This is a genomic window from Flavobacterium sp. LHD-80 (assembly GCF_030929605.1).
Lineage (GTDB): Bacteria > Bacteroidota > Bacteroidia > Flavobacteriales > Flavobacteriaceae > Flavobacterium.
Map to the genome: position 1 here is coordinate 173015 of NZ_JAVFVS010000009.1, position 55072 is coordinate 228086.

Below are 55072 nucleotides of genomic sequence, written 5' to 3' on the forward strand. Positions count from 1 at the left end.
AAAATTGTTTTTTCATTTGGTTATTTTTTGGTTTCAGGTTGAAATGCGATTTTTAACCGCAAAGCACGCAAGATTTTTTACTAAGCTATGTTTTATAAACGCAAAGTTCGCAAAGCTTTATCTACACAAAGCTTTGCGAACTTTGCGTTTTTATTTTAGAATGCTAGAAGCAAAAAACCTTGCGTGCTTTGCGGTTAAATCTCAATGTGTTTCATCTCATTATCTAATTAAAGTAACACTCATCAAACCAATCACCACATCATTGGCAACTGTTTTAAGTGTCAAACTTTTTAATGTTTTATTTTTATCCAAAGGCAAATCCAAAATTGTTCCTGCACCGCCGTCTACACCATAATTGGTAAATCCTTTTATGATTGCAAATTCTTTAAAATCTCTTGAAATTTCTCCGGTTTTCAAATACACTCTTGGCGGTTTTGGAGCATCTGTTGTAAAAGCAAGGCCATCAACAAAATAATCCTGTTCAATTGGCCACCAATTTTCTGGGTTTTTTAAAGCTAATATTTCAGAAGTTCCATCGCTGTAATTTACTTTAATTTCTCCGTTTGTGATTCGGCTTTGCATTGGGTTTGTCGATCCGGCCAGCATAAAATAAGCATGCGAAGCTTTTCCGTCAAGCGGAATATTCACGCTTTTTGGATAATTATCCCACATCGACGTAAAGATGATATTCTTCTGATTTTCTTCCGAAGGCGTTTTAAACGGAATTCCATTTGGTGTTTTAATTTCTCCACTTTGGTTGGCTTTTTCGCGTAAACCTTTATCATCAATTTTTACTGAAATATTAGGATAACACCAATTTCCAATTCCTTGTTTTGGAAGTTGTAAAGTGACCGTCTGCGGTCTTGGAGATAAATATTCATTCGTAAAAATATCTGTAACTTTTGCATTGAAATAATTAGAAAGCGAAATGGTTTCTGCCCGTTGCGATTTATCCAAAGGAAGATCCCAATTCGTAACTTTTTCAGTTTCTTTCTTGCTTTTTAAAGTAAATTCAATCGGTTTCCACCAAGAAAAATCACCTTGTTTTAATTGAATAAAAAAGGTTTTGTTTCCCTCGCCGTTTACTGTAGATTGAAAATCCTTCTCCGACTTTATAATTTTACCCAAAACCGATTGTGGATCATACACTGAAACGATTTCACCTTTCCAAATCAACATATTTAAAGCGTCGCCAGAAGTGTATGATGGTTTATGAGACATAGTTGCAAAAGTCACTGCTTTCCAATTTATAACAATATCATAAACAGAATTATAGGGCGCATCAATGCTAATTTTTGGATTTCCCATACTTTCAGGTATTGGTTTCCATGATGCTTTTTTTCCGTTTATAGTAATATTTTCGATTCCTTCATAATAGGCATTCAGAATCAATTTCAAATTCATTTTTGAAGCAAAACGATTTTCAATATGATAACTATCTTTTCTATTATCTCTATTATAAGAAAACGAAACATCTGGAACTTCTAAAGACGCTTCTTCCCATTCTTTAGGAAAACCAGGCTGAATGGTCAAAACTTCTGCAACAGCATCAGGCTTAATCCCGAAAAGTCCTTCGACCAAAGTTCTAGATGCCATTCCTATTGGATCTGCAAAATCACGATACAATTCGCCACGCATTTTATCTTGATACAAAAGCTGTTCAAAACCACCCGGCGAAGCGCCCAAATACATACTTTCGATCAAAACACTTTCCCACATTTTAAATGCTTTTTCCGATTGTCCGCCTTGCCAAAAAGCCAACGAAGTATGTAATTGTTCGGCCAAAGCCACATTATTTATGGACCAAGTATACGGTTGCCAATTTGTTGTACTGATTACATAAAGATCTTTTTTATCCAATCCCTCAGCCGAAATTGGAATATGCGGTATCTCATTATTTACATAATTCAGCATTTGATAACTCTCAAAAGGATTTGACAATTCTGAATCTATCGTATGATAAATGCTCCAAACTCCTGGAGAATCATGCAACAATCGGTTTCCTAAAGCATCTTTATATTCGGCAAAAATTCCTTTTTTAGAAATCCAAAGTTGGTCATTTGAAGCTTTTAAAATTTTCTCCGCTTCCTTTTCGTAAGGCCTTGGATCTTTCTGAATTTTTCTTGCCAATTCAGCAACCGTTTTATTCGCATAATAATTATAGGCAGAAGAATGAATTACGGCGCCACCGCTATATTGCAAAGCGTCGCTCGCCCAAATTGTGGCGTAAGCATCATAAAGTCCGTCGTTATCTGGATCAAAATTTCTTTTTTCCCAATTTAAATGTCTTTCAATTGTAGGCCACATTTCCTTTAAAAAAGCAATATCTCCAGTCCATTTAAAATGACGAAGCATTTGATCAATAAAAACCAAATTCATATCATAATGATGTGCTACCGTATTTTTATTTGGATTTCGGGAAATGTATCCACTGCTAAACATTGAGGTTCCAATTTCTTCTTTTTGACGCGCGAGATTTCTTTCTTCATCAAAAACAATTGGACCATTATCCGGTGAAATCACTTGCGAATTGCTGTAACTTGTAAAATGCGTTTTTGCTCTGTCGTGCCATCCTAACGGATCTGCTGTATAAGCGCCACGCCATGCATTCAGGTACATTCTCCACGCAATTGCACCGTGAAGATATGCTGGGTTTTCCCAAATTCCGTCAGAAGCAATTGAAAGTGCGAAACCTAAATTATTGATATAAGGATCTGGGGTTTTTACTTTAACTCTGTTCGCCAAAATCTGTGTTTGTTGAACTGATTTTTCATAAAGCTGAGCGATTTCTTTTTGCGAAACAGCCGTTTTTATTTCTTCTGTAGAAAAATACCAATAAATAGCTTTTTCAGAAATACTGTTTGTTTTACCTGAAATAACCGGCAAATTTTCTGCATTTGAATTATACAACTCTGAAGGCGAATTTTGATTTTTTGCGTTTGCCAAAAGCACTTTCGATTCTGGAAAAAATCCAGTTAGAGTTTTATTATTTCCCGTTTTCTGTTTATTGCTTTCCGAACCATATTCCAACAAAAAAGACTGTTTTTGCAAAGTGTATTTATTACCAAGACAATAATCAGGTTGCAAATAAAACACCGATTCCGGATCAGCGCCAATATCGCCATCACGACTGAATTTTTTTCCCGTTGCACCTCCAAAAGCCCAAATAATATTGCTGTTTTTAGAAACTCCATTTCCGTAAGCTTTTACAATAAAACCTTCTTTTTCTTTTAAAGCGACAACATCAACAAATAATTTTCCGTTTCCTAAAATAGCATCTTCAATTGTATAATGCATTGTGCCTAAAACGTAACGTGTATCAATTTTAGAAGCCTCAGTAATCCATTTGCTGTCTTTTCCGCTTGAAATTCCCAGTTTGAAGTTTCCTCCCATTCCCGGCATGTACATGGCAAATTCAGGCAAATCGCCCGTTTCGACTCTAAATCCGGTGTTGGAACCGTATAAAGCACGATTGAATTTTCGGGTTCCATTTTTTAAGACAAAACTGTTTTCTTCTGGCGAATAATGAAGTTTGCGTACTTCTTTATTTTGTCCAAAACTTAAAATTGGAAATAAAAAAAGCAAACTTAAAAACCTTGTAAAAGAATATTTTTTTGTTTTCATAAAGCAGTAAAAATGGCAAAATCTAAATAAGAATTAAATAAAATTAAAATCGCTTTTTTTTATCAATTCCATAATTATGATGCAATTTCTTTGTTTTTTTGTGGTATACTATCCTGTACCTACCTGATTTACTAAATATAAAAAGTATATTAATTTTTAGCATTTTTAAATTCTTTTTAACATCATAGTACAGGATACTATATCAAAAATGAACCGTTAGATTTGAAAATCAAATAAATTAAAATCTCAAAAAATTGGTAAAAATCAGTACTTTCTTATCGATGGTTATTTGTTTGGCAATGCCGAATCAGTTCTTTGCTATGCATTCTAATTTGCCTATAAATAATGCTGTTTATTCTTCTTCAGAAAATAAAAAGGACAGCGAAAAAAACAATACAGAACCACAGGTTTTTGTTTTTGGAAATTCGGCAAAAAACAAAAAAAGCACTTTAGTAAACAATGCATTAGTTTATACGGATGCAAAAGGTTTTGGATTTGATTTTAGTTCGGCTTCGAATGTAAAAATCAATTCAAATTCTTTTTCTATTACAAAACCAACCTACTTTTCGACTGCAGTTCCTGAAGGAAATTATCAAGTTGAAGTTACTATAGGAAGTGCTGAAAAAGATTCGAAAGTGACCATAAAAGCAGAATCGAGACGCTTAATGTTAAATGAGTTTGCTGTAAAAAAAGGACAAAAAATAACGCAGACTTTTAATGTTAATGTCCGAAATATCAAAATTGACGATCAGACCAATATCAGTTTAAAAGACCGTGAAAAAGAAATTTTAAACTGGGATCACAAACTGACGCTTGAATTTCTTGGTGAAGCATCTATCCAAAGTATTAAAATAACTCGAAAAGATAATTTGACTGTAGTTTATCTTGCTGGAGATTCTACCGTAACCGATCAAGATGTTGAACCTTGGGCGTCTTGGGGGCAATTCATTACCAATTATTTTGATCAAAATATTGTAGTTGCAAATTATGCGTATTCGGGTTCATCTTTAAGTTCTTTTAAAGGAGCAAATCGTTTGAAAAAAATACTTTCTGAAATCAAAAAAGGAGATTATTTATTTGTGGAATTTGGCCATAATGACGAAAAAATAAAAGGTGAAGGCAATGGAGCTTTTGGATCTTATTCGACTTTATTGACTGAGTTTGTAAATTCGGCTAAGGAAAAAGGTGCGATTCCGGTTTTGGTGACACCAACACAGCGCCGATTTTTCAATGAAAATGGGACTTTAAAAGAAACACACGGTGAATTTCCTTCCGCGATGCGAGCAGTTGCTCAAAAAAATGATGTCGCTTTAATTGATGTTACAAAAATGACAACCGAATTATATGAAGCTTGGGGCGACGAACCTTCAAGAAAAGCTTTTGTACAATATCCTGCGAATACTTTTCCGGGACAGGAAAAAGCATTAGATGACAACACTCATTTTAATGGATTCGGAGCCAACGAAATCGCACTTTGCGTTTTAAAAGGCATTCGTGAACTTGATCTTCCTTTAAAAAAACATATTAAAAAAGAAACACCAGATTATAATCCGAAGAAACCAAATTTCATTTCAAGCTGGACTTTGCCAATGAGCGCCCGATTTGAAATTGTTAAACCAGATGGCAATTAACCATCAAAGAATTCACTTTACTATGCTACTAAAAAACACTATCCAAAATCTCTCTATTCTTGCATTTTCGCTTTTTCTGACCCAAAACAGCCATGCACAACAAACCGATAAAGTTTATCTTTCAGGAAAAGATTTTGAACATCCTGTACAATGGGATTTTTATTGTACTGATGGAAACAACAGTAAAACTTGGTCAAAAATAAATGTCCCGTCACAATGGGAATTAGAAGGTTTTGGCGAATATACTTATGGACGCTGGTACAAAGAATTGAACCAAAAAGAGCCAAGCAAAGAAGAAGGTTTATACAAATATGAGTTTGAAGTTCCGGCAGATTATAAAGGCAAAGATGTTTTAATCGCTTTTGGCGGTGCAATGACGGATACTGAAGTAAAAGTAAACGGAAAACTTGCTGGAGCGATCCATCAAGGTGGTTTTTATGAGTTTAAATATGATATTTCATCTCTTTTAAAATACGGCGGAAAAAACACTTTAGAAGTTCATGTTTGGAAACATTCGGCAAATAAATCAGTTAATGCCGCTGAAAGAAGAGCGGATTGGTGGCTGTTTGGCGGAATCTATCGTCCGGTTTGGTTAGAAGTTTCACCAAAAACTCATATTGAAAATATTGCTGTAAACCCAAAAATGGATGGTTCAATTACAGTTGATTTGGATTTGAAAAATGTTTCTAAAAACGCGACTTTAGAAGCGACTTTAAAAGGTTTGAACGGAGAAAATTTCCAGACTTTTACTTTTCCGCTTAAAGCGAAATCTACCAAAGAAACTATTGCCGCACAGTGGAAAAACATAAAACCTTGGAATCCTGAAAATCCAAATTTATATGACTTGCAATTGGTTTTAAAACAAAACGGAACTGCAGTTCATCAATATGACAAGCGAATTGGTTTCAGAACTTTAGAGTTTAAAAAACAAGATGGAATTTACCTTAATGGAACTAAAATTATCATGAAAGGAATTAACCGTCACTCGTTTTGGCCAGAAGGCGGAAGAAGTACCAGCAAACGTATTAGCGAGCTGGACGGAAAGTTAATTAAAGATATGAATATGAATGCCGTTCGTGGGCATTATCCTCCAGATACGCACTTTTTAGAAGTTTGTGATTCGCTTGGTCTTTTTGTTTTGAACGAATTGGCAGGCTGGCAAAACTCTTACGATACTGAAACTGGGAAAAAATTAGCAACTGAAATGATCACTCGTGATGTCAATCATGCCTCTGTGATTATTTGGGATAACGGAAATGAAGGTGGATGGAATTATGATACGGATAAAGTCTTCGCAGATCTAGATCCGCAAAAAAGAATTGTAATTCATCCTTGGGCCGATTTTAATGGCTGGGACACGCACCACTACCCGACTTACTTAACAGGAATGCATCGTTTTAACGCAGGAGAAAATGTATTTTTCCCAACCGAATTTATGCACGGAACCTATGATAACGGTCACGGAGCTGCGCTGGAAGATTTCTGGAATCGCTATAAAGAAAGTCCGCTTTTTGCAGGAGGATTTATGTGGGCGATGTTGGACGAAGCTGTTTTTCGCTCTGATTGGAAAGGTGATGCAAAATTTGATTCAAAAGGTTCTTTAGCTGCTGACGGGATTTTAGGTCCGCATCGTGAAAGAGAAGGAAGTTATTATACAGTAAAAGAAGTTTGGGCGCCAATTCAATTTCAGCCAAAACAAGTTACAGAAGGTTTTGACGGTTCATTCTTAATCAAAAACGACTATCTTTTCAGTAATTTGAATACCTGCAAAATGGAATTCAAAGTGTTACAATCGGATAAAAATGTGCTTTACACCACTGGAACTGCAAAAGAAATAAGCGGAGGAAAAATCGAAATTCCGAGTATTGATCCTGGTGAAACACGCAAAATTCAGTTTGCTGTTCCGAATAATTTTGCTAAAGGTGATGTTTTATCGATTTCAGCTTATGATCAGTTTGGAAAAGAAATTTATACGTGGACTTGGCCTATTCACAAAGCTTTATTTTATGCCAATAAATTTTTAGCGGTTCAAAACACAAAAGCGAAAGCATCGGCTTTGAAAACAGGAACTGAAGTTACTTTAAAAGGTGGCGATGTTACGGTTGTTTTAAGTTCTGAAAATGGAGAAATTACATCGGTTAAAAATGCATCGGCAACAATTCCGTTAACAAATGGTCCGCGACCAATTGGAATGAAAGCGAAATTGAAAGATATTCAGGTTTCTCAGGAAGGCGATAAAGCCGTTTGTACAGTTTCATACGTTGGCGGTATTTCTTCTATTAAATGGACTATGGAACCAGACGGAAGATTTAAAATGGAAATGGTTGTTCTTAAAAACGAAAAAGCACCAAGCGGTTTTGATGGTTTTGATGGTGCTTTCTTTGAAGATAAAATCAACTCGTTCGGAATTACTTTCAGTTTTTCTGAAAAAGATGTTACCGGAATTAAATGGTTTGGAAGAGGTCCTTACCACGTTTGGAAAAACAGAATTAAAGGAACAACTTACGGAATTTGGGAAAAAGACTACAACAATACGATTACGGGCGAAAGCTTCGAAAATCTAGTTTATCCAGAATTTAAAGGTTATCACGCTAATTTATTGGGAGCAAACTTAAAAGCAGGCGCTTCATCGTTTAAAGTTTTCAGTGAATCTGATAATTTATTCTTGAGATTATTTACGCCTGATTTGCCTAAAAATGGTTTTCCAGGAAGCAATCCGCAACCGGCATTTCCAGAAGGCGATATCTCATTTATGTATGAAATTCCGGCAATGAGAGATTTCAAACCTTTGGAACAACAAGGACCACAAAGTCAACCAACAAACATCAGAATTAAAAGCGGTGACGACGGAATTAAGATGAATTTGTGGTTTGATTTTAGAGATAAGATTTAAGTTTCAGGTTTAATTACTTTATCATTTTAACCGCAAAGCACGCTAAGATTTTCATCTCTTTGCGCTGAGAAATCGCAAAGTTCGCAAAGATTAGCGTGCCTTGCGTAAACCCTTGCGAACTTTGCGGTTAAATACACATTTTATATTTCACTAATTATGAAATCAATCAAAATACTTTCTGCCCTAATTTTAGCAGTATTATTTTTCAATTTTACATCCACCAAAAACAATAAACCAACTGTTTATATGGTTGGCGATTCAACCGTGAAAAACGGCAAAGGCGATGGCGCAGGCGGACTTTGGGGCTGGGGAGATTACATTGGGCAGTTTTTAGATACAACAAAAGTCAATATCGAAAATCATGCTTTAGGTGGCACCAGCAGTCGAACTTTTCAGGACAAAGGTTTATGGATTGAAGTTTTGAATAAACTTAAAAAGGGCGATTATGTACTAATCCAATTTGGACATAATGACGATGGACCAATTAATGATACTATTCGCGCACGCGGTACTTTCAAAGGAATTGGGAATGAATCACAGGAAATTGACAATTTGATTACCAAAAAACACGAAACCGTTCATAGTTACGGCTGGTATATTCAGAAAGTAGTTCGAGAAGCCAAATCAAAAGGCGCTATTCCAATTATTTGTTCGCCAATTCCGAGAAACGACTGGAAAGAAGGAAAAGTGCCGAGAAACAATAAATCATATGGTTTATGGGCCAAACAAATTGCCGAAAAGGAAAAAGTTACTTTCATCAATTTGAATGAAAAAATGGCCGTGGAAATGGAAAAATTCGGCGAAGCAAAAGTAACCGGAACTTATTTCTACAAAAAAGATCATACACATACTTCTGCACAAGGTGCTGTTCTTTCGGCTTCGGTTATTATCAATGAATTAAAAGCGAGCAAAAACTCTTTAAAAAATTACATTTTAGCCAATCCAAAAATTGTGCTTCCGCCAAAGAAAAAACTTTTTTTAATTGGCGATTCAACAATGGCCAATAACAACAATAATCCTGACGCTGTTGGCTGGGGAGTTCAATTCCCACAATATTGCGACACTACAAGAATTGAAGTAATCAATAAAGCGAGAGGTGGCAGAAGCACCAGAACTTTTGTCTATGAAGGTCTTTGGGACGAAGTAAAAAACCAATTACAGCCTGGAAATTTCGTTATTATTCAGTTTGGACATAACGATGCGGGCGATATTGATAAAGAGAAATTCAGAGGTTCATTAAAAGGAAATGGAGATGAAACGCAAGAAGTAACGCGTCCAGACGGTTCAAAAGAAATTGTACATACTTTTGGGTGGTATATGGAGAAATTCATTCGAGAAGCCAAAGAAAAGGGCGCAATTCCGATTGTTATAAGCTTAACGCCAAGAAACGAATGGCCAAATGACAAAGCCGAACGTAGAACGGATAGTTATGTAATTTGGTCTAAAATTGCTGCCGAAAAAGAAAAAGTTCCTTTTATCGATTTAAATGATATTGTGGCGACAAAATATGAGGCTTTAGGAAAAGAAAAAGTAAAAGCCTTTTTTCCAAAAGATCATACGCACACGGGCTTAGAAGGTGCAACTTTAAATGCGTTGACTGTTGCTGAAAGTCTTAAGAAGATAAAAGACTGTAATTTGAAAGATTATATTGAGATACCTAAATAATTGTGAATTGTTAATGTTGAATTGTAAATTTCGCTTTTGACTTTTGACTTTCGACTTTTGACTAAAATAAAAAACCTCGCTTACATTACATAAGCGAGGTTTTTGTTTTTGAAATACGAAGTGTATTATTTTTTTGATTCTTCGATAGAAACTTTTCTGAATTCTTTTAAAAGTTTTTCAATTTCTAAAGTAGCTTTTCTAGCTCTTGGTCCAGCAGCTTTAATACCTTTTTCAGTTAAAGATTCAGCTTCTGCTTTAAATGTGTCAATTTCGGCGTTGATTTTTACTAATAGATCTTTCATGCTTATACTTGTTAAATTAAGGCGCAAAAATAAATGTTTGCACGAACTATAACGCACGTTTAATGTTAAAATTATAACTGTTTTGGCGATTTAAGTTAATAATTATTTAACCTATTTTCTTTAAATCTCTATATCAATGGATTACAAAAAATTAGAAAACTATTTTTTTCAAATATTTTTTCAACTCCGCCGCTGTTACTGCTTCATAATCATCATTTAATGCTTAATTCAAAGGTATTTCGTAAGAACTTCCTTCGTTTGAAGGATAAACTGCCAGCTGATCCAGCACAATACCGGTCTGGTTTACTTCTATCTTAATTTTATGTTTTCCTTTTTCCAATTTTAAAGCAGGAAGTTTTACAATTGCACTGTTTCTTAAAACATTTTCTTTCCATGTTTTGTCACGGTCTTTTGTATTTGTTTTAAAAGACTGTAAAGCGTTTTCATCAATCTGAATTCCAACTTCATGATCAAAGTTATTAGAATGCGTCGGCAATGTTCGGAGTTCAACTTCATATTCACCTGCATTTTTTATTTCAAATTCATAAACTACAGAAGGTTTTGCTTCTTTAAAATACTGTTGTTTTAAAGGGAATAAAGCAACAGCATTATTACTGTAGCCCAATCCGTTAATTGTCTTCCAATTGTAATTTTTAAAACCTTTTTGAGAAACAAATGCATTGGCTTGAATTGCAATTCTGTTTGCTGTTTCTTTTTGCACTTTTACAACTGATTCAGGCTTTTTAACCGAATCAAAAACAGGAAGGTTTCTAGGATGCATCGACATCATTTTATTCCATTTTCCGTCGCTTAATTTGGTATTGTAAAAATCGGTAAGTGCTTCAATTTTATGGAAAGCCTCTGATGCCAAAAGTTCATATTTTGCCTTTTCTTTTTCATCTGAAGTTATTGCTGCCAAATTCCAATATAAAAACTTATGATTCATATAAGCTGCGCCTTTTAACGGATAAACAGCCAATTGAAACCAAGCATCTTTTCGCTCTCGCGGAATAAATTCAGAAAGGCTGTCTATTTTCTCAATAAGTGTATTGTAGTCTTTTATTCTGTTCCAAATTTCCTTTTCTGAAAAATCGGATAGCTTTACCGGTGTTGTTGGTTCGGTTTGGCTCCAGCCCATATATTCTGGTTTTCTGAGAAATGCCAAACGATAATATTCTTCGAAAATAGTACTTACTTCGGCGCTTATTTTAGGCGAAAATTCTCTTGAAGCCCAATCTTTTAAATACTGATTAAGTCCGTCAGATTTTATACTGTTGATGTCCCAAGCCATGTCCAAAAACAACTCGGTATCATATTCTGCAGGCTTAATATCGCCAACATTTACAATCCACATTTTTTTTGCTCCATTTTCATAGGCTTTGTTCATTTCGTACCAAATCAAACCGGGTTGCATTGTACTCAGCCAAAGATAATCGTGTGGTCTTCCCCAATAACTTATGTGATAATAGACTCCGCTTCCTCCTGCTCTTTTTTGTTCTTCTTCGTTGCTCAAACGGCGAATGTATCCGTAATTATCATCGGGCCAAACTAATGTAATATCACTCGGAACTTTAAGTCCGTTATCGTATAATTCTAAAACTTCTTTGTATGGAACAAAAGCTTGTGGAATATCTTTCAAAGGCTTTTTGAAGGTATTCGATAGCATTTCGCGCTGGTTTACGATAATTTTTTCGACCATTTCAATAGATTCTTTTAAATCCTTTGCCCCTTCCATTTTACTATCATGAACGCCACGCATTCCAAGCGTCATGATGGTTTCGTTTTGAGCCGACTTTAATTCATCTAAACGATCCTGCCAATATTTATCAACCTGAGTTTTATTCGTAAAATAATTGTAATCGCCGTAGATTTTAGGTTTCCATTCATCGACATTATTTCGAAGCATTGGCTCGGCGTGAGACGAACCAATTACGATATGATATTTTTGCGCCATTTCTTTATTTCCAGCAATTGTAAAAAATCCTTTTGTTGACGGATGCATCGCTGGCCAGATGGTATTGGCTTTCAAACGCAACAATAATTGGAAGATTTTCTCGTACGTTTTTGGACCAATATCTCCTGTTTCTGGTTCAAATGTTTTGGCTGCCCAAGGCTGAAGTGCCCAATCTTCGTCATTCAAAAAAATACCACGATATTGTACCGAAGGCGAAGAAATTATTTTTTGCTCTGAAAGTTTTAAGGAAAGTTTTTCTTGTTTTATTGGATGAACATCTGCCCACCATTTCCAAGGAGAAATTCCGAGACGTTCCGATATTTCGAAAATTGCATAAACAGTTCCGCGAACATCAGAACCGGCAATTATTAGATTTTCTTTCTCTTTTTGGATTGAAAATTTCTCCCATTGATTCGAAAGCTCTTTTTGCTCTTTTCTGGTTTTAAAAAGTGCATTTGAAGCTTCTCCAATATAAATTCCGTTTTTAGAAAATGAATTTACCTGAAGTATTTCTGGTCGATTTCCTGTTAATTCTTTGACATCATCTGCAAATTCATTTACTGCCCAAATAATTAAAGGATCTGTATTTTTATCGATGTAAATGTTTACTGCATTGTTTGAATCTGCAATTAAAAAATCGGTTGTGATTTTCTTTTGGCAGAAAACATTTATGGATGAAATCGAAACGATTAAAAGCAGTATTTTTTTCATTTTTATTTTTATTTTGCCACGAAGACGCTAAGGCACAAATTTTTATTCTCATTTTTGTCATTCCGAGGAACGAGGAATCTCCGCAAGAAACTCCACAATCTAAATCGCCAATCTGTGTAGAGCTACTCGTGGAGATTCCTCGTTCCTCGGAATGACAAACTTTATGGTTACTTTGTGCTAGACGTACTGCTGTGCGCCTCTACAGAAAAACCTTTGAACCTTTGAACCTTTGCAACTCTGAACCTTTGAACCTATTCTAAAACCTTCTTATTCACAACAACATTTTTAAAAGTCACTCCTTTTATCAAACTTTTATCAATATCAGCCTTAACAGATTCAATATTCAAGTTTTCAAAAGTGAAATTGGATAAACGAACATTTGGGTCATTTTCTACTTTATAGAACATCTCGCATTTTAGATCAATATTTTTTAAAGTAACGTTATCTCCATACGATAATGGAACATCAGGGCGACCTTTTAAATCAAAAAACTGTTTCCATGCTAAAATCGCCAGACCGTTTTTGGTTTGTCCCTTAATATCTTCCAATCTGATAAATTCGTAAAGTTGTGGCGTATCAGGTCTCATTTTAAGATGTAACAATATTGATGGTCCGTCAACTTCGCAATTGCGCATAATTATGTTTCGGTTATGAATCGCTTCACTTCCGTTCGTTAAAGCCGAATGACAATATCCAAACTTACAGTCCTCAATAATAATATTGGTGTTTGGTCCATTATTTTTATCTTGGTCAGCATAAGGTCCTTTACCTCCTTTTAGCGCTACAGCATCATCATTTACAGACATGTTAGTGCCTTTTATTAGTACGTTGCTACAAATATCAAGATCAATTGCATCGGTGCTTGGAGCATCACCTTTTTTGTGTGGAGAATAGATATAAGCATCCAGTATTTTTATATTATTGCATTTATAAAAATGATTCGTCCAAAAACCTGAATTAATGAATTTTACATCTTGAAATTGTACGTTGTTTGAATTCCAAACAAAAACTAATCTTGGTCTAGAAACTTCAAGATTGGTACATTTTGGATTCTCTTTTCGGCGCGCCCAGAAAGCATCCCAATATTTTCTTCCGTTTCCGTTTATGGTACCTTTTCCTGAAATTGAGAAATTATCAACGCCGTAAGCATTTACCAAAGCTGGGAAATAATCCAGATTCTGGCCTTCCATTCTTGAAGGCATAATTGGATAATTGGTAATATCATCAGAGCCTTTTAAAACTCCGCCTTCACTGATGTACAAAGCTGTTTTTGGCTTAAAAAACAAAGCACCACTCAGGTAAACGCCTTTTGGGATTATGATTACGCCTCCTCCATTTGTCGCAGCTTTATCAATCACTTTCTGAATAGCAACGGTTTGTAATTTTGTACTGTCTTTGCTTACACCAAAATCTGTAATCGTGTATTTTTTTCCTAAATCTTTTAATTGAAGTTTTGTATAATCTTTAAACCAAGATGCAATTTCGGTTCCATCAGGAAATTTGTCATTGCTGTATTTCTGCGAAAATGCACTTTGAGAAATTCCCAAAACACATAAAACCAAAGTGAAAAACTTTTTCATTGTAAGCTGTTTTATTTTTTATTTATTTCTTTATTTCAATTTGAGTAACGGAAATATTATATCCTGTACTTCCGTAATTTGATTTTCTCTTATCCGACCAATTTGGTCTTTCTCCAGTTCCTGAAACCATTAAAATGTAGTTTCCTTTTTTCAAAATTGGAGATTTGTAAACAGGTGTTTCTGTTGCATTTTTACTGTACAAGTCAACAATTGTAGTTGTAATAATTTTTCCTTTTTCGTCTGTCAAAACAACTTTAGCGTAACCATTTTCAGATCCAACAAAACTTGAAAAACCAATTTGCTGTCCTTTGAATTTAATCGAAAATGAAGCATTTTTATCATCAGATTTGCTTTCGATATCTTTATGACTCCAATTTCCGGAATATTTAATTTCTTTATTATTGTTTTTAAAAATTTTATTCGTGTTTTTTGGTACAGATGCAATTCCGGTAGCCAAATCAATTTGCCATGTCTCTTCGTATTTCGGAATTGAAAGCGACTTTCCTAAAATTGTCAACGGCTGCCAAACATAAGTTGCCGATGAAGCCTGTTTAGGAAACGACCAGCGATCACCCATAAACATATATGTTGTTTCTTTAGAACCTTGAATTGGCAAAACAAAAGTCGATTGCGAATTCCATGTCAGCGTTTCTTTTGGCGCAATTAAACCTTGAAATTCCCAAGGCCCTTTTATTGAATTTGAGGTATAATAATAATTGTCATTTTTCTCCCAACTTGTCAAATGTGAACCAATAAAATAATACAGATTCTCTTTTTTAAGCATCGTTGGTGATTCAAATCCGGTTGTTATATTTTCATTTACTTTTTCTGTAACCGATTTATAATCATCGCTTAATTTGTAAATTTCACCACCGTGAACTAAAATATATCCTGAACCATCAGAATCTTGAAAAGTTCCCATATCCCATTTTTTGATTGGTTTTCCGTCCAACAAAAGCGGGCCTTTAAAAGTATATGGACCTTCAATATTTTTTGAAACGGCATAACCCACAAACTGATCTTTATACGTTAAAGTATCAGCGTGCATATACATTACAAATTCATCTGTTTTTGGGCATTTCATCACTTTTACTCGCTCACCAACACGATTTGGTCCCAATTTTCCAGATTCTTGTAGAGGAAGCGCCTGACGCTCAAATTTCCAATTGTAAAGATCTTTTGAAGAATAACAATTAAAACCTTCAAATGCATTGCTGGTATCACTGTGTGCTTCTCCAAATAAATAAAATGTATCTTTTTCTTTTATAATGTTTGCACCGTGTGCGCTTACAATATTTCCGTTTTGGTCAAGCCAAGGCGTTCCAGAATAAATGGCATCCATTTTTCCTGATTCTTGCGCAAAAGAAACCGTCACATTGCTTATAAAAACAATGAAGATTAAGCGACACAAAACGAAACAATTTTTATTAAACATTTTCACTTTTTACAATTCAAAATTCACTACTGACTATTCACTAATCACTATTCACTCTTTACTAATCACTTCCTTTTCAGCCACTCCTTCGGCACATTTACAATACAGATATTCAATGTTCGATTATCTTCAGAAAGCATTGCCGACTGAATTTCGATTTTTGTTCCGTCTCTGTTAAAAGTTGGATGAACATGATCTGCTGCCGTTTCTTTATGTCCGGTTGTCAACATCATCATTTCATTTGTTTTTCTGTCGATTAAATACAAACTTCTTGAAAAGTCATCACCAACAGCCCATCTTCCATCAGACGAACCGTGAACGTGCCATAAGCCACTTCCGCTTTTAGTTTGGCCGGCGATAATCATTTCGCGCGTTCTTAAATTTACGATTGCCAAACCAGTTGGTTTTTCTCTCGTTCCCGAATTTCCCCAATTACTTTCCTGACCCGGATTTTGAGGATTTCGAACTTCTGTACTAGAAGTCACTTCGACTGGAGCATCTTTCTGAATATCAATTTTTCTATGTCCCATAATCGCCATCGCCACCTCATCTTTAGAAATTACAACTTCGTGCGTAACCCATTCATAATCCGATTCTGGATATAACGGTCTCAAACCAGATCCGTCTGCCATAACGGTCCAAGTACGCTGTGGCGATTTTCCTCCGGTTTCCCAGCAAAAAACCAATTCGCCCGGATTCCAGATATTAGATTGAATATGTCCAACCTGAAACGGCACCGAAATTACATGTTTCACTTCACCAGTCTTAATATTCATACTGCTTATTCCGCCCGGACCTGCTCCCATATTTCTCGGTCCAAAACTTTTTTCAATTTTTACATTTGGATCTAAATATCTCGCCGCTTCTTCTTTTCCGATTCTGAAATAAACGCGATCTTCATTAGCATCCAAAGCCATATCTCCTGAAGCGCCCATTTCTGGATTTGTTGTACCGCAAACACGTTCATAAGCCGAAACTGGTTTCATTTTTCCTTTTTCGCTGTCAGCAAAAACGGCTTCGAGATTCACTTCCATAATCTGCATTTTATCGCTATCGCCTTTTCGCATAAAATACAATTTCATTGATTTTTGCGCCATGCATAATGTTCCGGTATAACCACCTTCTGTAACCTGAACCATTACACCTGATTTTTCGTTTACAGCCATTGCTTCTCCGTTGGCTCTTTTGGTTCTGAAAATCAGCCATTCGCCATCAGAAGTCCATTGTGGATGTGTTGGATATGTTTTCGAATCTCCAGCCGATTTTGTAGTTAAAAAGATTAAATCGATACCTGTAACGGGATCTTTGATTATCTTTTTCTCTGATGGAAATCGTTTTCCTATTTGGCAGAAAACTGCTGTGGTAAATAATAGGAAAAATATATATATTGTTGATTTCATAGGATGTTGGTTGTTTTGTCGCGAAGGCGCTAAGACTCGAAGTTTTTTTGATGCTTTGTCGATTAATCTCGCAAAGGCGCTAAGTCGCAAAGTTTTTTTTGTTTATAACATAGAATTTGGCTAAAGCCGATAGTGATAACTTATATTTTACCTCCAGTTAAAACTGGAGGCAATTAAAATTAAACTTTAAAACTTTGCGCCTCCTCGATTTTGCGAGATTAAAACTTTACTAAGAGCCTTAATCGATTTTACTTATGCAGATTATTTTTTCCTTCTATTTTCAATTGAATAGAACTGTCATTTATTTGAAACTGACTGTCTTTTAAAAGCATAATCACTTCGGCTCCGGCCAATAAAACTGGACCATAACCGTGCGCGGCAAAAACGTTTACGGGACGATAATAATAAAATGCAGGATCAAAACCCATTCCGGTTCCAACGCAAGTTCCTTCAACCTGACCTTTATCATTTACTTTTGTAGCAACCGCATTCCACGCTAATAAAACTGCTGGAGCATACGTCATTTTATCAACATAACCACGATTTATGGCTCTGGCAATAGAATACGCATAAATTGCCGTTGCTGAAGTTTCTAGATACGAATCATTTCGATCTAATAATTGGTGCCAAAAACCTGTTCCGTCTTGATATTGAACTAGTCCCGCAATGTGTTTTTGCAACTGAGTTAAAACTTGGTTATAACCTGGATGATTTTTTGGCAAAACTTCCAATAATTCCACCATTGTCATGACAGCCCAACCATTTGCTCTTGCCCAATGAAACTGTGGATGAACCTCCATTGATTCGACCCAGCCGTGCATGTAAATTCCTTTTTGGCTGTTAAACATTCTTTCAGAAAACTGATTAACCTGTTTTACAGCATCGTCAAAGTATTTGGTGTTTCCGGTGTAACTTCCCATTTGTGCCAAAGCCGGAACACTCATAAACATATCATCAAGCCATAGTGTATTGTCTTGTGGTCTGTTTCTTGCGAGAGTTCCATCTTTTAATCGGAATTGTTTGTTACTGATAAAGTCGATGTAGTTGTTTACCAAAGGATCAATATTGGCTTTTAAACCTTCTTTTTTTGCTTTAATAAATGCAGCACAAAGCGCACCGGCAAAATCTAATGCCTCAGGATGAAGCGTTTTCAGCATATCTTTATCCTTGATGTTTTTTTCATTATAATTTTGAGCAATATCAGCGATTAACTGGATTCTTTTGTTGGAATAATCTGCGTAATATTTCTCGCCTGTTGCTTTAGAAGCTAAAAGCATTCCGGCATACGTAACACCCCATTCATAACTTGTCAATCTGAAAGCACCCGGTTCAAAAACAATATCTTGATTGCTTTTTTTATAATCAGTAATAACTGCTTTAGTATTTGCATCGATAATTTTTGAAGCCGAATTTTTATCTAAAAAATTATAGACCCTGTCCAAAACCACTTTTATATCTTCCTTTTGTGGAATAACATACGGCGTTGGATAATCAGGTTGCATTAAATGCAATGGCGCAGTCGCATCTGTTTTTTGTGCGTTTGCATTTGTAAATGATGCAAACACTAGCATTGCTAAAAGGGTTGATTTATAGTTCATAATGGTTAGTGTGTTAGTTTACGTTTTGTTTTATTTGCTGACTTCAACCGTTATTTTGGCAGAAAGCTGTTTTGCCAAAGTGGTTACATAATTGCTGAAATAAGCTGAATCCTTAAAGTTTTTATCAGCGCTCAATTCCCAGCCTGCAACGGCGTAATAGCTGATTTTTTTATTGTTTTCGACTTTTAATTTTGCCAAATAAGAATCGGTTAACTGACCTGTTTTTGGTGCTTCAATATAACCCTGATAAATTTTCTTCGGAACCAAAATTGCAGTTCCTAAAATCCACTCGCGATTGTATGTCAAATAATCATGTTGAATGAAGCAAACCCAGTCGCCAGCCTCAACAACTTGCAACGGATTTTTATTATTCAAATTCGAAATTGCTGCTAAAAAAGTTTCTCCGCCTTTAAGTCCGCTAATTGAAACGGTGTTTTCATAACCATACATTCCTGGCCAAATTGACGTTGTTTCCTGAACTTGATAATTATTTCCAGATGCTTTCCAATTTTCGTATTTATAACTCAAAACCGAATTGACCGGACCTTCGCTCACAATTTTGAAAGTTGTTTTTTCGACATTGTTCAGCGTATCGTTTGTCAAAATTCCAAGTCGGTTGATTTTGTCGTTTATCAATAAAGCGTAACCGCCCAAACCTGCAGAATTTCCAACAGGAAAAATATCTCTTCCCCAATCATACATTACGTGGTAATTGTCTTCAACTGCGCCTTTATTGTTTATTCCAACATTTTCTGGCGTGATAGCTGGAATTCTTTTCCCAAAAACATCTTTTGAATTTCTTCCATCTAAATAATGTCTGAAACCTACTTTGTCATTTTCCCAAGTTGGACCATCCGTTTGATATTTCTGGAAACCTAATTTTTTGTGTACTTGATTCGCCATTAAAACTTCTTGAGTTGCTGGCTGAACCGGCAAATCTTTAGCTTCTCTTTTTCCAAACCTAACACTTGTTTTTATTGGAAATTTAGGATCTTTTAAAGACCAGCTTAATGTTGCTATTTTCTTTTCATTAGCTGAAAAATCGGTTACCAAGAAGAGTTCGTCCCATTTTCCGTCACCGTCTAAATCATTTAATTGCGCTGGAATTGTATCATTTTTACTAATCAAAATCGGGAAGCTATTTGAGACATATTTAACACCAATCTGGCTTCTTTTGATGCTGATTGCTTTTTGCGGTAAAACTAAATCAGAGGTGTTTTTTAAAGTAACTTTTTGTGCGTTGCAATTGGCTAAAATCGCTGTCGCAAAAGCTATTGATAAATAATATTTTGTTTTCATTTTTCTCTTTGTTTCAGGTTTTCTTTGTTTAAAGTTTCAGGTTTAATCCAAATGAAAAACCTCTTTTAAAGAAACTGCAATCGGCGAATTATCAGGATTTGTTTCCATAATATCTCCCATAAATGCCCACCATTTTTTTACAATTGGATGATTTGGCAATAAATTTTCATCAAAATCTGGACTGATTTTTTGAACTGCAAAAAGTATCAGGGTTTCTTCATCTAAAAAAATACTGTAATCTTGAATACCCGTTTCTGAAAGCAAACTTTCTAACTCCGGCCAGATTTCGTCGTGTCTTTTTTTGTATTCCGCTTCAAAACCAGGTTTTAATTTCATTTTGAAAGCGTTTCGAATTGTGTTTTTATTTGCCATTTTTTTAATGTTTTAAATTGATTTGAACCTGCTTGTCTCTGTTGCAGATAATTTCGCCATTTATATATTCTAGTTCTGCTACTTGAATAGAACTTCTTTTTGTTTCATAACTATCAACGCCTTTATTTTCAGGAGTTCTTCCAGGATGAGTAAAATAAAAAATATATGCTTTCCCGTCATTTACAATTACATCAGGATGACCTCCAATTACTTTATCATCTTCACCAGTTCCAGGCGTTTGAAGAATATTCTTTTCTTGGCGATTCCAATTTAAAAAATCTTCTGAAGAATAAACGTTTAATCCTCTCCAAGAATCAGAAATCATCCAGTTTTTTCCTTTCCAAACAAAAACTTTTGGGCCTTCACCTCTATCTTTTACAATTTTCGTTCCGCTGTCTGTCCAATTGTACAAATCTTTACTGTCTGCATAATAAATTGATTTACCGTCATTTTCATTATTGTAAAACATTCTCCAGGTTCCGTTAGGCAATTGAAAAACCGAAGCGTCAATACAGCGTTCTGAGGCTAATTTCAATTCTGATTCAAATTTCCAGTCCATTAGATTTGTACTTGTCAAATGAATAATAGAACGCGGATGATACCAGTCGGTGAAAATTCCGGGCACAATGGTCAAATACATATGATATTTATCTTTGTATTTAATGACATCTGGCGCCCAATACGTAACATCTTTTAATTTGCAATTAATTGTGCAAGTATCTTTGTATGTCCATTTTTCGCCATCTTCAGAAGTTGCCACACCAATTTTCGTTCCGTGAACCCATGTAATTCCTTTTGCCGTTGAATCTTTCGCTCGACGATTGGTGTAAAACATAAACCATTTTTTCTCTTTTTCGTTCCAAATGATTGTTGGATCGGCTGCTCCGTCATAAATTGGATCGCGGAATAATGGTTTTGGCGCAATATGTTTTTTATCTTTTTGATTGTCTTTTTGTGCTGTCATTGTTAGGCTGAATAGCGCAATTGTAAGACTTAAGAAAAGATATTTTGGTTTAATTTTCATTTTAGTTTTTTGTTGTTTTATTTCTCTCAGTTTTGTCATTCCGAGGAACGAGGAATCTTCGCAAGTAGCTCGACACTGATTGGATTCTCGTTGCGGAGTTACTCGCGGAGATTCCTCGTTCCTCGGAATGACAAACTATACCTAATTTTACTTTTCATTTTCTGTTACCCAATCATCCGTTCTAAAAGGCGATGCCGGTAAATTTTCGGCATTAAATAAATTCGGTTCTGGAACTGCTTTCCATGCAAAACGAACGGCAACAGGTTCTTTTACATTTGGCGAAGAAACTACAATTGTTTTTTTATCAATTTTAGCCGTTGCCGGATAAAAAACTTTGTCGGTTCCTGCAATTTCAAACTCTTTTAAATCTTCGCTGCTCTTTTTAAATCCGTTTGGAACATCATCAAAAAATAATTGAATACGCTGTTTTATGATTTCCATATGATTGTATGTTGGTCCCGAATAAACTAATTTGCTTTCTCCATATGTTTTTGCTTTTGCGATTAAAGCCAAACGATAACCAACAGTCTGTTTGTCAATTGGGTGAATGTTTGTGGCATTTCCAACATCGGTTGTAACGACCATTCCGCTGTTTGGAATTACTTTTGAAGCCATTAACTGCGCTTCTCTAATGTCAGGATTTTGCCCTTTGTGAGGCGCAATCTGAACGAAATAAAAAGGAAAATCGCCTTGATTCCACTCAGTTCTCCAACTTTTTACCATTGCCGGAAAAAGGCTTCTGTACAAAAAGGCGCTTTCGGCATTGCTTTCTCCTTGGTACCAAATTACACCTTTCATTGTATAATTAACTACAGGATGAAGCATTGCGTTATAAAGAACATAAGACGTTTTGTTTTCTTCTTTTTTAGGCTTTTTTAACTGGCTTTTCGAAACATCATTATTATTTGCTAATCGTTCTTTTTTCAAATCAGCATAGTAGGTTTCTAATTTTTCCTGAAACAATTTTTCGTTTTTGGCATCTTGTCCTAAAATTTGCAGAAAATCAGGATTTCCTTCAAGAACAGTTTGCGACGTCCAAGCTTCGGCTTTTGTTCCGCCCCAAGAAGTTGAAATAAGACCGATTGGAACTTTAATTTTTTGGTACAAATCTCTTCCAAAAAAATAAGCTACAGCGGAGAAAGATTTAATAGTTGAAGGAGAACAAATGTTCCAATTTCCGGCAACATCTTCTAAAGGTTTTTGAGAAGCTTTTGTCTGTACAGTAAATAATCTTATTGATGGGAAATTGGCATTCTGAATTTCTTCTTCATAATTTTTCACTCCGGTTTTCCAAGTTCCTTCCTCTTTTCCAACAGGAAAATACATATTCGATTGCCCAGAACAAATCCAGACTTCTCCAATTAAAATATTTTTAAGAATGATTTTATTTGAAGCTTCGATTGTAATATCATATTGTTTTTCGCTTCCGGCTGGTGTATTCACTGCTGTTTTCCAAGTTCCATCAACATTTGTTGTAATCTCGACTGGATTGTTTTGCCAGCCTAATTGTATTTTTATCTTTTCGTTTGGAGAAGCCCATCCCCATAAATTCACTTTTGAATTTTGCTGTAAAACCATATTATCACCAACCAAAGCAGGCAGTTTTACCTGAGCCGTGGCCGTTAGTTTTAATCCTAAAACAATGAATAATAGTAGTAATTTCTTCAAATAAATCATTCGGAATATAATTTTAATACTAAAACTTTAAAGATAAAGCACTAAAACGATATCGGTATCCTGTGCTTCCCTGTTTTACTGAAGAATTGTAAAAACAAAAAAGGCAGTAACCGGAGTTACTGCCTTCGTAAAATCAAAACCACTTAATTTTACCATTACCATATTAACGAAAACCAATATCCTTAAAATGATTCTCAAATCTACTTATTAAATAACTGATAACTATCCTGTTGTACCCTGCTAAATAATAAAAAAAACCGCCTCAAAAATTGAGACGGTTCCTAACATAAAAAAACCAAAAAATAAGTTTGATATTAATAACCCGGATTCTGCATAGCCGCTTTTTGTTCTGCAGTCAAAGGTTTTCCGCTTGCATAAACTCCATCAAGGAAAGTTTGTGGAATTGGACGCAGGTTATGATATTCCTGAATATTTGCAGCAGCTTCAATATTATACGCTTTTGCTCTAGCAACTAATGTTTTAGTACGGCTTAAATCTTCCCAACGGTGGAATTCTCCACACAATTCTCTCGTACGTTCGTTAAGCACTAAACATAACATTCTATCATAATCAGTTCCATAACCTAATTTTGCAATTACGGCCAAATCTTCTGCCGGCAAAGCAGTAACACTGCTTATCGCTAAACTCGTTGCAGTTGTTGCAACCGCAATATTATTTGACTCATAATAAGAGTTTTCAGGAATATAAGAAATTGGAATTCCAGCCTGACCAGTAGTTGTATAGGCAGCCGAACCATCAGCATAAGCTGCACGATTTTCTCCAGCTTTGTATGCTGCACGGGCACGAACAGCATTGATATAAGGCAAAGCATCTGCAAATGTAGCGCCACCAGCTTTTGCTAAACGAATTTTAGCTTCGGCAGCCATCAAATAAGTTTCACCAGAACGCGCTAAAGTAATATCACGAGATCCTTTTATATTACTCAAATCGATTCTGTTTCCATCCATATATTTGCTTAAAGAAGGGAATCTCACATCGGCCATTAAACCCACTTTATCAGCAGCATATGCGACATAAACACTCGGAATTGTTTTTCCTGTCTTTGGATAAATGATGACATCTGTATTTTTAGTTTTTGCAAAACGTGTATCTGCCGCTGTATTTACAACATACATAATCCCTAAATCTCCATTTTTATAAACCGCTCCTGAAGCATTATTAACGATACTTTTTGTTTGAAAACTTTTCCAAAAACGAGAATCATTAACATGATCAAAAGCATCATATACAAAATAAGTTGGTGCCAAACGGCTAAAAGGTCTTCCACCAGCAAGATTACGTTTCATTTGAGGCAATTGGTCGTAAGTTGAAAGGAAATATAAATGTTGTTGATTTCCTCCCGTTGTCAATGTACTAGCATTGAATTGTGCTGACAAAATTAACTCTGGAAGTTTTTCATTTGCGCCATCTGCAGTTGTGTAGGACCATAAATTATCATAATTAGCTGCTAATGGGTGACGCGAAATTACTTCATCAGACAACGCAACAACTTGCTGTAAATCGGCCGTTTTTGTAGTTGCATTCCAGCTGTCATTAATTTCGCTTGCACGTGTTAAATACGCTTTCGCTAAATAATGAGCTGCTGCATCTTTAGTAATTTTTGCCGGAGCACCAGCATTTCCTAATAAATTGTAAGCCTGAGTAAAATCAGCAATTACTTGATTTAAAACTTCTTGTGGTGAAGCTCTTGTGAATTCTAATTCAACTGTAGAACTTGTTTTTAATTTTAAAGGAACAGCGCCATACTGACTTACCAATTGCAGATAACTGAAAGCTCTTAAAAAGTAACCTTCACCTAATGCCGTTTTTTTGATGGCATCATTTGTAGAAACAATATTTGTTGCCGATTCAATTAATGTATTAGCATTCCCAATTCCGATATATAAATTGTCCCAGTGCGTATTTGCAGCAACAGTATTCGCGTTAGAAACCGTTACAAAAGCCTTAAAACCTGAGGAATAAGAATTCCAAATCCAGTTTGAAGGGTCACCTCCAGCGTGAAATTCATCTGTTCCTGATTCTGTTGCACAAAGTGGCACTTCGCCTTGAAATTCTGCAGCAAATACCTGATAATATGTTCCAACTGCCAAAGCCTGAATTCCAGCTTCTGTCTTATAATAATCTGAACTGTAAGCCGTTGTCAACTCTTCGTCAAGAAAATCTTTGTTGCATGAACTCCCTAAAGTAAGCGCTGCAACAAGCATTAAGTTGATATATAGTTTTTTATAATTTTTCATAATGATATTTTTTAATTTTTTAGAATTCTACATTTAACCCTAAAGTTATACCTCTGTTTGAAGCCGTTGTCTGCGTATCCAAATCAGTCCATTTTACTTTTGTGAAAATCATGCCCGGATTTGTTGCCTGGCAGTATAATCTCAATTTAGAAAGTCCAAGGCTCTGCACTAATTCTTTATCGAAATGATATCCTAGAGAAATATTTCGCATTTTCAAAAATGCACCATTACGATATCCTAAAATTGGGTAATAAGGATCTCCTGTACCTGCTGAATAAATTGGTTTTTGATATTCTGCATTTGTATTATTATCAGTATAATAATTAATTGATCTCTGACTTCCTTTTGCACCTTCATTTTCACCTAAAGTATCATATAAATAGCCCATACGTCCATATACAAAGAAAGATAGATCAAAATTTTTGTAGCTGAAAGTATTCGTCATACCAAAAATATATTTTGGATCTTTTGAACCAATAATTACACGGTCATTATTAGCATCAATTTTATAATCACCATTTTGATCTACAGGTCTTGCGTTACCAAAAGAAAAAATGTTTGAACCTGCTGCTGCATTGAATTTTGCCATTTCGGCTGCATCTTCAGGTTTCCAAATTCCGTTTGATTCGAAACCATAAATTACGTTTTGAGAATCTCCAATAAATAAATTGTTGTTGATATCGTCAAATTTTCCATTTTGAAGCGAAACAATTTTATTTTGCTGATAAGAAGCACTAATATTTGTTGTCCACTCAAAATCTTTAGTTGTAACGTTTACTGTGCTTAAAGTAAGCTCAACACCTTTTCCTTCTGTCTCTCCAACGTTTTGGTAGGTATCTTTAACCCCAATTACCGTTGGTACACTGCTTTTTAATAACAAATCAGTTGTTCTACTTGTAAAATAATCCAAAGCACCTGAAACTCTGTTACCAAACAATGCGAAATCAATACCGTAGTTAAACTGAGCAGTTTGTTCCCAGCCCAAATCAACATTTCCTAAAGATGTATTGTTTACAACACCAGATCCGTTAGGATATACAATACCAACTAATGGAGGTTGTGTTGCGTATGCAGGAACAGCAGCATTTCCGGTAACTCCGTAACCAACTCTCATTTTTAATTGGTTGATCCAAGAAACATTTTCCAAGAATTTTTCTTTATTGATTACCCATGCAGCAGAAGCACTCGGGAAAAATGCCCATCTGTTTTCTGAAGCCAACTGAGAAGCTCCGTCATAACGTCCAGAAGCAGTAAACAAATATTTATCAGCATAAGTATAATTTACCCTTCCCATGTAAGACAATAAACCTGTCTCTGTCAAACCAGAAGAATATCCAGCAAGTGTAACATTAGCAGGATTTAAAGCGTTCCATTTGTTTTCAGGATTTTTAATATCATTAGCAGACATTGAACTGTTCTCATTATGATATTCGGTCTGGCTCATTAATAATGTTCCACCAAAACTGTGATTCCCAAATGTTTTGTTGTAGAAAATTAAGTTATCTAATGTATATGAAATTGTTTGTTCTTTAGCTAGAGAAGCAAAACTAGTTCCAGAGCGAATTGCCGATTTGCCATCTAAATAAACTCCATCACGATAAGATGTAATATCTGGACCAAAATTAATACGGTATTTTAATCCGTCAAGTTTTGAAGAAATCGCCCCTAAATCAAACTGAGCATACAAACTACCAAAAGCACGCAAAGTTATACGCTGATCTTGAGACAATTTATACTCATCAACAGGAGTTCTAATCGTTGAATCTCCACCTGGGCTGTCAATTCTGTTTCCGTTGCTGTCATAAGGAACTGCGTAAGGAAGGTTAGTACGAGCTGTTGCATAAATTCCTGTTGAACTTGTAACAGCAGTTCTACCAACGTTTGACTGTCCGTATTCATTAACACCATAACTAGTATTAAGACTTACACCCATTGAGAACCATTTAGTTGGCGTAATATCAACATTTGCAGTACCGCTGTAACGAACGTAGCTTTGTCCAAATAAAGTTCCTGTATTATCTAAATACCCAAAAGAACCATAAGCTTTCATTTTTTCAGTTCCACCGCTCACACCGATCGTATGTTGTTGTGTAATTCCTGTACGAGTTACAAATTTTGTCCAATCTGTAGTTGCCACTTTAGAACCATCCCAAGTTCCGCCAGCCCATCCTTTCTCAATGTTTGCCCATGCAGCCGGGTCAGCAGAAGCAAGGAAAATTAACTTATCATTTTCTATTGTAGGAGCATCTCCTTTAGGAAAAGCTGCTGGATTAGAGTAATATCTTCCCCAACGACGAAACTCGATATATTCTCCAGCTGTCATCATTGGTGCATTTTCATGAATCGTTTCTGTCATTATTGATGTATCGTAGTTCAAAGTAAATTTTCCGTTTTTACCTTTTTTAGTTGTTACGATGATGACCCCGTTTGCTCCACGAGAACCATAGATAGCCGTTGCAGAAGCATCTTTTAAAACGTCGATTGTTTCAATATCAGTTGGATTTAAGAAATCGATTCCCCCTGAATTTGGATCAACGCTAATTCTTCCGGTAGTAGGATCAGTCACCAATCTTGAATTTAAAGGAATACCATCAACGACATAAAGTGGTGCATTTGAAGCAGAAATAGAACGAGCTCCACGAATGGTAATATTTCCCACACTTCCAGGACGCTCATTTGAAGAAACATCAACACCCGCCGCTTTTCCTTGCATAGCCTGTACTGCATTTACAACTGGTCTAGATGCAATTTCTTCAGCATTTACACTTACAATTGAACCTGTAAGATCCTTTTTCTTTTTTACACCGTAACCTACTACGACTACCTCCTCAAGAGAATTGTCATCTTCTTTAAGTACGACATCGTAAACAGTTGCAGCACCTACCGTAACTTCTTGTTTTTTAAATCCGATAAAACTGTAAACAAGAACATTTCCAGAAGCCGCGTTAATAGAGTAACTACCATCCAGATCTGTGCTCACTCCGTTCTGGCTTCCTTTAATGAGTACATTGACACCCGGAATTGGCAATCCTGTAGCATCTTTAATAGTACCTTTGACTACTTTGTTCTGCGCGTAACCAGATGCATGGAATAATGCAATCATGGCTATCAGCAGCAGCACACTCAATTTGTTTTTCATAAAAGTTAAATTTGGTTAATTAATTAGTTACTCAAATTTATTTAGAAGTTAATTTCGTACTGTCCTGTAGTGTCCTGTAAAGTAATTTAGTATTATTCTAACTTACAGAGTTTTACAAGTTCAATTTAAGATTTTTTTAACCATAAAATCCTTCAAACCGTTGATTTTCAAAGGGAATTAAGGAAAAAGCTTCTAAATGCGAATATGCGAATTAAACAATATTTTTTTTTCACATACCATAATTTTATTCAAAATTTTTTACCGAATAAAAAGCAAATATGCGAAAATTATGATAATTTCAAACATAAAAATGTAATCGATTGCATTTTTTTTTGAACAAAAGCTTTTCTAATGGTTTATCACCTTCAATTTGCTGCTATTATTTCACTTTAAACCAAAAAAAAACCGTCTCAAAAATGAGACGGTTTTCAAAAACAAAAATTTAAAAAGTTTAGTAACCTGGATTTTGCCAAGCTGCTTTTTGTGCAGGCGATAAGTTAGAACCATCGTCATTTAATAATCCATCAATAAAAGTTTGAGGAATTGGACGAAGTTCATGTTTGCCAACTTTAATATTAGGAGCTGCTTCAGCATTAAACGCTTTTGCGCGTTTAATAAGCATCCCTGTACGAGAAAGAGTTTCCCAACGTTGCCATTCTCCTAAAAGTTCACGAGTAGACTCGTTAAGAATAAAGTTGATAGCACGTTCTTTATCTGTTGAAGCTCCAACTTTAGCAATAACTGCTTCGTCTTCAGCTGGTAAATTATTAGGGAAAGAAGTTAATCTTAAATCTGAAGCCGCAGTTGTAACCGCAAGTGTTGGATTAGACAAGTAATATGTATTCATATCTAAATTTGACGCTGTAAAAGCTGTAGCTGAAGTTCCTGTATTTAATGGGTTCGTTTTAAACGCCTGAGAACCATCATTATAATAAGATCTGTTTTCTCCAGCTTTCCATTGTGCTCTAGCTCTTACTACGTTGATATCTTGCATTGCGTTTCCATATTGGTTTAGACGAACGTAACATTCTGCACGTATTAGATACGTTTCAGCAAGACGAGCCATAATTACATCACGGTGTGAATCACCTCTTTCAGCAGTACGAGATCCACATTCTGTTTTATTAATACCTGCAAAGAAGTTACAAATTGGCTGATTTTTGAATGTAGGTGCTACATAAACTCCATTTTGATACAACACTGAAGAGTTAGGTACATACTGTCCTTTTTTAACTGCTAAAGTTCCAGTAGTAGCAGTTTGTCTTGCTCCTGTATTCCATTCTGGCAAACGACCAGCAGCATCTGTCCAAGTTGGAGCTTGAACACTAGCACCAAATTTAGCACTGTTATATGTATTATCGTTTTTAGTATTTAAAATCATGACAATACCAGGATCTCCCACTTTTACTCCTGATGGATTTGGCGCAACTACAGTATTAGCACCATAAACGGTTCTAAAAGTTTTCCACATACGAGCATCGTTTACGTGATCAAACACACCATATGTATATTCTGTAGGACGACAACGTTGGAAATCCATACTTCCAATCCAAACACCACGTCTTACCCATCCTCCAGAAAAACTAGAAAACTGAGGAGCAAAATAACTATACGTACGGTTTCCAAAACGACCAACTGTAGCAGCATCAGCATTGTGTCCTGCGGCCATTAAAATTTCATTAAGTTGCTCATTAGGGCAGTCAACTCCTGTCCAGTTTGCATATAAATCACTATAGTTTGGCGTCAATGGTCCACGAGCTGTAATTGCGTATGAACAAGCATCGATTGCTTCTTTAAGGTCAGCATCTTTGTAAGAACCATTCCAAGCATCATTACGCTCAGACGCACGGAATAATAAAGATTTTGCTAAGAAGTGCGCAGCAGTAGCTTTTGTCCATGTAACTCCTTTTCCATAAGTAAAAACTTCGCCTTCAAAAAGACTGTAAGCATTACGGAAATCAGATATTACCTGCTCCCAACATTTCTCTTCTGTAGCACGCTCATAGTTACGAACCACTCCTTCAATTGGTGTCGTTTGTAGAACAACTCCTCCGTATTGCGCAACAAGTCTGTAATAGTTATACCCTCTTAAAAAATAAGCATGAGCTAAGCAACGGTTTCTAATTTTTACGTCTGTAATTACTTTTTCTGCTTTCGCAATAATAGTGTTGCAAGACGCAATACCATAGTACATTTCATCCCAAAGTGCATTTGGATTTGTTGCATTTCCATTCGCCGCTCCTGTTGCTGCAGATGCACCTACTGGTCCAAAACGGTTGTCATAAGTGTTCCACATTTCATTGGTAAGGTCATTTGCATTGGTAAACTCATCAGTACCATATAGCGTATTTCCATACGACCATTCAAAACCAAAATGCCAACGGATATTACCATAAAGAGACACCGTTAGAGCCTGAAGACCTTCAGGAGTATCAAAATATGCTGTCGAATATGCATTTGTTTGTTCTTCGTCCAGAAAGTCTTCCGAACACGAAGTAAAAAACACCCCCGCCATTAATAAAAGACCGATTCCTATATTTTTTATATTATTCATTTTTTTACTTTTATTGTTATACTTCAATTCGCCACAATTCATTAAAATCCAACTTCAACCCCCATAACAAAACTGCGGTTGAAATAAGTTCTCTCAGTGTCAAAATCATACCAATCTAAAGACTGATAAATACTTCCTGGATTTACAGCTTGAACATAAAATTTCATGTTTGCCAATCCAACTTTATTTGCAACATCTTTAGATAAATTATAACCCAAAGAAATATTACGAATTTTAACAAATGATGCTTTTTGGAAACCAAGAAGTCCAGAAAAAGCATCTGCTGAACCTGAAGTTGCTTGACCTAAAATTGGTTTTTGGAATTCAGCATCTGGATTATCTGGAGTCCAGTAATCTGTTTCACGTTGATTTGCGTGTGCTGTTAAAGCCTCACCTCCTAAAGATGCAGTGTATCCCATACGTCCGTAAAGGTTTATTCCTAGATCAAAACCTTTATAAGTAAAGTTGTTATTCCATCCCATTGTCCAACGCGGATTATTGTTACCAATAACTACACGGTCAGTTCCATCCATTTTATAATCAGCATTTTGATCTTTAGGTCTTACGTTACCTGGAGTAAATTTATAACCGTTAGCATTCCATTTTGCCATCTCAGCAAGATCTTCTGGAGTATTTTGCCAAAGACCTTCATTATCATAACCGTAACGAACTGCGATAGATTGTCCAATGAACCATGAGTTACTCACCATATCTTGTGCTCCATTTGCCAAACTTACAATTTCATCTTTTTGCCATGCACCATTTAAATTAGTTTCCCAGGTAAATCCTGTAGCAGTTTGAATTGGAATAAGATTAAGCGTTACCTCAACTCCATGATTTTTTGTTTGACCAATATTTGATACAATGTATGGGTAACCTGATACTGGCGGTATATCTACACGTAATAATAAATCTTTAGTATCCGATTTATAAGCATCAATAGTACCACTGATTCTGTTGTTTAAGAAACTAAAATCAAGACCAAGATTGTATTGTGTTGTTTTTTCCCAACCTAAGTTTTTATTAGGCATTCCTGTTTGAGTATCTGTATAATAAGGCTCATTTGTAGTAAAACCTATTGCATTGCTCTGACCGTTAAAAGGAAGGAAGATTTGGCTAATGTTTCCTAAAGTTCCATAAGGATTAACAGAAGAGTTTCCAGAAGTACCAACACCAAAACGAAGTTTTAGATTTTTTACCCAATCAACATTTTTCAAGAATTCTTCATTATTGATACGCCAAGCTAATGCTGCAGAAGGGAAAAAGTCCCATTTATGTCCTTCAGATAATTGCGTAACTCCATCCCAACGTCCTGATACTGTCAATAAATAACGGTTATCATAACCATAATTTGCACGAGCCATGTAAGAACTAATAGCACGCTCTGTAAGACCTGAACTCATACGTGCATTGTTAGCCGCATTTGTAGCATCTACTGAACCCATTGCATTCCATAAAAATGAAGGTTTAGGAATGTTATTTGCACTCATAGAAGAATTTTCAATATTCCAAGATGATGCTGTTTGTAATAAAGTCACACCAACTTTGTGCTTAGCAGCAAATGTGCGATCGTAGTTAATAATATTATCTACAGTCCATGAAAAATCACGACGGTTTTGAAGACGAGCATAATTAACACCTGCACTACCATTTGCATTAATTTTTAATGATGATGTTCCATCAATATAAGCACCTTCTCTCCAATGACGGAAATCTGGACCAAAATTTAACTTATACGTAAGCCCTTCTAATGATTTTGTCATTTTACCAAAATCTAAATTAGCAGAGAAATTAGCCAAAACACGCATTGTTTGTGATTGCTGCGTACTTTTATTCCACTCATCCATAATAGTGTAAACACCTGATTCGCCACCCGGATTGATAATCAAATTACCATTAGCATCATAAGGAACAGCAATATTATAAATTTGTTTTGCGGCACCAAAAATTGCATCTGGCGATGTACCACTTCTTGCACTTAAAGTTGACATTCCGTAATCTTGCTCACTCCATGAAACATTGAAAGAAGCAGTCATTTTAAACCAATCAACTGGAGTAATATTTGATGTCAGTTTTGCAGTATAACGTTTGTACCACTGCCCTTTTTGAGTACCTTCATTATCTAAATAACCTACAGATCCATAAGTATTTACTTTTTCAGAACCTCCACTAGCACTAATAACGTGCTCTGTGCTGATTCCTCCTTGAGTTACATAATCAGTCCAATCTGTATTAGTTACTTTAGAAGCGTCCCATGTACCACTCGCCCATCCTTTCAATACATTGTCTCTTGATGTTTGTCCATCTAATGCACTATCAAAAATCAATTTATCATTTGCAAGAGTCGGTGTTGCTGGGTTAGCATATTTAACTGGATCAAGATTGTAAGCTGCCCAACGTCTGAAAGTAATAAAATCAGATGCACTCATTGATGGCGATCTGTCAACAATTTCAGAAGTAGTTACAGTTCCTGCATAATTCAATGTAAATCTACCTGCTTTTCCTTGTTTTGTTGTCACAATGATAACTCCATTTGCACCACGAGATCCGTATATAGCTGTAGCTGAAGCATCTTTAAGAATATCCATCGATTCAATATCTCTAGGATTTAAAGTTTCAATTGCAGAGGCAGACATTAAAGGCACACCATCAACAACATACAAAGGATCGTTACTTGCTGTCAAAGATCGAGTACCACGAATACGCACGGTACCAAGACTTCCTGGACGTTCGTTTGTTGTAATATCAACTCCGGCAATTTTACCCTGTAATGCTTCAGTTGCACTTGAAACAGGTCTGTTCATTAATTGTTGTGCATTTATGGTTGAAACTGATCCTGTTACATCTGATTTCTTCGCAGTTCCATAACCAACAACAACGATCTCATTAAGTTGAGAAACTTCTTCAACAAGCTTCACATTGATTTCTGAAGAAGTACCAACAGTTTTTTCAACAGTTTTAGAACCAGTAGACGAGAAAACTAATACTTGTCCTGCATTTGCACTGATAGAGTATTTACCATCAAAATCAGTACTTGTTCCCTGTTTTGTTCCTTTAATAAGTACATTTGCTCCTGGTATAGGCAGTCCCGCCGCATCAGTGATTGTACCTTTAACCACTTTGTTCTGCGCATAACCTGCTGTCTGCAACAGCGCAAACATGACCAAAATCAGCAAAAGACTAAATTTGTTTTTCATAAAAGTTAAATTTGGTTAATTAATTAGTTTATCCAAATTTATTTAGAAGAGGGTGGCACAGCATCCTGTAGTATCCTGTTAACTTTCAGGTTCTTATAAATAATTTTATGTTTTTATTAACTCAAAAAAGCCTCAAGTACTTGATTTACAAGGCTTAATAAGTGTAAAATCTACAAATATATTATCTGAAATTTTCTTCAATATTTTTTTTGCAATTCATAGTAATTTTGATGCAAAAATGCGAATTGAGAAAAAAATACCACAAATTATTACTCTTTTGATTTTTAATAAAATGAAATAAAACAGGACGCTACAGGATAGCAATTTGAGTTTCTACTAATACTTTTACCTTATTACAACCAGTAAAAAGTTACTATTACATGTTTTTATACTTATATGAAGTAAGTACATTAGTAACCGCTTTATAAAACTATTGAACCTTAACTAATGAAAATAACCAAAACAAACTGTCTTTTTATTTTTTCCCTTTGCTGGATTCTAAATGCGTCAGCTCAGGAAAATTCACCATGGCCAAAATCCTCCAATGTAAATCAGCCATGGGCACGTTGGTGGTGGATGGGAAGCGCCGTAGACAAACCAAACTTAAAAAGAAGCTTAACAGATTTTCATAATGCAGGAATTGGCGGTGTCGAAATTACACCTATATATGGTGTTAAAGGTGAAGAAAATAATTTCATTGATTATCTTTCTCCAAAATGGATGGAAATGTTGGACTATACTGTTCATGTTGCAGACAGTCTTCATATGCAGGTTGATATGGTTTTAGGAACGGGTTGGCCATACGGAGGATCTCATGTTACTGTGCAAAATGCGGCTACAAAACTCATAATTGAAAAGTATGAGCTTAAAAAAGACGAAACTATTGACCGAAATATTGCTGTTGAAAATAAAAAAGAAAAAAATCCAGCGGAACTATTATATGTAGTTGCCTATGGAAAAGATGGTTCGTACATCAATTTAACAGATCAATTAAAAAAGAATCAGACGAAAATAAAAGACAAAGGTATTGACGGAAAATCAGTCTCAATTCAAGGACAGCCAGAACCTAATAAACTGAAATGGAAAGCTAAAAAAACAGACTACACTTTGTATGCTGTTTTTAGCGGAAAAACAGGACAACAAGTAAAAAGAGCAGCGCCTGGAGGAAGCGGTTTTACTTTAGACCATTATTCAACAGAAGCATTAGACGCTTATGTAGTTCCGTTTAATACCGCATTTAAAGGACGCGAAGGCAAAATAAGAGCCATTTTTAATGACAGTTATGAAGTTTACGGCACTGATTTTACGCCTAAATTTTTCGAAGAATTTCAAAAACTGCGCGGTTATGATTTAAAAAAAGAATTGCCTTTGTTATTGAATGAAACCGATAGTGAAATTGGCAACCGCATTAGGAGTGATTACCGACAAACCATTGGCGATTTATTATTAAATAATTTTGACAAGCCTTGGACACAATGGGCGCATTCAAAAAACTTTAAAACAAAACTTCAAGCGCATGGATCACCTGGAAATCTAATTGATTTATACGCTGCTGCAGATATTCCAGAATGTGAAACTTTTGGTTCAATGCCTTTTGATATTCCGGGATTCAGAAGAGAAAAAGAAGACATCCGCGAGGGAGATGCTGATCCAGTAATGCTGAAATTTTCATCATCGGCGGCACATATCTCAGGAAAAAATCTAGTTTCATCTGAGACTTTTACGTGGCTTCGAGAACATTTCAAAGCCGCTTTATCGCAATGCAAACCAGAAGCCGAGGATTTAATGTTGAGTGGCATCAACCATATTTTTCTTCATGGTTCAACTTATTCGCCAGACAGAGCTGCATGGCCAGGATGGCAGTTTTATGCTTCGGTAAATTTTAATACCAACAACAGTATTTGGGAAGATGCTCCTTCTCTATTCTCTTATATTGCAAACTGTCAGTCATTGCTGCAACAAGGAAAATCGGATAATGAAATTCTGCTTTACTGGCCAATTTTTGACACTTGGGACAAATACCAAAAAGGAACTTTATTCTTTGAATTCAAAATACATTCTTTACAAGAATGGCTTCACCCTACTTCTTTCTATGCTTCTACCAAAAGATTAATGAATAAAGGTTATGGCGTAGATTTTATCTCAGATAATTTTATTGCTGATGCCAAAGTTATTGATGGAAAAATTAATCTTTCGGGCACAACTTTTAAAGCATTAGTGATTCCACCAACAAAGAAAATGCCACTTGCTACTTTACAAAAACTGATCGAATTGAAAAAAGCGGGAGCAAATATCATTTTCGAAAGTCTTCCAGAATCTGTTCCTGGTTTTAATGATTATAAAAAACAAAAACAAGAACTTCAAAATCTTTTGACTGCAAACAGCGAAATTGTAAAACCAGCTTCTGACATTTTTTCAACTTTAGAAAATGGACAGATATATCCTGAAACACTTGTAAACACAGGTTTGAAATTTATTAGACGAAATGTAGATGGTGAAAAAATCTATTATTTAGTTAATCATACAACTAAAACCATTGATGATTTCATTCCGATTCAAGCTGGAAATAAAGAAGTTATCATTTTAAATCCGTTAACTAGAGAAGTTGGAAATGCAATTGTAAAAAAATCAGCCAATACTACATTGGTTAAAATTAAAATTGCTCCCGGAGAATCTTATTTTTTAAAGACAGAAAATACAGCTTCGCAAAAAAAATGGAATTATTATGAAGCAACTGCTGATGCAATTCCGTTAAAAGGAAACTGGAAAATTAATTTCGACAAAGGCGGACCGCAATTGCCTCCAAGTGCTACTATTTCAAATCTAGAATCTTGGACAAAATTAGGACCAGAAGCTGAAGCTTTTTCTGGATCAGCAACTTATACTTTAGAATTCAACAGTCCGAATGCTAAGATCGAAAATTGGGCTTTAAACTTGGGAGATGTCCGCGAAAGCGCTAAAGTTTGGGTAAACGGAGAATTTATTGGTACAGCTTGGTCAGTTCCTTATCAATTAAATATCGGGAAACTTAAATCAGGAAAAAATATCTTAAAAATTCAAGTTACTAACCTTTCAGCAAACCGAATTCGCAACAAAGAATTAAAAGGCGAAGAATGGAAGATATTTTATGAAATCAATATGGTAGACAAAGATTATAAAAAATTTGATGCCACAAAATGGGCTCCAATGCCTTCCGGGCTTTTAGGTCCAATCACAATTACACCATTAAAACAGCAAAACTAACTATTAACTAAGGAATACAAAAAATGAAAAAATTATCCCTATTCTTCTCAATATGCTTTTTGTATACGTGTACAATAAGCGCGCAACAGCCATTTGATAAAAAATTAGTTCTAAAACAAATGATTTTAGCCAATGACTATTTTATGCAAAAATGGCCAGAAACAGGCAAAACAATTATCACAAATAAAGAGCGTCCGAGCAATATCTGGACGCGCGGTGTTTATTATGAAGGATTAATGGCTTTACATGAAATTTTCCCAAAAGAAGCTTATTACGATTATGCATACTCATGGTCAGAATTCCATAAATGGGGTTTTAACGGAGGAAACACAACTCGTAATGCAGATAATTACTGCGCTGCGCAGACATACATCGACTTGTACAATTTAGAGCCAGATGCTAAGAAACTAAAAAACACAAAAGCAAACATCAATATGCTTTTAAATACGCCTCAACTAGACGATTGGTCTTGGATTGATGCGATTCAAATGGGAATGCCTGTTTTTGCAAAATTGGGAGTTTTGGAGAAAGACAATCGTTACTTTGAAAAAATGTACCAAATGTACATGTACTCAAGAAACAAGCATGGTGACAATGGATTATTCAATCCAAAAGATGGTTTATGGTGGCGTGATGCCGATTTTGATCCGCCTTATAAAGAGCCAAATGGAGAAGATTGCTATTGGAGCCGCGGAAATGGCTGGGTTATTGGCGCATTAGCAAAAGTATTAACTATTATTCCAGAAAACGCACCACACAGAGATCAATATGTGAAAGATTTAAAAGCTATGGCGGCGGCTTTATTACCTATACAAAGAGCTGACGGTTTTTGGAATGTAAGTTTGCATGATCCGACAAATTTTGGTGAAAAAGAAACTTCTGGAACTGCGTTATTCGTTTACGGAATGGCATACGGAATTAACAGCGGTATTTTGAAAAAAGAAACGTATCTACCTGTAATCCAAAAAGCTTGGGATGCGATGATTAAAGAAAGTCTACATACTAATGGTGCATTAGGCTTTTTACAATCAACAGGAAAAGAGCCTAAAGATGGCCAGCCACTTTCTTATGATAAATTTCCTGATTTTGAGGACTATGGTCTAGGATGTTTTTTACTGGCAGGTTCAGAAATTTATAAAATGAAATAATGAAAAAAACGCTCTTATTTCTTGTTTTAATTCTTTTTAAAACCTCGATATTTTCTCAGGAATTTAAGAGAGAAAAATACAACTTCAATTCAGATTGGAAACTAAAAACCGGAGACTCTAAAAATGCAGAGTCTCTTGGTTTTAATGATAATTCGTGGAAAAAAATTACGCTTCCGCATGCTTACAATCAGGAAGAAGCTTTTGAGAAAGATATTGAACATCTTACCACCGGAATTGTCTGGTATCGAAAGAAATTTAAACTTCCAAAAGGGATCAAAAATCAAAAAATCTTCTTGGAATTTGAAGGAATCCGACAAGCCGGGATTACTTACATAAACGGGCAAAAAGTGGGAATGCACGAAAATGGCGTAATGGCTTTTGGACTTGATATTTCAAATTTAATTAAGCCTTTTCCGCAAGAAAATATTGTTGCGCTGCGAATTGACAATGATTGGAAATACAAAGAACAGGCAACTGGAGCTTCTTATCAATGGAACAATATTAATTTCAATGCAAATTATGGCGGAATTCCAAAAAATGTTTTTCTTCACATCACCAATAAATTATACCAAACACTTCCACTCTATTCGAATCTAAAAACGACTGGAGTTTATATTTATCCATCCAAAATTGATATTCAAAAAGAAAGTGCTGTTGTTAATGCCGAAACCGAAATCCGAAATGAATTTGATTCTGAAAAAGCAGTTGAATATGATGTTGTTGTTGAAGATTTAGAAGGAAAAAAAGTGGCTTCTTTTTCAGGCGAAAAAACTACAATTTATCCAAATGAAACTAAAATTCTAAAAGCGAATTCTCTCGTAAATAATTTACATTTTTGGAGTTGGGGTTACGGTTATTTATATACTGTAAAAACCATTTTAAAAATCGACGGAAAAATCGTTGATGAAGTTTCAACTAAAACTGGTTTTAGAAAAACAGCTTTCGCCGATGGTCAGTTTTGGCTTAATGACAGAGCCTTGCAAATAAAAGGTTATGCTCAGAGAACCAGCAATGAATGGCCAGCGATTGGAATGTCAGTTCCCGCTTGGATGAGTGATTTCAGCAATAAATTAATTGTCGAAGGAAATGGAAATTTAGTTCGATGGATGCATGTTACGCCTTGGAAACAAGATATCGAATCCTGCGACAGAGTTGGATTATTACAAGCTATGCCAGCCGGAGATGCTGAAAAAGATGCTCAGGGCGATACTTGGAAACAGCGTGTAAACTTGATGCGCGATGCCATTATTTATAACAGAAATAATCCGAGTATTATTTTTTATGAAAGCGGCAACGAATCAATCAGCGAAGCGCACATGCACGAAATGAAAAGCCTAAGAGATACTTACGATCCCTTTGGCGGACGTGCGATTGGTTCTCGCGAAATGTTGGACAGCCAAGAAGCCGAATACGGCGGAGAAATGCTTTACATCAACAAAAGTGCCCGTAAACCATTATGGGCAACTGAATATTCTAGAGACGAAGGCATGCGCAAATATTGGGATGAGTTTTCACCTCCTTTCCATAAAGAAGGTGACGGACCTTTGTATCGCGGAGCTCCAGCATCTGATTACAATCACAATCAAGACCGACATGCAATTGAAAATATTCTACGCTGGTACGATTATTACCGAGAAAGACCCGGAACTGGAAAAAGAGTAAACTCTGGAGGCGTAAATATTATTTTTTCTGATTCCAATACGCATCATCGAGGCGAATCAAATTACAGAACAAGTGGCGAAGTCGATGCAATGCGAATTCCGAAAGATGGTTATTGGGCACATCAAGTTATGTGGGATGGGTGGGTTGACGTCGAAAAACAGCGAACGCATATCATGGGACATTGGAACTATACCAATAATGTTGTGAAAAATATTTATGTCGTTTCTACAGCACCTAAAGTAGAACTTTTTGTAAACGAAATTTCGCAAGGTTTTGGAAAAAGAAGCAGTGAATTTTTATTCACTTTTGAAAATATTGCGTGGAAATCTGGTACAATAAAAGCTATTAGTTATGATGAAAACGAAATTGTTTTAAGCCAAGATCAAAAAACAACTTCTGGAGAACCATCACAAATCAAGTTAAAATTGATTTCTCAGCCACAAGGAATACTTGCCGATGGTGCTGATGCAGCTTTAATTGATGTTGAAGTAGTTGATAAAGACGGTAATCGTTGTCCGATAAGCAATAATATGATTTCCTTTTCTATAAGTGGTCCAGCAACTTGGCTTGGCGGAATTGCTCAAGGTCTAAAAAATTATGTTCTTTCTAAAGAAATTCCTGTTGAAAATGGAGTAAACCGAGTTTTGATTCAATCTTTGGCGAAAGCCGGAAAAATAACTATTTCAGCAAAATCCGATAGATTAAAATCAGCAGAAATAACATTTGAGACTAAAATTGTAAATTCTGTAAATGGACTTTCTGAAGAATTGCCAGGGAAAAATCTACCTTCAAATTTAGAACGCGGACCAACTCCAAAAACGCAATCGTATACACAAAAAAGAATTCCAGTAAACATCTTAAATGCTGTTTCCGCTTCGAATAATAATGATACTTACAAAAGTTATGACGACAACGAATTAACCGAATGGCGAAATGATGGAAACATTACTACAGGATCTATAACTTATACGCTTTCAAAACCGTCAATTATTAATGAAGCTGTCATAAAATTTACAGGCTGGAGAACTAAAATTTATCCAATCCGAATTTTAGCCGATGGAAAAGAAGTTTTTAAAGGGAATACCACTCAAAGTTTAGGTTATATTACTATTCCGCTGGAACCTGTTTTAGCCGAAAAAATCACAATAGAATTAATTGGTGCTAATACAGAAAAAGATGGATTTTCTAAAATAGTTGAAGTAGATCCAACAAAAGAATTAGATTTATATAAAGATAAAACATCGGTTGATGCAACCGGTCAATTACGCATTGTTGAAATAGAATTTTATGAAAAAATCAAATAATTTGAATCATCTTAAAGCTTCATTGCTTTTCATTTTTTTATCGCTGACAATTCCGGCACTTTCGCAGAAAAAAGAAATTCCTTTATGGGATAAAATTCCAGACGAAATTGTGTCAAAAGACTATTCTGAAATAGTCGAAAACAAAGGTGATTTAACAGAAGGAGTCCGAAAAGTAACTTTGCCAACGCTTACTGTTTATTTAGCAGATCCAGAAAAATCAAACGAAACATCAGTTATAATTTGTCCTGGAGGCGGTTACGGAATGCTGGCAATTAATAAAGAAGGTTTTAAAGTTGCCGAATGGTTTAATACTTTAGGAATAAATGCTTTTGTCTTAAAGTATAGATTGCCAAGCGATTTAATCATGAAAAATAAAACTGTTGCGCCACTTCAAGACGCACAGGAAGCTGTAAGACTGGTAAGAAGAAATGCAATAAAGTGGAAGCTTAATCCAAATAAAATTGGAATAATGGGTTTTTCGGCTGGAGGTCATTTGGCTTCTACTCTATCGACGCATTATAATGATAAAGTTTATACAGCTACTGATACCACTAGCGCAAAACCAAATTTTTCGATTTTAATTTATCCTGTCATTTCAATGCAGGAAGGCATTACGCACCAAGGTTCTAAAGATAATTTATTAGGAAAAAATGCCAACAGTGAATTGGTTGATAAATATTCAAATGAAAAACAAATAACCGCTGCAACACCAAAAACCTTTTTAGTTCATGCAACAGATGACAAAGCTGTTCCGGTTGAAAACAGTATTAATTACTATTTAGCACTCAAAAAAGAAAAAGTTCTAGCAGAAATGCATCTATATGAAAATGGAGGCCACGGCTTTGGATTAGGTGTAAAAGGAACCAATGCATCATGGCCAAAAGCTTGCGAAAAATGGCTTGTTGCAAACAATTACACCTTAAAACCGGATGGTTATGTATTTACCTATTTTAAAGGAAATGGTGAAGACGGACTGCATATGGCTTACAGCGAAGATGGCTATAAATGGACTGCTTTAAAAAACGACACTTCGTTTTTAACGCCAGAAGTTGGAAAAGATAAATTGATGCGAGATCCTTGTGTGATAAAAGGCGGAGATGGTTTGTATCATATGGTTTGGACTGTAAGTTGGACTGACAAAGGAATTGGATATGCTTCTTCAAAAGATTTAATTCATTGGTCAAAACAAGAATTTATTCCGGTGATGGCACACGAAGAAAAAGCCAGAAATACTTGGGCACCAGAAATTACATACGATGAAAAATCGAAAGTTTATATGATCTACTGGGCTTCTACAATTGAAGGTAAGTTTCTAGAAACAAAATCTGAGGAAGAAAAAGGATACAATCACAGAATCTTTTATACAACAACTAAAGATTTTAAAAAGTTCGTAAAAACAAAATTATTATATGAACCTGGTTTTAATGTAATTGATGCTTCAATAGTAAAACAAGAAAATCAATTTGTGATGTATTTAAAAGATGAAACACGCAATCCGGTTCAGAAAAATATTAAAGTTGCCTTTAGTAAAAATTTAACTGGACCATATAGTCAAGCAAGTAAAGCGATTACAGGAAATTATTGGGCTGAAGGTCCTACCGCAATACAAATAGATAACAAATGGATTGTCTATTTTGATAAATACACACAAAAAAAATATGGTGCAGTAAAAGAAACTTCTAAAGGCTGGGAAGATATCTCCGAACAAATTAGTTTTCCTTCTGGTACACGCCATGGTACAGTAATAAAAGTTACTTCAGAAGAAATTAATGCTTTAAAAAAAGAACAATAGAAAAAAAATGCAGGATATTGATTCCTCAATATCCTGCTATTTTAAGTGAATTAATATGAAATAACTTTTTCCTCTAAAAAATATCATAAATGGCTACATTAGAAAGAATAGCGCCTTATAAAAATTATGAAATTGTGTATGAAGCACCGGTGTATTAGGAAATCTTTTCTCACTACTCTGTAATTTATATCCTAATTTGTTTTTAAGATGCTCTTTTAATTCTTTAATAATCTCAATTCTCGTCTTTGAGTCATCAAGCAAGATTAAATTGTTTATTTCTTCTAAGAAAGCCAAACTTCCATATAGTTGCTTATTGAACAAACAAACTAAAATATTATTTCCTTTTTTTTCTAATTTTAAATATTCAATCATTTCAAATTTATCATAAACAACAAATATCGAATGATTGAAATCTTTTGCTTTATTTTCATCTTGCAACAAAAAAGAACATTCAGAAAAATCAAATTCCTCCTTGAATCTTCTTTTAAACATCTTTAAAAAAATTCCTTTATTATCACGAACCAAAACACTTTCTTTTTCCATTTTTCAACTTTCAAAATTGATTCCACCTATTCTCTGATTAAAGCAATTCTTATACTTACAATTAAACGCTTTAAAATAAAGTGCAAAGATATTGTATGATTAAAAGTGAAAAGTATCGTCATACGACATAAAAAAAATAAAATAAGACATACTTTCTACTTTTAAAAACTTCATTTTTAAAACCTTACTAACAAGCATTTTTTTAAAATCATGTCAATTGTTATAGCGCTCGATAAAATAGCAATTTTATCATTTTCATTTAAACAATTAGTCTTAATATGTACATTATATTTATCTGATGTTTTGAAGAGTCTTTTTATCGCTCCTACCCATTTTTTATCTATTGTTCCAATTTGAGTCATCGATGAGTCATTAACAATAAAACTCCAATTTTTCCAATCACCTGTAATTTCAGCTATGACTTCATCAGATACATTTAAGATTTTAAACGTGTAATTAAAAAAGTTGCTGTTTTTTTTAATTCTTCCAATTTTTTGTCCTAATGAATCTTTAATTATAGTCTTTGACATTAAAGATATTCCCTTTCGAGATATCGAAGCTTCCAAACGACCATTAGCACTTCTAATTTCAAGCACAAAAGGCAACATTGCTTTACCAAAAATAAACTTCAAAACTTTTTTTCTAAAATTTTGTTTTAGTTTAATCGAACCAATACCCTCTCTTCTGTTATTATATATTTGATAACGATTATAATAAACATTTTTTTGCTGAATAAAATAATCACTTGTATCAAAAAAATCTGAACTCATATCTGTTTTTTATAGCTGTTTATAAATCTAATGCAATGAATAGTTCTCTTGCTTACTTAATTTTGTAAAGTTGAATTGGTCCCATTCTAATCAGCGAAATTTTTAATCTATCGCCCTGAGAAATAATAAGTATGGCAGTAAAAAAATGATGAAAAAAATAAACCTTTGACGTTAAATTAGGCATCAATGGCAACAAATAAAAAAATCAAAATATTTAAAGCAAAATTTTACTTACTTATTACAAAATTTAAATTATTTTCTGTCATTATACTTTAATAACTTGTGTGACATTGCTTTCTACAAAAGCAATTAAATCAGTCATATTTCGATCATTATTATACTTATTAGAAATCGAAATAATGTAATTGTTTTTCTCTTTTACATATAGAAAGAAAAAATCTTTAGTTAAAATCGCCTTATCAATTTGGCTCCATTTATGCGTAAATTCTCCTAAAGGAGAACGGACATAGATTAAGGAATTTGTAAAATTGAGCTTGTACTTATTTATAAAATTATCAAACTTCAAGAGCTTTTTAGTCAAACGGAAAATGAGTTTACAAACTGTATTTACAAATGAATAGCGAAACATTAGGAAAAACATAATAAAAATGACATTTCTTATGATCCATATTATAAGATCAGTATCATTCTCTAAATAAAAAAAATTAAAAAAAACAGAAAAAACCAAAACGGAAGTAAAAAAAAACTGAACTCTTTTTTGATACAAATTTTTTAGATACATTTTATTCAACTTACTTATTTCTAATGTATTCAATTTAAATTCCACAGAAAAATTAGCTATATTCATATTATTTGTATCCTAATTATAAGCTAACACTTATTATTACTATTATTGTAATTGCTTGGATATCACTTACAAACAAACAAACAAGACACAAAACTACCCTAAACATAAGGTTAGATTTCTCCGAATTAGACATTATAATATTAAAATAAGACTTTTTAGATCGACTTTAAAATCAAGAAAAGATTCCAAGAATCATCTTTATAGCTTTATAGAAATCAGAATAGTTTTTCAAGTAATTTTTCCAAGTGAAAAGAAGAATTTTAATCGTTTAAAAACTTCTGCATAAATACCACGATAAGTTAAAAAAATATCAGAAAAAGACTAATCAAAAAATCGTATTTATTTTTATTTCAAATAGTTAAATAAAACACTCGTTTTTGATTTTAGAGGTGAATTTTTCTCTAAATTTGTTTTTAGTTTCAAGAATAAGTAAAATTTTTCTTGTAAAAAAAATAATGAAAAATTAATTGAAATAGCTAAATAATTGATGCCCTAATATGAAATTATTTGAATGATATACCAATCAAACTCAATAAAAAAAATATAACTTAGAAAAGTCAGAATACCGACATTACTATAAAAAAAGTAAGATGGTAGCCGTTTTTACATTCAAATTGTCACTCAATTAATCATAATGAAGACGAAACTTGAAAGACTGAAATAACAAGACGTACTTTTTCAAATAACTTAGATTTTATACCAAATTATAAAAAAGAAAAATGTGTGAAATTTTAATTTAAAAAAGGTGTGGCATAATTTTCAAATATTCAAAATTGCATATAATTTATTTTAAGAAACTTTTGTCAAAACCAAAACTCATTGCAAATCAATAAAGTACAACAAAAAACATTAACTTTATATAAAAACACATTATCCTGTGATAACAATTGAACATTCATACGGTGCAGATCTAAACTGGGTAGAAGATTTTGCAAAAAAAGTCGGAGGAAAAAAAGAGGGCAATTTCATTATAGTTCCCGAAGAAATTAATACCGGAACTAGATATTTTCTTGATTGCGGAGATGGTATTATAGCGTATTACATTGATGTCCAGTACAAAAAAGATATCACTTTAATACAAAAAAACAAAGAGAATGATTTTGTTGGACTCTATTATAACCTTACTGAAGGAGAAGCATCAATTTCTGGTAACAATTTTTTTTTCAACATAGCTAGATGGAATTATAATTTAGCCGCCATTGACGGCACTTTAGAATCAAGTTATAATGTTAAAGCTGGAAGTCGAACATTTGCATTATCAATTTTTATAAAAAAAGATAATATAGAGGCTTATGCTAAAAAAAACAATGTTACACTCAGCAATATTGATCAAATGATCGATCCTTCTCAAAATACAATTGTACGTTTTGACAGAATGAGCAATGAAAGCTACCACTTACTGCAAGACCTTAGAAAATTAAAAGTAGGAGGTTCAATTTTTAACTTAAACTTAATTGGCACTGTTCATATGCTAATTTCAAATTATTTAAAAAAATTGGCTACTAAACGAATTATTATACAAACTGTCAATGAATCGGATTTAGCAAATATAATTAAGGTCCAAATGTTTTTAATAGAACATATTGAAGATCACTTTCCGAGTATTAAATTAATGGCAAGTAGAGCCAATATGTCAGAATCAAAATTTAAAAATTTGTTTAGAAAAATTACCGGCAATACACCTAGCGCATTTTTTATGGATAATAAATTATCATTAGCAAAAGAATTACTTGAGAAAAAGCAATTGTCTATATCACAAATATCTGACAAACTTCACTTCACAAATAACTCTTATTTTGCATCCAAATTTAAACAGCATTTCGGAATATCACCTAAAACATTTATAAAGCAATTATAAAGATAATCTAAATCAAGATTCATAAAAAAATGAAACTTTTTTGAAAAATAATATTTAAAAATGAAAAAAATTACTCATACCTGTAGTTTGACTTCGGATTGGTCAAAAGAATTAGCTGATCAGTTAGGAGCTAAATTTATTGATAACAAAATCATTGTGATTCCTGAAGATATTGGTAATGGGACTTTTTATTTCACTCCTATTATACCTGGTGTCTCAGTAGTTTTTATTGATTTTACATTAAAAGAGCCATTAAAAATAACAAGATTAAAATCCGACAATCAATTATATATATTCCATTTTGATCTTAGTGAACATGTCAATTTAATAAAAATCAACAATATTGACTACGAAATTGGTTCTTATGATAAACTAGACTTGGCAATTATTGATAATGAAATTGAAAGTTCGTTTAAACCAGAAATAAAAGAAAGAACCATAGCGATTCGAATACTTGTAGATAAAAAGTTACTACATGATTTTATATCCAAATATACTAGCAAAGAAGTTTCAAAGAGTAAAATAAAATCTGGAAAAAAAACATTTTTCCACTATGGAAATATAGACAGCAATAGTGTATTGCTTATGCAATCTATAAAAAATAAATCTGTATACGACGTTACATTTGACTCCCTTCTCAAGGGAATTTCCTTAAAATTATTAGGCAATTTTTTTAATAAATTTTACAACAAAAACACTTCAAATGAAATTACAGAAGTTGACAATGAAGCAATAACTAAAACAAAAACATATTTATTAAATCACTTATATGGTTCATTTCCTTCAGTAACTTTTTTAGCTGCAATGGCTGGTATGTCTGAGTCAAAATACAAAGCATTGTTTAAAAAACGTTTTAACAATACTCCTAATAATTTATTCATTACAGAAAAAATGAAACTTGCTAGAGAGCTTTTACAAAGTGCTCAATTTCATACCTTGACCGAAGTGCTATATGAACTTAATTATAGTAAACTTAGTTACTTTTCAACTAAATATTTTGAAATATTTCAACGAAAGCCTGCTACTGATTTTGTAAAAAAATTGATAAATCATATTTTCATCATAAATAAATGCTTTCTTTTCATTTTAAAATTTCATCTTTTTATTCTTATAACAATTAATTATTTATAAAACAAGAGCATCAAAAGATGCTCTTGTTTTATAAATAGTAACTCTATTGTTTAGTAAGTGTTACTATGAATTCTGAACGTCTATTAAGTTCATGTTCCTTTTCAGAACATTTCACTCCATTAGAGCATTTGTTAATTAAGCGAGTCTCACCAAATCCTTCTCCTTTAAGACGTTCTGCACTAATCCCATGTTCTACCAGATAGGCAACAGTAGATTTTGCTCGATTTTCCGATAATTTCATATTAAAGTCATCTTTACCTCTACTATCTGTATGAGAATTTACTTTTACAGAAATTTGTGGGTAAGCCTTCATTACTTCTAGAACTTTATTTAATTCAGATTTAGAAGATTCTCTAATTTTGTAGCCATTAAAATCAAAGTAAATTGGGCCCAATTTTAGTTTTTTCGTTAAATCATCTCCATCTTGAATTACAACTTTCTCTTGATCAACAATAACTTCCACTTCTTTGAAAAAGTTAAATGAATATTCTCTCTTTTCTGCTTGTTTTAATGGAAGTGTCTTTTGAATAATTTCTGTTAATCCAGGTTTTATATAAGTAAGTTTATAATCTTTGAAAGGCTCTAAATTAATCAAATACTTACCATCTTTATCAGAGTATCCAGTCGCTACTTTTTCATTAGCCGAATTATATACTCCAATAGCTATACCTTCAATTGGAGTTCCGGTAGTAAAGTCTCGTAACGTTCCATATATAAGTGGTTTAACACCAAAATCCAATGGTCGATTTTCAATAAAACCATAAATATCATCATTTCCGTTTCTATTTGAAGAAAAATACCCTTTTTTTGTATCATCTTGAATTCCATATGCAAAATCATCTGAAGCTGTATTTACTCCATCTCCTAAATTTATCACATGATACAATCCATTTTCATCTTTAAGTGCTGCATATACATCCAAACCTCCAAGCCCTGGATGTCCATCTGAAGAAAAATATAAAATTCCAGAGGCATCCACATATGGATATGTTTCTCTGCCTAAGGTATTAATTTCATCTCCTAGTTTTTTTACATCATTTCCAACAATACCACCGGGTTTAAGGCTCACTACATATAAATCTGAGTTTCCAAATTTATTATTTCTGTCTGAAGCAAAATAAAGTTCAGTTTCGTTTGCATTTAAAGCCGGATGAGCAGATGAAAATCCATCACCGTTAATCGGTGATATTAATTCTTTAACATTCTTCCATTCTCCATCTATATTTTCAGCCCTGTAAATTTTTAGGAAAGTAATTCCATCTTTATCAGTTCCCAATTTCCCTTCAGCATAATTATTTCTTGTGAAAAACATTACTTTTCCATCTTTTGTAATAGCTGGAGTGCTTTGGTGATATCTTGTATTGACATCTCCTTTTAAAAGAACTGGATTCTGCAATCCTCCATCAACTGTTACATCAGCAGAATATAATTTCAAAAATGATTTTTCGTTCCAACTGTGTTTACGTTTTATTATAATACCAGTATCTTTTGCTGATGCATAAACTATTTTATTCTTATCATAAAAAGCAGTGCCAAAGTCTGAAAATGGTGTATTAATTTCAAGAGATTTAATAGTATAGCGTCCTGATTGCTTTTGAATGTCGGCCATTAATTTAGCCTCGTTCCAATTTTCGCTCAAATCTTTCTTGCCAGACTTAGCATAATATTTTTTCATTATTTCTTCAGACTCTTTGTATTGCTGGCTATTATTTAAAGCCTGCGCATATCTGAAAAAATATTCAGCATCCACATTTGAAGAACTAATCATTCTTGAATAGCATTTAACTGCTTCTGGGTATTTTCCGTTATAATAATAACAATCCCCTAATTTGGTATAAGCTTCAATAGAATTATTCCCTTTAGTAATTAACTCTTCATACAGTTTCGCAGCTTCCACAAAAGCAAATTTACCATAAGCTTCATTTGCTTTGTCAAGTTTTTTATCCTGTGCTTGAATTGTACCAATATTCATTATACAAATAATCAGTAAAACAAAAGCATTTTTTATTTTTTTACACATAATCATATTTTACATTAAATAGTATTAGAAAAATCTTGGCGTCACCAACTTTGATTTTGAATTACCAAACAATTCAAATCTCAAAAAGATTTCATGTGAACCTGAATTGTAATTCCCTATATGAGTTGTATCATAATCATAAGCATAGCCCAAGTTTAACCCAGGGGTAATTTGAAAACCTGCCATGGCACTAACTGCTGCATCCCAACGATATGCAGCACCTAAAGTAAATTTGTCATTAAAAAGGAAGTTTGCAGATAAATCTACTGCAAGAGGAGCTCCCTGAACAGCTTTAACCATTGCAGCTGGCTTAAATTTCAAATAAGGATTCAAATCAAATACATATCCACCCATAAGATAAAAATGTGATGAAGCTGAATATGTTGTTGTTTTAATATCTTCAAAAAAAGTAGTTTTTAACAATCTTGGAGCAGATAAGCCAACATACCAATTATAAGAGTGAACATAAAATCCAGCACCTACATTTGGAGAGATTTTAGATTCTGATCCTGTTAAATAATGATCAGGATTTTCCTTATTTAATTTATCATAATCTACCGAATTATTATCTAACGCACCAGATATACCAAAGGAATATTTCACGTCTGAACTGCCTAAAATTGTATATGAATAATTTGCAGTTACTCCAGTGCTCTTAACTGGACCAATCTCGTCACTAATAACATTTAATCCTAGACTACTATGTGTACTAACAGGACTTTGAACTGAAAAATTCATGGTTTTTGGCGCGCCATCTAAACCAACCCATTGTGTTCTATATAATCCCATCACACTCAATACTTCTCTCGATCCTGTGTAACCTGGGTTAAATGTCATTGTATTATACATGTACTGTGTATATTGTGATTCCTGTTGTGCCGAAACACCACAAGTTCCTATCAGCAATACCGCTACTATGTGAAAAATATTTTTCATTACTTGTTTAATTTTAATTCTTAAATCTTTTAAGATTATTGATTGTTGATATACAGATACCCTGCTTTTTCAATCACTTTTTTACCATTATTATATTTCAGTATATAAAAGTAAGTTCCAGTTGGAAGTTTTTCTCCTCTATTAATTGTTGCACGCCCATCAGAATAACCTGCAAACATTTTATCGCTCTCATTATAAGATTTTGCATCATATACTTTTACTCCCCATCTATTATATATTTCTACACTATTATCTGGGTATTTATCTATACCTTTAATATGAAAAGTATCATTTAAGCCATCTCCATTTGGAGACACAGCATTGTAAACAACTAAATCATCTGGTGGTGGTGGATTTTTATCAGCTATAGCAATAGTAAACATTCCATAACCTTTTACTACTGAAGTCATTAATTGAGTATAACCCGCTCCAGGACTTGCATTTGCCGCTCTTTCACTAATAACCCCACCTTCATTTAACCATTTTCCAGAAGCTGAATCCCAACGCACAATAACAACTTCTTTATCGCTACTTACATTAAAAAACTCAGATGGAGTCGTTTTAGAATCTAAACTCAAGCTTAATACAATTTTTTCGCTTCCTGCATCTTCAGTGATATTCCAATATTCAACATTATCTATTAATTTGATAGATTCTTCTTTGATTGAATGACTATGAATATTATCTGAATTTTTAAAGAAATATTGAGAAGTATAAACATTCCCAGCATCGGTGCCGGAAGCATGATATGAGGGTCTAAAATACAATTCATCACCTATTGGATATTCAAATGCAGCCGAACCATTTTTCTGAACTTGCCCATCCACAAAACTTAAATCACTTGCGTTTGAATGAAAACCATTTTCAGTAAAAATCATTTTTCCATTGTTTTCATCAGCTAAAACAATCCCAGTTATAAACTCTGACCTTTTGTTTACAGAAATCGAAGTTGATAATTTAAAAGGTTCAGGTGAAGCGTAGTTTTCAAAACGAACATTTTGAAAATTGGCTGTTTTTTCGCCACTGATATTTTGATCAGTATCCCCCATAAAGAATGTTTTACCATCATTCGTAACAGTAAACCTAACATTCCCATCATTATTCCAATCTTTAAATATATATACCTCACCATCATTTGTAAAATCACCCGAATTCTTATTTTGGTAATTTTCATAAACAGATAATATTGTACCACTTTTTACTGCTACCTGGCCTTCATTGGAAAATTGAGCATGTCCATTTTGACACACTAACAAACCAACAAAAATGCTAAGGGAAGAAACAGGAATGTTTTTAACTGAAAAAACAGGAACTGTTTGTTTTTCTACTTTATATAAATTATTATTCTTCATAGTTATTTAATTATCGTATCAATCATACTATCAATTGGTTATGCAAAATTACTTTTGGTTTAAAAAACGAACACCTATTCAAAGTTTTTAGAATATTAAAATAAGGTCAAATCACAACCTCTATAATAGAGTTGGTGAGTTGTTCTGACATGATTTTCGAGTGCAAAATTCGAATTTCATATAACTTTCTTTACCCTTTATAAGTTTTTAGAATTACAGATTAAGACAATTATCTGTTTGCAGATTTTAAGAATTTTGAAACTTAAAAAGCTCTCCAAAACTCAATAAGAATTTATCAAATTCAGAAACTAGGTATTTAAAAAATAATATCATTATTTTATATCATCCTATAAATAAGAAAAGAGAACCTTGGGTTCTCTTTTCTTGATTCAAGAAATCATTTAAAGGACATTTAACATGATGCTTTTTAAATTTTACCTTAAGTAATCAATAGTTATTATATCCCCTACCATTAGTGCATATGCGCCATTACTTGCTGGTTTGTAAGTTGCAGTAGAACCACTGAAAGAAATTGCATCTTTTGAAATACGAACACCATTAATGTATAATTTTACTTTCGCTAATGAAGTTGGTGTAGCACTCAATGCAAAAGTAGTTTGCGCTGTCGTTGCCGTAAATTCATCTACAATTTGCACTGCAGCATTTACCACATACGGACTCAAATCAGTTCCTGCACCAGTTATGGTGATATTAGTTCCTGCATTTGTTTTTCCTCCGATTCCTGCAGCACCTGTTGCTCCAGTCAATCCGATTGGACCTTGCGAACCTGTTGCTCCTGTTGCTCCTGTTGCTCCTGTCAATCCGATTGGACCTTGCGAACCTGTGGTTCCTGTTGCTCCAGTCAATCCGATTGGACCTTGCAAACCTGTTGCTCCTGTTGCTCCAGTCAATCCGATTGGACCTTGTGTACCGGTTGCTCCTGTTGCTCCAGTCAATCCGATTGGACCTTGCGAACCTGTTGCTCCTGTTGCTCCTGTCAATCCGATTGGACCTTGTGAACCTGTGGCTCCGGTTGCTCCTGTTGCTCCAGTCAATCCGATTGGACCTTGCGAACCGGTTGCTCCTGTTGCTCCAGTCAATCCGATTGGACCTTGTGAACCGGTTGCTCCTGTTGCTCCTGTTGCACCAGTCAATCCGATTGGACCTTGTGAACCGATTGCTCCTGTTGCTCCTGTTGCTCCTGTCAATCCAATTGGACCTTGTGAACCTGTTGCTCCAGTCAATCCGATTGGACCTTGCGAACCTGTTGCTCCAGTCAATCCGATTGGACCTTGCGAACCTGTTGCTCCTGTTGCTCCAGTCAATCCGATTGGACCTTGTGAACCGGTTACTCCTGTTGCTCCTGTTGCTCCTGTCAATCCGATTGGACCTTGTGAACCGTTTGCTCCTGTTGCTCCTGTTGCTCCTGTCAATCCAATTGGACCTTGTGAACCTGTTGCTCCTGTTGCTCCAGTCAATCCGATTGGACCTTGCGAACCTGTTGCTCCTGTTGCTCCAGTCAATCCGATTGGACCTTGTGAACCGGTTGCTCCTGTTGCTCCTGTTGCTCCAGTCAATCCGATTGGACCTTGCGAACCTGTGGCTCCTGTTGCTCCAGTCAATCCGATTGGACCTTGTGAACCGGTTGCTCCAACTGCTCCTGTTGCTCCTGTCAATCCGATTGGACCTTGCGAACCAGTTGATCCTGTTGCTCCAGTCAATCCGATTGGACCTTGTGAACCTGTTGCCCCTGTTGCTCCAGTCAATCCGATTGGACCTTGCGAACCTGTTGCTCCTGTTGCTCCAGTCAATCCGATTGGACCTTGTGAACCTGTTGCTCCTGTTGCTCCAGTCAATCCGGTTGGACCTTGTGAACCTGTGGCTCCGGTTGCTCCTGTTGCTCCAGTCAATCCGGTTGGACCTTGCGAACCTGTTGCCCCTGTTGCTCCTGTCAATCCGATTGGACCTTGTGAACCTGTTGCTCCTGTTGCTCCTGTCAATCCGATTGGACCTTGTGGACCGGCTGTTCCAACTTCTCCGTCCTTACCGTTGATTTTAGTCCAAGTGCCGTTAGGATTCTGAACATAGACATCGCCCGTTGTGTTGTCAACGTACATGTTGATCCCTTCTCCAGGATATCCAGCTTCCCCTTTGTTTCCAGGTGCGCCAGCTCCAGATGCGGTTCCTACCTC

General features: G+C 34.6%; 32 protein-coding genes (1 of these 32 only partly in view). 10 read left to right on the forward strand and 22 right to left on the reverse strand.

The window, feature by feature from the left end; genetic code table 11:
• Together RB619_RS13560 and RB619_RS13565 are read right to left on the reverse strand one after the other, a co-directional pair.
• Nucleotides 1-16, reverse strand: the 5' portion of a protein-coding gene (locus tag RB619_RS13560; RefSeq protein WP_308098255.1) for a hypothetical protein. Its footprint begins 2111 nt before the window's first position; 16 of the gene's 2127 nt are visible here — the first part of the coding sequence; its start codon is at nt 14-16; its stop codon lies beyond the left edge, outside the window.
• A 203-nt stretch (nt 17-219) separates the two neighbouring features.
• Complete coding sequence (locus RB619_RS13565) at nt 220-3624, reverse strand: DUF4450 domain-containing protein (RefSeq protein WP_308098257.1); 3405 nt, start codon at nt 3622-3624, stop codon at nt 220-222.
• Nucleotides 3625-3878: 254 nt separating this feature from the next.
• On the opposite strand from RB619_RS13565, the gene RB619_RS13570 reads away from it, so the two are divergent.
• The 3 genes from RB619_RS13570 to RB619_RS13580 all read left to right on the forward strand — a co-directional run bounded on the left by RB619_RS13570 (nt 3879) and on the right by RB619_RS13580 (nt 9813).
• A complete protein-coding gene (locus tag RB619_RS13570; protein WP_308098258.1) occupies nt 3879-5255 on the forward strand; it encodes a rhamnogalacturonan acetylesterase in 1377 nt (458 codons plus the stop codon).
• Nucleotides 5256-5277: 22 nt separating this feature from the next.
• Complete coding sequence (locus RB619_RS13575) at nt 5278-8148, forward strand: glycoside hydrolase family 2 TIM barrel-domain containing protein (protein ID WP_308098260.1); 2871 nt, start codon at nt 5278-5280, stop codon at nt 8146-8148.
• A 156-nt stretch (nt 8149-8304) separates the two neighbouring features.
• Complete coding sequence (locus tag RB619_RS13580) at nt 8305-9813, forward strand: rhamnogalacturonan acetylesterase (RefSeq protein ID WP_308098262.1); 1509 nt, start codon at nt 8305-8307, stop codon at nt 9811-9813.
• Between the two features lie 125 nt (nt 9814-9938).
• Here the strand turns inward: RB619_RS13580 and RB619_RS13585 are convergent, their stop codons facing one another.
• The 14 genes from RB619_RS13585 to RB619_RS13650 form a co-directional block, all read right to left on the reverse strand.
• Complete coding sequence (locus tag RB619_RS13585; RefSeq protein ID WP_026729959.1) at nt 9939-10115, reverse strand: histone H1; 177 nt, start codon at nt 10113-10115, stop codon at nt 9939-9941.
• 223 nt (nt 10116-10338) lie between these two features.
• Complete coding sequence (locus RB619_RS13590) at nt 10339-12780, reverse strand: glycosyl hydrolase 115 family protein (protein WP_308098270.1); 2442 nt, start codon at nt 12778-12780, stop codon at nt 10339-10341.
• A 251-nt stretch (nt 12781-13031) separates the two neighbouring features.
• Nucleotides 13032-14360, reverse strand: a complete 1329-nt coding sequence (locus RB619_RS13595) for a glycosyl hydrolase family 28 protein (RefSeq protein ID WP_308098272.1) — start codon at nt 14358-14360, stop codon at nt 13032-13034.
• A gap of 22 nt (nt 14361-14382) precedes the next feature.
• Entirely contained in the window at nt 14383-15795 is a 1413-nt protein-coding gene (locus RB619_RS13600) for a family 43 glycosylhydrolase (RefSeq protein WP_308098274.1), read from the reverse strand.
• A 65-nt stretch (nt 15796-15860) separates the two neighbouring features.
• Nucleotides 15861-17195, reverse strand: a complete 1335-nt coding sequence (locus tag RB619_RS13605; RefSeq protein ID WP_308098276.1) for a hypothetical protein — start codon at nt 17193-17195, stop codon at nt 15861-15863.
• A 248-nt stretch (nt 17196-17443) separates the two neighbouring features.
• Entirely contained in the window at nt 17444-18793 is a 1350-nt protein-coding gene (locus RB619_RS13610) for a glycoside hydrolase family 88 protein (protein WP_308098278.1), read from the reverse strand.
• Between the two features lie 30 nt (nt 18794-18823).
• Nucleotides 18824-20092, reverse strand: coding sequence for a DUF4861 domain-containing protein (locus tag RB619_RS13615; protein WP_308098280.1), 1269 nt, complete (start codon nt 20090-20092; stop codon nt 18824-18826).
• Between the two features lie 42 nt (nt 20093-20134).
• Nucleotides 20135-20464, reverse strand: coding sequence for an L-rhamnose mutarotase (gene rhaM / locus RB619_RS13620; protein ID WP_308098282.1), 330 nt, complete (start codon nt 20462-20464; stop codon nt 20135-20137).
• Nucleotides 20465-20468: 4 nt separating this feature from the next.
• On the reverse strand, nt 20469-21488 hold the full coding sequence (locus RB619_RS13625; RefSeq protein WP_308098283.1) for a family 43 glycosylhydrolase: 1020 nt from the start codon (nt 21486-21488) through the stop codon (nt 20469-20471).
• Nucleotides 21489-21635: 147 nt separating this feature from the next.
• A complete protein-coding gene (locus RB619_RS13630; RefSeq protein ID WP_308098285.1) occupies nt 21636-23165 on the reverse strand; it encodes a sialate O-acetylesterase in 1530 nt (509 codons plus the stop codon).
• Between the two features lie 314 nt (nt 23166-23479).
• On the reverse strand, nt 23480-25423 hold the full coding sequence (locus RB619_RS13635) for a RagB/SusD family nutrient uptake outer membrane protein (RefSeq protein WP_308098287.1): 1944 nt from the start codon (nt 25421-25423) through the stop codon (nt 23480-23482).
• A 19-nt stretch (nt 25424-25442) separates the two neighbouring features.
• A complete protein-coding gene (locus RB619_RS13640; RefSeq protein WP_308098290.1) occupies nt 25443-28562 on the reverse strand; it encodes a TonB-dependent receptor in 3120 nt (1039 codons plus the stop codon).
• A 451-nt stretch (nt 28563-29013) separates the two neighbouring features.
• Complete coding sequence (locus RB619_RS13645) at nt 29014-31116, reverse strand: RagB/SusD family nutrient uptake outer membrane protein (protein ID WP_308098291.1); 2103 nt, start codon at nt 31114-31116, stop codon at nt 29014-29016.
• A gap of 41 nt (nt 31117-31157) precedes the next feature.
• Nucleotides 31158-34313 (reverse strand): TonB-dependent receptor, encoded by a 3156-nt coding sequence (locus tag RB619_RS13650; protein ID WP_308098293.1) that lies wholly within the window; start codon nt 34311-34313, stop codon nt 31158-31160.
• Between the two features lie 447 nt (nt 34314-34760).
• On the opposite strand from RB619_RS13650, the gene RB619_RS13655 reads away from it, so the two are divergent.
• From RB619_RS13655 to RB619_RS13670, 4 genes are read left to right on the forward strand one after another with little or no spacing between them, the layout of a single operon-like run.
• On the forward strand, nt 34761-37556 hold the full coding sequence (locus RB619_RS13655) for a glycosyl hydrolase (protein ID WP_308098295.1): 2796 nt from the start codon (nt 34761-34763) through the stop codon (nt 37554-37556).
• 23 nt (nt 37557-37579) lie between these two features.
• Nucleotides 37580-38704, forward strand: coding sequence for a glycoside hydrolase family 88 protein (locus tag RB619_RS13660; RefSeq protein WP_308098297.1), 1125 nt, complete (start codon nt 37580-37582; stop codon nt 38702-38704).
• Complete coding sequence (locus RB619_RS13665; protein ID WP_308098299.1) at nt 38704-41670, forward strand: sugar-binding domain-containing protein; 2967 nt, start codon at nt 38704-38706, stop codon at nt 41668-41670. Before RB619_RS13660 ends, RB619_RS13665 begins: the two co-directional genes overlap by 1 nt.
• The gene (locus RB619_RS13670; RefSeq protein ID WP_308098301.1) at nt 41654-43462 is read left to right on the forward strand and encodes a prolyl oligopeptidase family serine peptidase; all 1809 of its coding nucleotides are present in this window, start codon (nt 41654-41656) and stop codon (nt 43460-43462) included. Before RB619_RS13665 ends, RB619_RS13670 begins: the two co-directional genes overlap by 17 nt.
• Before the next feature lie 93 nt (nt 43463-43555).
• Here the strand turns inward: RB619_RS13670 and RB619_RS13675 are convergent, their stop codons facing one another.
• The 3 genes from RB619_RS13675 to RB619_RS13685 all read right to left on the reverse strand — a co-directional run bounded on the left by RB619_RS13675 (nt 43556) and on the right by RB619_RS13685 (nt 45316).
• Nucleotides 43556-44005, reverse strand: a complete 450-nt coding sequence (locus RB619_RS13675; protein WP_308098303.1) for a hypothetical protein — start codon at nt 44003-44005, stop codon at nt 43556-43558.
• A gap of 176 nt (nt 44006-44181) precedes the next feature.
• Nucleotides 44182-44775 (reverse strand): phospholipid scramblase-related protein, encoded by a 594-nt coding sequence (locus RB619_RS13680; RefSeq protein WP_308098305.1) that lies wholly within the window; start codon nt 44773-44775, stop codon nt 44182-44184.
• A gap of 265 nt (nt 44776-45040) precedes the next feature.
• The gene (locus RB619_RS13685; protein ID WP_308098307.1) at nt 45041-45316 is read right to left on the reverse strand and encodes a YcxB family protein; all 276 of its coding nucleotides are present in this window, start codon (nt 45314-45316) and stop codon (nt 45041-45043) included.
• A 1144-nt stretch (nt 45317-46460) separates the two neighbouring features.
• Between RB619_RS13685 and RB619_RS13690 the strand changes: the two genes are divergently transcribed.
• Complete coding sequence (locus RB619_RS13690) at nt 46461-47441, forward strand: AraC family transcriptional regulator (protein WP_308098309.1); 981 nt, start codon at nt 46461-46463, stop codon at nt 47439-47441.
• A gap of 60 nt (nt 47442-47501) precedes the next feature.
• Nucleotides 47502-48572 (forward strand): AraC family transcriptional regulator, encoded by a 1071-nt coding sequence (locus RB619_RS13695; RefSeq protein WP_308098311.1) that lies wholly within the window; start codon nt 47502-47504, stop codon nt 48570-48572.
• Nucleotides 48573-48615: 43 nt separating this feature from the next.
• Here the strand turns inward: RB619_RS13695 and RB619_RS13700 are convergent, their stop codons facing one another.
• Genes RB619_RS13700 through RB619_RS13710 form a run of 3 tightly spaced genes read right to left on the reverse strand, consistent with a single transcriptional unit; the run spans nt 48616 to nt 52880 of the window.
• A complete protein-coding gene (locus tag RB619_RS13700; RefSeq protein ID WP_308098314.1) occupies nt 48616-50592 on the reverse strand; it encodes an OmpA family protein in 1977 nt (658 codons plus the stop codon).
• 24 nt (nt 50593-50616) lie between these two features.
• Nucleotides 50617-51528 (reverse strand): type IX secretion system membrane protein PorP/SprF, encoded by a 912-nt coding sequence (locus RB619_RS13705; protein ID WP_308098316.1) that lies wholly within the window; start codon nt 51526-51528, stop codon nt 50617-50619.
• A 35-nt stretch (nt 51529-51563) separates the two neighbouring features.
• Nucleotides 51564-52880, reverse strand: a complete 1317-nt coding sequence (locus RB619_RS13710; RefSeq protein ID WP_308098318.1) for a gliding motility-associated C-terminal domain-containing protein — start codon at nt 52878-52880, stop codon at nt 51564-51566.
• A 702-nt stretch (nt 52881-53582) separates the two neighbouring features.
• On the opposite strand from RB619_RS13710, the gene RB619_RS21105 reads away from it, so the two are divergent.
• Nucleotides 53583-54962: a DUF4573 domain-containing protein gene (locus tag RB619_RS21105; RefSeq protein ID WP_374119708.1), complete on the forward strand. Its 1380-nt coding sequence runs from the start codon at nt 53583-53585 to the stop codon at nt 54960-54962.
• Nucleotides 54963-55072 lie beyond the last annotated feature (110 nt).

What these genes read in the sequence shown, in the direction of transcription:
- RB619_RS13590 (WP_308098270.1), bottom strand. Translation starts at nt 12,780, where the DNA reads ATGAAAAAAATACTGCTTTTAATCGTTTCGATTTCATCCATAAATGTT.
- RB619_RS13645 (WP_308098291.1), bottom strand. Translation starts at nt 31,116, where the DNA reads ATGAATAATATAAAAAATATAGGAATCGGTCTTTTATTAATGGCGGGG.
- RB619_RS13670 (WP_308098301.1), top strand. Translation starts at nt 41,654, where the DNA reads ATGAAAAAATCAAATAATTTGAATCATCTTAAAGCTTCATTGCTTTTC.
- rhaM (WP_308098282.1), bottom strand. Translation starts at nt 20,464, where the DNA reads ATGGCAAATAAAAACACAATTCGAAACGCTTTCAAAATGAAATTAAAA.
- RB619_RS13575 (WP_308098260.1), top strand. Translation starts at nt 5,278, where the DNA reads ATGCTACTAAAAAACACTATCCAAAATCTCTCTATTCTTGCATTTTCG.
- RB619_RS13705 (WP_308098316.1), bottom strand. Translation starts at nt 51,528, where the DNA reads ATGAAAAATATTTTTCACATAGTAGCGGTATTGCTGATAGGAACTTGT.
- RB619_RS13610 (WP_308098278.1), bottom strand. Translation starts at nt 18,793, where the DNA reads ATGAACTATAAATCAACCCTTTTAGCAATGCTAGTGTTTGCATCATTT.
- RB619_RS13635 (WP_308098287.1), bottom strand. Translation starts at nt 25,423, where the DNA reads ATGAAAAATTATAAAAAACTATATATCAACTTAATGCTTGTTGCAGCG.
- RB619_RS13660 (WP_308098297.1), top strand. Translation starts at nt 37,580, where the DNA reads ATGAAAAAATTATCCCTATTCTTCTCAATATGCTTTTTGTATACGTGT.
- RB619_RS13565 (WP_308098257.1), bottom strand. Translation starts at nt 3,624, where the DNA reads ATGAAAACAAAAAAATATTCTTTTACAAGGTTTTTAAGTTTGCTTTTT.
- RB619_RS13595 (WP_308098272.1), bottom strand. Translation starts at nt 14,360, where the DNA reads ATGAAAAAGTTTTTCACTTTGGTTTTATGTGTTTTGGGAATTTCTCAA.
- RB619_RS13615 (WP_308098280.1), bottom strand. Translation starts at nt 20,092, where the DNA reads ATGAAAACAAAATATTATTTATCAATAGCTTTTGCGACAGCGATTTTA.
- RB619_RS13585 (WP_026729959.1), bottom strand. Translation starts at nt 10,115, where the DNA reads ATGAAAGATCTATTAGTAAAAATCAACGCCGAAATTGACACATTTAAA.
- RB619_RS13630 (WP_308098285.1), bottom strand. Translation starts at nt 23,165, where the DNA reads ATGATTTATTTGAAGAAATTACTACTATTATTCATTGTTTTAGGATTA.
- RB619_RS13625 (WP_308098283.1), bottom strand. Translation starts at nt 21,488, where the DNA reads ATGAAAATTAAACCAAAATATCTTTTCTTAAGTCTTACAATTGCGCTA.
- RB619_RS13650 (WP_308098293.1), bottom strand. Translation starts at nt 34,313, where the DNA reads ATGAAAAACAAATTTAGTCTTTTGCTGATTTTGGTCATGTTTGCGCTG.
- RB619_RS13655 (WP_308098295.1), top strand. Translation starts at nt 34,761, where the DNA reads ATGAAAATAACCAAAACAAACTGTCTTTTTATTTTTTCCCTTTGCTGG.
- RB619_RS13675 (WP_308098303.1), bottom strand. Translation starts at nt 44,005, where the DNA reads ATGGAAAAAGAAAGTGTTTTGGTTCGTGATAATAAAGGAATTTTTTTA.
- RB619_RS21105 (WP_374119708.1), top strand. Translation starts at nt 53,583, where the DNA reads ATGGTGATATTAGTTCCTGCATTTGTTTTTCCTCCGATTCCTGCAGCA.
- RB619_RS13580 (WP_308098262.1), top strand. Translation starts at nt 8,305, where the DNA reads ATGAAATCAATCAAAATACTTTCTGCCCTAATTTTAGCAGTATTATTT.
- RB619_RS13665 (WP_308098299.1), top strand. Translation starts at nt 38,704, where the DNA reads ATGAAAAAAACGCTCTTATTTCTTGTTTTAATTCTTTTTAAAACCTCG.
- RB619_RS13600 (WP_308098274.1), bottom strand. Translation starts at nt 15,795, where the DNA reads ATGTTTAATAAAAATTGTTTCGTTTTGTGTCGCTTAATCTTCATTGTT.
- RB619_RS13710 (WP_308098318.1), bottom strand. Translation starts at nt 52,880, where the DNA reads ATGAAGAATAATAATTTATATAAAGTAGAAAAACAAACAGTTCCTGTT.
- RB619_RS13680 (WP_308098305.1), bottom strand. Translation starts at nt 44,775, where the DNA reads ATGAGTTCAGATTTTTTTGATACAAGTGATTATTTTATTCAGCAAAAA.
- RB619_RS13695 (WP_308098311.1), top strand. Translation starts at nt 47,502, where the DNA reads ATGAAAAAAATTACTCATACCTGTAGTTTGACTTCGGATTGGTCAAAA.
- RB619_RS13640 (WP_308098290.1), bottom strand. Translation starts at nt 28,562, where the DNA reads ATGAAAAACAAATTGAGTGTGCTGCTGCTGATAGCCATGATTGCATTA.
- RB619_RS13605 (WP_308098276.1), bottom strand. Translation starts at nt 17,195, where the DNA reads ATGAAATCAACAATATATATATTTTTCCTATTATTTACCACAGCAGTT.
- RB619_RS13700 (WP_308098314.1), bottom strand. Translation starts at nt 50,592, where the DNA reads ATGTGTAAAAAAATAAAAAATGCTTTTGTTTTACTGATTATTTGTATA.